Origin of the sequence: Paraburkholderia phytofirmans (assembly GCF_046028095.1) — a bacterium.
Lineage (GTDB): Bacteria > Pseudomonadota > Gammaproteobacteria > Burkholderiales > Burkholderiaceae > Paraburkholderia > Paraburkholderia phytofirmans_A.
Window position 1 is genome coordinate 1 of sequence record NZ_JAQQDJ010000027.1, and the last position, 46,307, is coordinate 46,307.

Annotated in this window: 42 protein-coding genes, 1 tRNA gene and 1 pseudogene; 21 read left to right on the top strand and 23 right to left on the bottom strand. The window is 62.8% G+C overall.

Going from position 1 to position 46,307, the window contains the following annotated elements; all coding sequences use genetic code 11:
- Positions 1-83: 83 nt before the first annotated feature.
- The 5 genes from PQR54_RS38020 to PQR54_RS38040 all read right to left on the bottom strand — a co-directional run bounded on the left by PQR54_RS38020 (position 84) and on the right by PQR54_RS38040 (position 4,709).
- Positions 84-1,541: an MFS transporter gene (locus PQR54_RS38020; protein WP_408255141.1), complete on the bottom strand. Its 1,458-nt coding sequence runs from the start codon at positions 1,539-1,541 to the stop codon at positions 84-86.
- Between the two features lie 108 nt (positions 1,542-1,649).
- Positions 1,650-2,153, bottom strand: a complete 504-nt coding sequence (locus tag PQR54_RS38025; RefSeq protein ID WP_408255143.1) for a YbhB/YbcL family Raf kinase inhibitor-like protein — start codon at positions 2,151-2,153, stop codon at positions 1,650-1,652.
- A 161-nt stretch (positions 2,154-2,314) separates the two neighbouring features.
- Entirely contained in the window at positions 2,315-2,761 is a 447-nt protein-coding gene (locus PQR54_RS38030; RefSeq protein ID WP_116119296.1) for a very short patch repair endonuclease, read from the bottom strand.
- A 57-nt stretch (positions 2,762-2,818) separates the two neighbouring features.
- Positions 2,819-4,099, bottom strand: coding sequence for a DNA (cytosine-5-)-methyltransferase (gene dcm, locus PQR54_RS38035; protein ID WP_408255145.1), 1,281 nt, complete (start codon positions 4,097-4,099; stop codon positions 2,819-2,821).
- Positions 4,100-4,382: 283 nt separating this feature from the next.
- Complete coding sequence (locus PQR54_RS38040; protein ID WP_408255147.1) at positions 4,383-4,709, bottom strand: hypothetical protein; 327 nt, start codon at positions 4,707-4,709, stop codon at positions 4,383-4,385.
- Positions 4,710-4,884: 175 nt separating this feature from the next.
- On the opposite strand from PQR54_RS38040, the gene PQR54_RS38045 reads away from it, so the two are divergent.
- The 3 genes from PQR54_RS38045 (at position 4,885) to PQR54_RS38055 (ending at position 6,422) form a co-directional block, all read left to right on the top strand.
- Positions 4,885-5,076, top strand: coding sequence for a CsbD family protein (locus PQR54_RS38045; RefSeq protein WP_012432185.1), 192 nt, complete (start codon positions 4,885-4,887; stop codon positions 5,074-5,076).
- A gap of 193 nt (positions 5,077-5,269) precedes the next feature.
- Positions 5,270-5,491 (top strand): hypothetical protein, encoded by a 222-nt coding sequence (locus PQR54_RS38050; protein WP_041758309.1) that lies wholly within the window; start codon positions 5,270-5,272, stop codon positions 5,489-5,491.
- Between the two features lie 223 nt (positions 5,492-5,714).
- Positions 5,715-6,422 (top strand): glutathione S-transferase N-terminal domain-containing protein, encoded by a 708-nt coding sequence (locus tag PQR54_RS38055; protein WP_408255149.1) that lies wholly within the window; start codon positions 5,715-5,717, stop codon positions 6,420-6,422.
- Positions 6,423-6,560: 138 nt separating this feature from the next.
- Here the strand turns inward: PQR54_RS38055 and PQR54_RS38060 are convergent, their stop codons facing one another.
- The 3 genes from PQR54_RS38060 to PQR54_RS38070 form a co-directional block, all read right to left on the bottom strand.
- Positions 6,561-7,454: a LysR family transcriptional regulator gene (locus PQR54_RS38060; RefSeq protein WP_408255151.1), complete on the bottom strand. Its 894-nt coding sequence runs from the start codon at positions 7,452-7,454 to the stop codon at positions 6,561-6,563.
- 310 nt (positions 7,455-7,764) lie between these two features.
- Positions 7,765-8,376, bottom strand: coding sequence for a cysteine hydrolase family protein (locus tag PQR54_RS38065; RefSeq protein ID WP_408255153.1), 612 nt, complete (start codon positions 8,374-8,376; stop codon positions 7,765-7,767).
- A gap of 253 nt (positions 8,377-8,629) precedes the next feature.
- Entirely contained in the window at positions 8,630-9,013 is a 384-nt protein-coding gene (locus PQR54_RS38070) for a hypothetical protein (protein WP_408255156.1), read from the bottom strand.
- Here PQR54_RS38070 and PQR54_RS38075 point away from each other — a divergent pair.
- Positions 9,012-10,085: a class I SAM-dependent methyltransferase gene (locus PQR54_RS38075; RefSeq protein ID WP_408255158.1), complete on the top strand. Its 1,074-nt coding sequence runs from the start codon at positions 9,012-9,014 to the stop codon at positions 10,083-10,085. The genes PQR54_RS38070 and PQR54_RS38075 overlap by 2 nt on opposite strands.
- A 391-nt stretch (positions 10,086-10,476) precedes the next feature.
- Here the strand turns inward: PQR54_RS38075 and PQR54_RS38080 are convergent, their stop codons facing one another.
- On the bottom strand, positions 10,477-10,782 hold the full coding sequence (locus PQR54_RS38080; RefSeq protein ID WP_408255161.1) for a hypothetical protein: 306 nt from the start codon (positions 10,780-10,782) through the stop codon (positions 10,477-10,479).
- Between PQR54_RS38080 and PQR54_RS38085 the strand changes: the two genes are divergently transcribed.
- Both PQR54_RS38085 and PQR54_RS38090 read left to right on the top strand, forming a co-directional pair.
- Positions 10,781-11,095, top strand: coding sequence for a hypothetical protein (locus PQR54_RS38085; RefSeq protein WP_408255162.1), 315 nt, complete (start codon positions 10,781-10,783; stop codon positions 11,093-11,095). The two genes, PQR54_RS38080 and PQR54_RS38085, sit on opposite strands and share 2 nt — an antisense overlap.
- Positions 11,096-11,331: 236 nt before the next feature.
- A complete protein-coding gene (locus PQR54_RS38090) occupies positions 11,332-12,078 on the top strand; it encodes a YoaK family protein (RefSeq protein ID WP_408255164.1) in 747 nt (248 codons plus the stop codon).
- 7 nt (positions 12,079-12,085) lie between these two features.
- Here PQR54_RS38090 and PQR54_RS38095 read toward each other — a convergent pair whose 3' ends face one another.
- From PQR54_RS38095 to PQR54_RS38115, 5 genes and pseudogenes are all read right to left on the bottom strand, one after another.
- Entirely contained in the window at positions 12,086-12,310 is a 225-nt protein-coding gene (locus PQR54_RS38095; protein WP_408255210.1) for a hypothetical protein, read from the bottom strand.
- A gap of 270 nt (positions 12,311-12,580) precedes the next feature.
- Positions 12,581-12,752: pseudogene (locus PQR54_RS38100) on the bottom strand (integrase); the annotation flags it as partial.
- Between the two features lie 254 nt (positions 12,753-13,006).
- Positions 13,007-13,081: transfer RNA gene (locus PQR54_RS38105), tRNA-Arg, on the bottom strand.
- Between the two features lie 655 nt (positions 13,082-13,736).
- A complete protein-coding gene (locus tag PQR54_RS38110) occupies positions 13,737-14,159 on the bottom strand; it encodes a hypothetical protein (protein ID WP_408255166.1) in 423 nt (140 codons plus the stop codon).
- A gap of 448 nt (positions 14,160-14,607) precedes the next feature.
- Positions 14,608-14,799 (bottom strand): rubredoxin, encoded by a 192-nt coding sequence (locus tag PQR54_RS38115; RefSeq protein WP_007175738.1) that lies wholly within the window; start codon positions 14,797-14,799, stop codon positions 14,608-14,610.
- Positions 14,800-15,126: 327 nt separating this feature from the next.
- Here PQR54_RS38115 and PQR54_RS38120 point away from each other — a divergent pair, with 327 nt between their 5' ends.
- The 5 genes from PQR54_RS38120 (at position 15,127) to PQR54_RS38140 (ending at position 23,097) form a co-directional block, all read left to right on the top strand.
- A complete protein-coding gene (locus PQR54_RS38120) occupies positions 15,127-15,528 on the top strand; it encodes a DUF4399 domain-containing protein (protein WP_134456770.1) in 402 nt (133 codons plus the stop codon).
- Positions 15,529-15,708: 180 nt separating this feature from the next.
- Entirely contained in the window at positions 15,709-17,646 is a 1,938-nt protein-coding gene (locus PQR54_RS38125; protein WP_408255170.1) for an ATP-binding cassette domain-containing protein, read from the top strand.
- Between the two features lie 351 nt (positions 17,647-17,997).
- Positions 17,998-19,983 carry a DNA topoisomerase IV subunit B gene (locus PQR54_RS38130; protein ID WP_116142530.1) on the top strand — a complete coding sequence of 662 codons (1,986 nt, stop codon included), beginning with the start codon at positions 17,998-18,000 and terminating at the stop codon, positions 19,981-19,983.
- Between the two features lie 68 nt (positions 19,984-20,051).
- On the top strand, positions 20,052-22,376 hold the full coding sequence (gene parC / locus PQR54_RS38135; protein ID WP_408255172.1) for a DNA topoisomerase IV subunit A: 2,325 nt from the start codon (positions 20,052-20,054) through the stop codon (positions 22,374-22,376).
- 262 nt (positions 22,377-22,638) lie between these two features.
- Positions 22,639-23,097 (top strand): CopD family protein, encoded by a 459-nt coding sequence (locus PQR54_RS38140; protein WP_012432243.1) that lies wholly within the window; start codon positions 22,639-22,641, stop codon positions 23,095-23,097.
- Positions 23,098-23,199: 102 nt separating this feature from the next.
- Here the strand turns inward: PQR54_RS38140 and PQR54_RS38145 are convergent, their stop codons facing one another.
- The 6 genes from PQR54_RS38145 to PQR54_RS38170 all read right to left on the bottom strand — a co-directional run bounded on the left by PQR54_RS38145 (position 23,200) and on the right by PQR54_RS38170 (position 31,027).
- A complete protein-coding gene (locus tag PQR54_RS38145) occupies positions 23,200-24,408 on the bottom strand; it encodes a chromate transporter (RefSeq protein WP_408255174.1) in 1,209 nt (402 codons plus the stop codon).
- 166 nt (positions 24,409-24,574) lie between these two features.
- Positions 24,575-26,929 carry a bifunctional diguanylate cyclase/phosphodiesterase gene (locus PQR54_RS38150; protein WP_408255176.1) on the bottom strand — a complete coding sequence of 785 codons (2,355 nt, stop codon included), beginning with the start codon at positions 26,927-26,929 and terminating at the stop codon, positions 24,575-24,577.
- A 493-nt stretch (positions 26,930-27,422) separates the two neighbouring features.
- The gene (locus PQR54_RS38155; protein ID WP_408255178.1) at positions 27,423-28,313 is read right to left on the bottom strand and encodes a PhzF family phenazine biosynthesis protein; all 891 of its coding nucleotides are present in this window, start codon (positions 28,311-28,313) and stop codon (positions 27,423-27,425) included.
- A 182-nt stretch (positions 28,314-28,495) separates the two neighbouring features.
- The gene (locus PQR54_RS38160; protein WP_106306481.1) at positions 28,496-28,960 is read right to left on the bottom strand and encodes a RidA family protein; all 465 of its coding nucleotides are present in this window, start codon (positions 28,958-28,960) and stop codon (positions 28,496-28,498) included.
- A 96-nt stretch (positions 28,961-29,056) separates the two neighbouring features.
- On the bottom strand, positions 29,057-30,253 hold the full coding sequence (locus PQR54_RS38165; protein WP_408255180.1) for an aminotransferase-like domain-containing protein: 1,197 nt from the start codon (positions 30,251-30,253) through the stop codon (positions 29,057-29,059).
- A gap of 72 nt (positions 30,254-30,325) precedes the next feature.
- Positions 30,326-31,027, bottom strand: coding sequence for a VOC family protein (locus PQR54_RS38170; RefSeq protein ID WP_408255182.1), 702 nt, complete (start codon positions 31,025-31,027; stop codon positions 30,326-30,328).
- Between the two features lie 265 nt (positions 31,028-31,292).
- Here PQR54_RS38170 and PQR54_RS38175 point away from each other — a divergent pair, with 265 nt between their 5' ends.
- The gene (locus tag PQR54_RS38175; RefSeq protein ID WP_408255185.1) at positions 31,293-32,753 is read left to right on the top strand and encodes an aminotransferase-like domain-containing protein; all 1,461 of its coding nucleotides are present in this window, start codon (positions 31,293-31,295) and stop codon (positions 32,751-32,753) included.
- 206 nt (positions 32,754-32,959) lie between these two features.
- The gene (gene htpG / locus PQR54_RS38180; RefSeq protein ID WP_408255187.1) at positions 32,960-34,858 is read left to right on the top strand and encodes a molecular chaperone HtpG; all 1,899 of its coding nucleotides are present in this window, start codon (positions 32,960-32,962) and stop codon (positions 34,856-34,858) included.
- Between the two features lie 171 nt (positions 34,859-35,029).
- Here the strand turns inward: htpG and PQR54_RS38185 are convergent, their stop codons facing one another.
- Positions 35,030-35,311 carry a hypothetical protein gene (locus tag PQR54_RS38185; protein ID WP_408255190.1) on the bottom strand — a complete coding sequence of 94 codons (282 nt, stop codon included), beginning with the start codon at positions 35,309-35,311 and terminating at the stop codon, positions 35,030-35,032.
- A 258-nt stretch (positions 35,312-35,569) separates the two neighbouring features.
- Between PQR54_RS38185 and PQR54_RS38190 the strand changes: the two genes are divergently transcribed.
- Positions 35,570-37,378 carry a hypothetical protein gene (locus PQR54_RS38190; RefSeq protein ID WP_408255192.1) on the top strand — a complete coding sequence of 603 codons (1,809 nt, stop codon included), beginning with the start codon at positions 35,570-35,572 and terminating at the stop codon, positions 37,376-37,378.
- Positions 37,379-37,430: 52 nt separating this feature from the next.
- Complete coding sequence (locus PQR54_RS38195) at positions 37,431-39,248, top strand: tetratricopeptide repeat protein (RefSeq protein ID WP_408255194.1); 1,818 nt, start codon at positions 37,431-37,433, stop codon at positions 39,246-39,248.
- 62 nt (positions 39,249-39,310) lie between these two features.
- On the opposite strand, the gene PQR54_RS38200 is transcribed toward PQR54_RS38195, so the two are convergent.
- The gene (locus PQR54_RS38200) at positions 39,311-39,817 is read right to left on the bottom strand and encodes an OmpA family protein (protein WP_408255196.1); all 507 of its coding nucleotides are present in this window, start codon (positions 39,815-39,817) and stop codon (positions 39,311-39,313) included.
- Between the two features lie 239 nt (positions 39,818-40,056).
- On the opposite strand from PQR54_RS38200, the gene PQR54_RS38205 reads away from it, so the two are divergent.
- From PQR54_RS38205 to PQR54_RS38230, 6 genes are all read left to right on the top strand, one after another.
- On the top strand, positions 40,057-40,740 hold the full coding sequence (locus PQR54_RS38205) for a chorismate--pyruvate lyase family protein (protein WP_408255198.1): 684 nt from the start codon (positions 40,057-40,059) through the stop codon (positions 40,738-40,740).
- Positions 40,740-41,213, top strand: a complete 474-nt coding sequence (locus PQR54_RS38210; RefSeq protein ID WP_408255201.1) for a DNA-deoxyinosine glycosylase — start codon at positions 40,740-40,742, stop codon at positions 41,211-41,213. Before PQR54_RS38205 ends, PQR54_RS38210 begins: the two co-directional genes overlap by 1 nt.
- Complete coding sequence (locus tag PQR54_RS38215) at positions 41,210-42,142, top strand: class I SAM-dependent methyltransferase (RefSeq protein ID WP_408255204.1); 933 nt, start codon at positions 41,210-41,212, stop codon at positions 42,140-42,142. Before PQR54_RS38210 ends, PQR54_RS38215 begins: the two co-directional genes overlap by 4 nt.
- Before the next feature lie 422 nt (positions 42,143-42,564).
- Positions 42,565-42,804: a DUF3311 domain-containing protein gene (locus PQR54_RS38220; RefSeq protein WP_132375386.1), complete on the top strand. Its 240-nt coding sequence runs from the start codon at positions 42,565-42,567 to the stop codon at positions 42,802-42,804.
- Entirely contained in the window at positions 42,804-44,354 is a 1,551-nt protein-coding gene (mctP, locus tag PQR54_RS38225; RefSeq protein ID WP_408255206.1) for a monocarboxylate uptake permease MctP, read from the top strand. Before PQR54_RS38220 ends, mctP begins: the two co-directional genes overlap by 1 nt.
- A gap of 149 nt (positions 44,355-44,503) precedes the next feature.
- Positions 44,504-45,628, top strand: coding sequence for an FUSC family protein (locus PQR54_RS38230; RefSeq protein WP_408255208.1), 1,125 nt, complete (start codon positions 44,504-44,506; stop codon positions 45,626-45,628).
- Positions 45,629-45,665: 37 nt separating this feature from the next.
- Here PQR54_RS38230 and PQR54_RS38235 read toward each other — a convergent pair whose 3' ends face one another.
- Positions 45,666-46,079 (bottom strand): VOC family protein, encoded by a 414-nt coding sequence (locus PQR54_RS38235; RefSeq protein WP_408255212.1) that lies wholly within the window; start codon positions 46,077-46,079, stop codon positions 45,666-45,668.
- Positions 46,080-46,307: the final 228 nt, after the last annotated feature.

The following is a 46,307-nucleotide window of genomic DNA, read 5'->3' on the forward strand; positions in this document are numbered from 1 at the left end:
TAACCTCGCGGGGGGGGCCCCATCCCGGCGACCCACGCCCTTTTCGTATTCGTCGGGCTGAAAAATTTTGAGTGAGATCCTGGTTAGGCTGGTTGCACGTTGGCCCGTTGCATGACGCGCATCGTGCTGATCACCGCGGCGAGCGCCGAGAAGCACGCGGCCACGTAGAGCGCGACGGTCGGCCCATGTTGTGGCGCGATGCCGAAGATCAGCGCGACCAGCGCCGCGCCGAGCGTCTGGCCCGTCAGGCGCGCGGTGCCCAGCATGCCGCTCGCGCCGCCGCTGCGTTCGCGCGGCGCCGCGGACAGCATGGTGCGATTGTTCGGCGACTGGAAGATGCCGAAGCCCGCGCCGCACAAGGCCATGCGCCACGCGATCTGCATGGCGTCCGGATGCGCGCCGAGCGTGGCGAGCAGCAACAGCCCGGCCGTCATCGCGGCAAGGCCGACGCCGCCCAGCCACCCCGACGACACCTTGTCCGACAGCATGCCGGCAATCGGCGCCGCGACGATGATCACGGCAGGCCAGGGCGTCATGAGCAGCCCGGTCTCGACCTGCGATAGGCCCAGCGTTTCCTGTAACAGAAAGGGCAGCGACACGAAGGCGAGCATCTGCGCGCAGAACGAACAGACCGAAGTGCCGATCGAGAGCGCGAAGATGGGAATCCTGAGCAAATCGATCGGCAGCAAGGGAGCGGGCTGAGTCAACTGACGGCGCACGAAGAAATAGCCGATCACGAGCGCGCCGAGCGCTTCCAGCGCGACGTAGCCGAATCCCTCGCCGTGGCCGAGTCCGTCGACGGCAAAGATCAGCAGGCCGAAGACGAACGCGTTCATCACCGCGCTCAAATAGTCGTAGGGCGATTCGTGGCCGGGGTTCATCGGCAACGCCTTGAAGCCGCCGACGATAGCCGCGATGCCGATCGGCACGTTGATGGCGAACAGCCACGGCCACGATGCGACGGCGAGCACGCCGGACGCGACAGTCGGCCCGACCGCCGACGACACCGCGACCACCATCGCGTTGATCGACACGCCGCGCCCGAGCTGCGCGGGCGGATAGATCATGCGAACCAGCGCTGTGTTCACACTCATGATGCCTGCTGCGCCGAAGCCTTGAATCACGCGAGCGAGCGCGAGGGTCGGCAGCGAAGTCGACAGCGCGCAACCGAACGACGCCACCGTGAACAGAATCAGCCCACCCAGATAGATACGCCGGTAGCCGATGCGGTCGCCGAGCGAGGCGAGCGGCAACAGCGAGATGGTGATCGCCAGCTGATAGGCGTTGACGACCCAGATCGAGCCGGCCGCGCTCGCGTGCAGGTTGCGCGCGATAGTCGGCAGCGCCACGTTGGCAATCGCGCTGTCGAGTACCGCGAGCGTGAGGGAGAGCGCGATAACCAGCATCGCCCAGTAGCGCTGCGGAATCGGCAAGCCTTGTTCGGTGTCGTCGCGCAGCAATGTGTCGGGGGCGAGTGTGTCGGCCGCTTCGGCGGCGATGGTGCCGTCAGCGCCGTCCTTGCGCGGTGGTTGTGCGTGCATCGATTGTTCGAGTTGTTGTGGGGCGGTTCGCCGCTCGCGCGCGCCGCGTGCCGTCGTCGAGGAGCTTGCCGGCGCCGCCTGAGCGCGCCGGCAAGCGCGTCTCCCGCGTTATTTGAGTTCGTACAGGCCGGTGTGAGTGGTCGAGTCGAGTTCGTTCAGATGCGTCATGAAGCGCGCCACCGCGTTGGTGGTGTCCGCGTTGATCGGCAGATTCGGCACCCGCAGCGCATGCAGACGGAAGATGTAGCGATGCGCCTTGTCGCCGCGCGGCGGCGCGGCGCCGCCGAAGCCGACCGTGCCGTAGTCGTTGCGCACCTGCAGCGCGCCTTGCGGCAGCAGCGAGCCGTCCGGCTTGCCGGCGTTGCGCGGCAGCGAGCGGGCGTCGCCCGGAATATTCACCACGACCCAGTGCCAGAAGCCGCTGCCGGTAGGCGCGTCGGGATCGTGAACGGTGAGCGCGAAGCTTTGCGTGTCGGGCGGCGGCGCCTCCCACTGCAACGCCGGAGAGATGTTCTCGCCGTCCACGCCGAAGGCCTTGTCGTGATATTCGTGGGCTTTCGGCATGAAGCCGTTGGTGGGAAATTCGTCGGACCAGAGACGGAAATCTGCCATGATGTGCCTCCCTTCTTGAATGGTTCTGGGATGGTCGGGGCGTGCGGTTTTGCAACCGGTTTGCAGGGCAGGGCGCCGTGCGGAAGTACCCCGAGTTAGCCAATCGAGTGTATCACCAGCGGCTTTCGAATCCGCGCGAGCCGGGCGGCTACAAGCGGCTTTCAGCCGCGTTCCTCGAAGCTCGGCGCGTCGCTCTTCAACCACTCCACGAGCCGCTGCAAGACACCCTCGATATCGCGATTGGCGCCACGCAAAGCGCATTCCCATACCACCGCGACGCGCCAGCCGCTGGCGAGCAGCGCCGCGCAAACCTTGTCGTCGTTGCTGCGATTGCGGCCGATCTTGTCGCGCCAGAATTCTGGCCGCGTTTGCGGCCATTTGAAAAGATGACAGTCGTGGCCGTGCCAGAAACAGCCGTGCACCAACACCACGGCGCGGTAGCGCGGCAAGACGATGTCGGGGCGTCCGGGCAGATCGCGCGCATCCAGCCGGAAGCGAAAGCCCTGTCGATGCAGCAGGCTGCGGATCAGAATTTCCGGTTTGGTGTTGCGGCCGCGAATGCCGGACATCATCCGGCTGCGGGTTGCGCTATCGACGATGTCGACCATCTCTTCTAGCGCTTGAAGAACGGGTCGACGCGCCGGCTATTCACGCCGACTGACCGCTCACGCGTAAAGCGAGAGCGTTTGCTTCGAACCATGGCGAGTCTCCTCGGCGAGCAGGGCTTGCACATGCGGCAGCATGATGCGCGCCACTTCGCGCATCACCGGCATCACGACGCTGTTGCCGAACTGCCGGTAGGCCTGCGTGTCGCTCACCGGGATTCGGAAGGTATCCGGAAAGCCCATCAGCCGCGCGCATTCACGCGGCGTGAGGCGGCGTGGACGCAGTGACTCGCCCTGATAGACCAGGATCTCGGAGCCGTCCTTGTGATAACGCGCCGACAGCGTGCGCGTCACGCTGGTCGGATAAGCCATGCCGAAACCGAAGCCGTTGCCCGCCGCGCGATGCTTCTCCGCGTAGTTCTGCAGGTAAGTCCAGAGATTCGGCGTGAGCGTGTACTTGGGTTGCACGCGTCGGCTGGCGTGGTCGAAGAAACGGTCGTGGTCCCACGGCAGCACCGGTTCGCTGCCATCCGTGCGATGCAGGATCGAGCCAAGACGCGGGCCGTCTTCCGGCAGGCGCAGGTCGTCCCACGAGAACGCAGTCTTGCCGCGAAAGCCGACGATGATGATCCGCTCCCGATGCTGCGGCGTGAAATGCTGGCCGTCGACCACGCGATAGTGCACTTCGTAGCCGAGTTCGTCGCGCAAGGTTTGCAGGATCACGTCGAAGGTGCGGCCCTTGTCGTGCGAGAGCAGGTTCTTTACGTTCTCCAACAGGAACGCGGCGGGGCGTTTAGCGGCGATGATCCGCGCGACGTCGAAAAAGAGCGTGCCTTGGGTCGTGCATTCGAACCCGTGCGGCCGGCCCAGCGCATTCTTCTTGCTCACGCCGGCGATCGAAAACGGCTGGCACGGGAAGCCGCCGAGCAGCACGTCGTGGCTCGGCACGTCTTCAGCCGGAAACGAGACGATGTCGCCGATCAGCGCATGCTCGCCGCCGCCGGGATAATTCTCGCGATAGGTCTTGGTCGAAAAGTCGTTCCACTCGCTCGTAAAGACGCAGTCGCCGCCGTGCGCCTCGAAGCCCATGCGAATCCCGCCGATGCCGGCGAACAGATCGATGAAGCGGAACTGCGCGTCGCCGCCCACGCTGCCGCGGCTCCGCGCGCGGTTTTGCAGCAGATCACGCAAGGCCGGTTCCAGCATCGCCGGGCACTGCGTTTCGCCTTTTTCCCAGCGACGTACCGTCTTGATGTCCTTGCCGACATGCGCGGCGATTTCGCGTTGAGTGAAGCGGGCGCGCGCTTGCTTGAGCAGTGCGAGCGGTGCGGCGAGGGTCACGGGTGTCCTTGCTGGGAATTTTTGCGGACATTATGACCTAAGGTCGTCCCATTTCCCTATTTTTTGCGTCGCTTGGGCAGAAACTTTCCAGGTCCGGAACGCCCGCACCGAGTAAGTCCACGGCTAAATGTGGCTGTCACAGTTGCGCATGTACGCTTCTAGCGTGACGCGATTCCCCGCGTTGCGACGTGTTGAGGCCGCGACTTGGTTCGCGGCCTTTTTTTAATTCGCGCAAATGGAATGCCGCCGACCCGGAAAGAGCGGGGTTCAGGCTCTCAGCGTGTCAGGCCGGGTGGCTGGCGCTAGCCGGGTAGGGCGGTGGGAACAACGCGGCGGTGGCTGGCGCCAATGCGTCCCACGCCAGTTGAGGTTCGGCTTCGTATTGATCGAGCTGAAGCAGGAGGCTGTCGACCGTGCAAAGTTGCGCGTGGGACAGGTTGCCGGCGTCGAGCAATTGGTACAGGCGCTTGCGCCAATAGCCGGCCGACAGGATCGGGCCGCCCAGATCGCCGTGTAAAGACGGCCGCATCACACGCGCAATGTGCGCAATGTCGCGATCGATCAATGCGGCTTGGGATGATCCCGAAAGCGTGATGGGTGTGCGGTCCATGGCTTCTCCTTGGCACCTTTACGGCAGGCCGCGGCGGGACTTTAGGCCTTTTTGAAAATATTTTTTCCGGCCCGGGCTGGAGAAAACCGAGCCGTGCGCAGGCACAGGCACACCCGTTGCTGGGTACGGGTACTGGCGTAATGTCGCGCCGGCATTCCAAATAGTGGAGCCGAACATGAACAAGGACCAGGTGAAGGGTGTGGCCGAGCAAGTCAAGGGCAAGGTCAACGAAGCGGTCGGCAAGGCCACGGACAACCCGGGCAAGGAAATCAAGGGCGACCTGCAACAAGGCGCGGGCAAGGTGCAAAAGGCCTATGGCGACGCTAAGGAAGACGCCAAGGACAACGCCAAGCGCAACGCGCCGTAATCAGGCTTGCGACGGGGCCGACGGAAAAGGCGCTGCGGCGCCTTTTCCTTTTGCCGACGCTTTTGCGTCGTACAAGGACTTTTTCAACCGATGGCGGATTTTGCCTGGGAGTAACCCGGGGTTGGCGCCGGGAGCATTCCGCATGCGATGCGCCGCCTTTAGACTTGGCGCATCCAATACGGAGACGGCGCCCATGACACCCGAAAAAATTCTTTCGATGTTCGAACGGCAATACCTCGAGGGCAAAACGCCCGTCGACCTGGAACAGACCTGCGCGAGCTTCGCCAGTTGGCTGGCAGCGGCCTGGGACCTGCTCGACGGCGAGCAGAAGACGCTGTTGCTGAGCGTCGGCGCGTCCTTGTGGCGCGAAGGTTATAACTTGCGCGCCGGCACGGCGACCAAGGATTTGTGGTGAGTGCGGGTTAGCGTGCGCGTTTGGCGTTCGCGAGCCGCCGGTTACAGGTCAACGGTAAAACCTTGCGTGTCGATTTGAGCGTTGGGCCACGCCCGCACGCGTTGCGCCGAGTCGGTTTATATTTGGCGATCTTGCGTTGGAGCTTCGCCGCCGGTCGTCCGGCCGGCTGCCGAGCCCGATTCTCTTTTCAAGCCGCCACATTCGCACAAGGTTACATCGCCACATGACCGAACTATCCGCTTTTCCGATCACGAAGAAATGGCCTGCGGAGCATCCGGACCGGATTCAGCTCTATTCGCTGCCCACGCCCAATGGCGTGAAGGTGTCGATCATGCTCGAAGAAACGGGCTTGCCGTACGAGCCGCATCTCGTGCGCTTCGATACCAACGATCAGATGTCGCCGGAGTTCATGTCGCTCAATCCGAACAACAAGATTCCGGCGATCATCGATCCGAACGGGCCCGGCGGCAAGCCATTGCCGCTGTTCGAATCCGGCGCGATCCTGCTTTATCTGGCGGACAAGAGCGGCCAGTTGATTCCGCAGGATGCCGCCGGCCGCTATGAAGCGATCCAGTGGGTCATGTTCCAGATGGGCGGCATCGGGCCGATGTTCGGCCAGGTCGGTTTCTTCCACAAGTTCGCCGGCAAAGAGTACGAAGACAAGCGTCCGCGCGATCGCTATATCGGCGAAGCGAAGCGCTTGCTCGGCGTGTTGGACCGGCAACTCGAAGGACGTGACTGGATTCTGGGCGACGCGTACTCGATCGCCGATATCGCCACGTTTCCCTGGGTGCGCAATCTGATCGGTTTCTATGAAGCAGGCGATCTCGTCGGCATTCAGGACTTTCCGAACGTGACGCGCGTGTTGGCCGCGTTCGTCGCGCGTCCGGCCGTGGCGAAGGGACTGGATATTCCTAAGCGTCCGTCGTAATCGATTCTGTGGCCGGGCGGCGAGTTTGGTCGGCCGGCCGTCGTTTAGCCTGGACCCGCCGCGCGTTCTTCTGCGTGGATCTCGCGTTGCCTCTCCGTTTTCTGTTGGCGTTCGACTGGCGGCGCGTCGACTGCGTCATCATCGTCCGCGATAGTGCTCAGCCATGTGATCGACGAACGCCCGCACCTTGGGCGCCACATACCGCGTTTGTGGGTACAGCGCGTAGTAGTGGCGGCTGCCGAGCGTGTAGCCTGGCAAGATCTGAACGAGACGGCCGCTTCTGATGTCTGTCTGAACCGTCTGCAACGTGAAAGCGGCAATACCCGCGCCCGCCAGCGCCGCGGAGTAAAGCGCGGTGATAGCGTCCGTTCTCAGCCGACTGCGCGGCGTGACGTGGATCGGCGAACCTTGCTCGGACGTCAGCACCCATTCGGCCGCTTCGAGCGCGCCGGTAAAAGACAATAACTCGTGCCCGGCCAGTTGCGCGGCTGTTTGCAGGAGTCCGCGTCGCGCCAGATACGTTGGCGACGCAACCAAAACGACGTCCGAGACAGCGAGGGTTCTGGCAACCAGTGTCGTGTCAGCCAGAGGTCCGCTGATGCGTAGCGCTACGTCGAAGCCCTGCGCAACGAGGTCGACGAACTGATCGCTGCACGACAACTCCAGCTGGATGTCGGGATAACGCTTCTGGAACGCCGGAAGCCAGTCGGCCAGTTCCAGCGTGCCGATGGCAAGCGGCGCGGTGACGCGCAGCAAGCCGGCCGCCTGTTGATGTTCGTCCGCCATGGCCTGTGCCGCCGCTTCCACGCGATCGAGAATATCGACGCTGGCCTTGTAGTAGCGCTCACCCGCGGCCGTCAGCGTAAATCGTCGCGTATTGCGGTTGAGCAGCTGAACGCCGAGCGAAATCTCGAGCTGTTTCAATTGACGCGACACGCTCGAATGCGTGGTGTCGAGCCGCTCGGCCGCAGCCGAAAAACCTTGTGCTTCGACGATGAAGCGGAAGGCACGCATTGCAAGCAACTGGTCCATGGGCGTGATTGGCGCTATGCGGCGTCACCACGAAGGTGAATCGGGCCAATGCGTAGCGCGACGGTAAGTGAATGATTTTCGACGTGCTCGCCGCGTCGACAAACGGAGCTTCGGTTTCGGCAAGTGATGCGCGACGAGATGCATCCTTATCGATCGTGTCCGCGTCGACGCGTTGCGGAGGCGACCGATGCTATCACGGCACGATCGCCGCCTCGTAACGCGTCGCGCGTCGCTGCGCAGGCATGGGTTATCAGCCGAGTCTTCGTTAGGAAGGCTGAAAAGCGCAAAGACTTAGTGGCCGCTGTGGCGGCTATCGAGCAGCCAGCGATAGTACATCGCTCGTGTTCATCACCGAGCCGAAGGTATCCGCGATTTCAGCCAGAGCCGACAGATGCAACGTGTCGTGCCCGACGCGCCGCTCGCTATCGACGACGATGTCCCGGGTCGCGCATGCATCGGCGGCGACGACAACTTCAAAGCCCGCCGGCACCGCGTCTCGTGCAGCGCCCGCTACGCAGGCGTGCGTCATGAGTCCGCAAATGACGAGATGTGTGATGCCATCGTCTTTCAGCGATTGCGCGAGATCGGTGCTGGCAAACACGCTCACCGAGCTTTTCTCGACCACGCGATGAGCGGGCTTCGGCTGCATCCCGGCGTGAATCTCGACTTGCCGGCTGCCGGCGGCAAACAGCGGAGACTCGGCCGGTGCAACGTGCTGCACGTGGACCACTTGCCAGCCATAGCAGTCAGCGCATTCGACGAGCTGTCGCGCGTTTCGCAATGCTGCCGCGCCATCCGGAATGGGCAGCGAGCCCGTGAAGTATTCGTTCTGAAAGTCGATCAACAGCAACGCAGTGGTACTGGCAGGCAGTGAAGCGGGTGGACAGGCACCGAGAATGCTTCGGAGTGTGCGGCTGGACATAGCGGTTCTTTTTAGTCGTGGTTGGAAAGGAACCGAGTCTAGGGTGGGAACGGCATCGCAACAACGCTACGGGCTAGACATAGTCTGTGCGTGATTTGCACTGATCGCGAGACGGTATTGGCATCCGCTAGTGACTTTACTTGGAGTATGTAGCTTTTACGCCTAACGCTCGGCGAGACAGCAAAGATTTCCGCGCGGCAGCGAGACCGGGCTCGACTTTCCGCTGTAGGTGTTAGGTCACACACTTACGCCGTCAGCGGCGGCGATCATCATCGCGAAGGTCCTTACGGCTCAGCAGTCCGTGTGGGTGCGGGCGCTCGATATGTCCCCGCGGGCGGCCTTGGGTCGAGTTTCGTACGGCTCTTATCTGTGGCACTACGTTGTCTTGTGGATGCTTTACCGCGGGCACGAGACGATGGGTGCATTTTTCGGTTGCTTCTCTCACCCGAATATCGCCATGGTGACCATTACATTTGTCATATCGATGGCACTCGTATTCCGTGGCGGCGAACGTGACGATGGCGTGAGTCGCCGCCACGGCGAGAAATAGAGTGGGCAGCGAGTTGATTGCTTCGGCGGCAGTGTAAGACGTGCTAAGTTGCACTGTTGCCTGTTCTAACGCCGAGAGGTAGTTCATGAATCTGGTTACGACGCTGCGCCGCGGGCATCTCCTGAAACATACCGATCTATCGGGAATCGGCCTCGAGATAGGACCGTATGATCAGCCGACCGTCTTCAAGTCGGAAGCGGACGTGCGATATCTGGACTGGAAAGACAGGGAGCAACTGGTCCGGGAGTGCACGCACCCGGACATGATCGTCGACATACCCGAAATCGACTACGTGGTTCATTCGAATCGCTACGGCGAGTACATCGGCGATAAGTTTGACTACGTTATCGCGAATCATGTGATGGAGCACGCGCCCAACATGATTCAATGGCTAGCCGATCTATGCGACATGATGCGGCCCGGCGGCGTGCTGTTTCTTGCCCTGCCCGACAAGAAGTTCAGTTTCGACAAATACAGACCGGACACGGCGCTAAGTCATTTCGTGGCCGAATATGTCGCCGGTGTCGAGGACATTCCGCGCGAACATCAAATCGAATGTGAGATCTATTACGACGAAGCATTCGTCAACCAGCCAATGGATGTGGCCGATAAGCTGGATATGAACCGGATCAGGCACAAGCTGGAGGCGCCTCCGCATGTCGGTATTCACAGCCACGTTTTTGAGAGCGGTACGATTGTGTCCAAGGTCCTGAAGCCGATCCTGATGATGGGTTTCCTCGAATTCAATCTCGTCGATTTTGTGCCGGCGCGCGGCGAAACCGGCGGAGAGATGATCATTGTGCTTCGCAAGGAACCGCCTCGCGTGGAACTTACGACCGAGGAGTTCTACAGCGCACCTGTGGATGCCGAGATGGCGGCGCGCGCGATCGAGACAGCGGAGCGTCTCGCTGAGACTGAGGCGGCCCTTGCGGAAGCCCGGCAGAAGGTTGTGGCGACGCAGGAGCAGGTTGTGACGATGCAGGAGACGGTTGCAGCCATGCAGGAAAAGGCTGTCGCGATGCAGGAGGAGATTGCATCGAGGACTTCGACGATCAGGGCGCTCGAGTCGTCGACATCCTGGCGAATCACGGCGCCGTTGCGCGCCGCGGTAACCAGGCTCCGAGGGCTTGGCTCGAAAGGGCGAAACATATCGTATTGAATGTGCGCGTGGGCTTGGGCCTGGTTATCGATTTTCTATCGCTCTTTGCCGTCCCGCGATTGACGCGGATCGTCATCTCTGGAGATTGCTGGCACCAGCACACCGCTTCTTTGTATGATATTTCCGTAGACACCCTTCACCATTTGTCGGAGATGCAATGAAACCGATCAAATTGCGTGTACCGCGCGAGGAAGCCGCCGACTTGCCGGACGATCTCACTGCGTGGGCGAGCGTTTCCGGCGTCGATCCAGGACTGACTGTTCTGAGCGAGCCCGGGTCCGCGACCGACAGTAGCTTGCCAGTCTTGTACCAGATCTACGTAAGCAAAGCTTTTTCGAGCAGTTTCCGGAATGGCGCATGTATATCGAGCAGTAGCGGGTCACGGTCACCGTCAGTGATGTACCCACGCCGCGCCGAGCGAAATGGTGCAGCCGTACATCTGGCCGATTGCAACCATCATACGAAATCCCTGGTTATATTCGCCGACAGGTGTCTGTAAGATAACGATTCGCATCAGCGCCCCGAGCGCGGTGTGTGTGTGTTTGAGCCGCAGCATTGCTGCGGCTTTTTTTTGCTCAGCTTTTTTGCTCAGCGTTTCCGAGCGGGAATGGTGTTTTCCCTGGCGTTTCATCTTGGGGCACGGCGGTTGCGCGATGTTGTCTGCATACGCGGACCGTCGCGTCAGGAGAGTGATCATGGCTTGCCAATCCTATGCACCGTATCGAGGGTTCGGGATCGACGTTCAGGTCACGGCCGGGAAGACGTTGTGTTTGCACAATGTCGGACGCCGTTACAGGGTGTCCTGGACTATCAGTTCGTCCAGTTATCCCGCTCAGAAGGTTGCAAGTTTTCCAGAGCAACTGGAATTCATTTCTGAGCAAGATGCGTTTAGATATGCAGAGAAGCGGGCGCATACGTTCGTCGACTGCATGCTGTCGGAGAATTCGGCTAGTTTGGTTGGTCGTAATGCGGGGGTTGGGGTCGTTGGCAAGGAAGTGCCGCGCGTTTAAGGGGGGACGTTCGTTGTTGGCCCAACGCGCCCGCTGGGGCTTGGCATGCGTCCTCACGCTCGGACTTGCCAACTGTGAAGTTTCTGGATTTTCTTGCCGTGTGCGCTTCGGGTCGCACTCCAGCCTCTGGCCGACGGCGGAAGCCACGCCGGAAGTCATCCTCACGCATGTTACGATCTTCGGCGACAGGCCGTCCGACGGGCGGTATGCAGAAGCGGCACCAGTGAGCGTTGAGTATGCCCATCAATTATCTTCGTGGCTTTACGGCGCCGGAACGGACCGACGTGACGAACCGTCGTTTGGGGCGTTCGCTGGCATTTGTCGCCGGGGCGGCTAATGCAGGTGGGTTTCTGGCCGTTGGTCAGTACACATCGCACATGTCCGGGATCGTTTCGTCGCTGGCTGATAATGCCGTGCTTGGCGAGGCAAGCCTTTTCGTTTCGGGGCTCAGTTCGCTTTTTTCGTTTCTTGTTGGCGCGGCTGCGTCTGCGATCCTGATCAATTGGGGGCGCCGGCGGAATCTGCGCAGCATCTATGCGACACCGCTCGCGATTGAAGCAATTCTGCTCTTGTGCTTCGGGCTGCTCGGCTCGAACCTTGAACACCATCGGATCCTTTTCGTGCCTGCCACCGTCTGCGTCCTGTGCTTCGTCATGGGGCTACAGAATGCGATGATCACAAAGATTTCGCGATCGGAGATTCGTACGACCCACGTCACCGGCCTGGTGACGGATGTCGGGATCGAACTGGGCAAGATGCTCTACTGGAATACACAGTCGATTGCCGGCGAAGGACTCGTCAAGGCGGACAAACAGAAGCTCGCGCTGCTCGGTTCGCTGCTTCTTTCGTTTATTGCCGGCGGTCTGGCGGGCGCCATCGGTTTCAAATATCTCGGATTTATATCAAGCGTGCCGCTTGCTATCGTTCTGCTCACACTAGCCGTTGTGCCTCTGGTTGATGATGTGCGCGGTGAGCGCTACTAGTGCGCATTTAACGACCGTGCCCACCGCCGCCGTGGCCCCCACCATGGCCGCCTCCGTGCCCACCCCAGCCGCCTCCAATCCCGATGCCCAAGTTGATCGAGGGCGCGGCGTAATAGCCGGGGCCATAGCCATAAGCTGGGGCCGGCTCATAGCCATACCCGGGCGGCGGCGGGGCGACGACACAGCCGGCAAGGGCGGCTATCAAGGCAAGTGCGCTGGCTAATCTGATCATCATATTCCCCCGGTAGGTATCTGCCGGGCGCGCAATATTCAATCCCGAGCACGTCTTGGTTGATGGAGGCAGACTGCAAGCCGGTGGCCGGAGAATGCGCTAGAGGTCCCTGTTTAGCTCACCCTCACGGGCTACATGGATTGCGCCGACGATCGGCGATCGGCAGTCCAATCGCCAGCCGTCGGTGAATAGCTTTGCCAGCGCCGTGGTGTCCGGAAAATCGCCTGTTCGGCGAATTTTGCTCGCGACTCTCGCCGACAGGACACCGGCGCCGTTCAATTTCTCTAATTCATCGACGACTTCCAGCGCTTGCCGAGACAGCGGGACGATGCGTGGATCTCGCATCTTCATGTGCTCTGCTGGAACCCGCCGTTCGCGCCTTCGCGTTGAACTCGCTCCACTCGGCGTTGGTCTTCCCGGTCGTGGGCACGAAGAGCGCCATGTACTGTGGGCGAGGCGATAGGGCTTTTCGGCCGGCCTTGGCCTTGCGGACTTGACGCTCGCTGAGCGGCGCGATTTGCTTGGGCGTGGTTTTGGGGATATCGATTTGGGAGTATTCGGCGATCTCCCCACCGATACCCCCAACAAATCTGGCTTGTGTTTGGCAAACGTGGGCAAAGATGGCAGCAAAAAGCCCCGCAACGCAAGGCTTGCGGGGCTTTCTTGGGCAATCTTGGGAGATGCTGGGAAGCTTCTTGGTCCCCCTGACAGGAATCGAACCTGTATCTAGCGCTTAGGAGGCACTTGTTCTATCCATTGAACTACAGGGAGATGGATATCTTAAATGGGACGACTGAGCATTCGCTGCTTCAGTCTGTCCCGGGACGTTTCCGGCCTTTCTGCTTCTTCCTAAATGAAGCGCCGCGACAGCCCGTGAACCCAGTTTACAGCAGACTCTGCCGCACTTTCGCTACTAAGTGACCCCGCAGCGACGAAGCACGGCTTGGCACTGCAACAGTTTCGGAACGAGGTAAATCATGGATTCAATCCTGCCACTCGGCTGTTGCTGGCGTGCCCAGCTACGCCAGCGAGCGCAGAGTATAACAAAAAGCGATTAAAACCAGAGACGCCGCAAAAGCCCGGACGTCGGTGCAGGAGATCGAGACCAACAGCGGTCAAAAGACGCTTGACGGCACCGCCATCGACATTGGCTCACTCACGATAAGAGTGCTGCGAGGCCCTGCGAATCCGCTCTGCACGTCGCCAGCGAATCGATGCGGACGACATTCCCCAGCGCCCGAACAACGTGTCCGAAACTAACCCAGCAGTAAATCTGACGACGCAGCGCGTCGTCAGATTCGCGCAAGACCAAAGAAAACCAGCAGCACGTCACGGATCGCTTACCCGCGTTATCAAGACGCTTTCAGATGCCGACCACGAACCCGATCACGATCTCGCCCCCAAGCAGTCCACTCCCACAGCCCCCTTAAAAGCGGCTCCGATACGAGATCGCGACGGTATGCCCACGTGTATCACGACTGAGACTAATAGCCCAGTTAGTCAGCAACGCCCCCGACAACGCACCAGCTATATCCGCGGCCAGATCCTTGTAGGAAAAGCCGCTGCTACGGCAGGTGCCGTCGATGCCTTCCTTGATCAAGCCAGGTATCGTGCCGATGAGTGTGCCGTAAATGACGGGATGCTCGGTGTCGCGTGTCAGGTACGCACCGAGCGCACCGAAAGGTGCGGAGATCGCGAAATGTTTCAGCTTGTCGCTTTGAAACCAGCCATCCGATGTTTGGAAGCGGAATCCGCCGCGTCCGCCATCGCAGTCCACCCCGGCGTACGCCGCAGTACTTGCCGCAAGCAGCATCGCGAGCGCGATGCCGTGTCTCCATGTTGTTGTCATGTGTTACTCCCCGTTTGTTTTTCGACGTGATTTTTTATGGGGACGCGCGCCGGGCCGAAACCCGTACTACGTCGTCACCTAGTCGTGTGTTTTACGGGGGCGATGCGCAGCGCAATGTGCGCTGCGCCGCGCAGAGCCGGGCGATGGCGGAATAGGCACAGGCTTCGGGGTGATGCCTGGCGCGACCGGACAAGTGTTGGCCGCTGGGCGGGTTGTCGATCCGGCATCCGTAACTGGCAGAACAGTCATGGCGCGTTAAGAGAAGTCGATCGACTGATGCTCAAGAAGGGGAGTTTGGGCGACTTCTTCAGATAGCAGATAGCAGATAGCCCCGACAAAGCCGTCCCAAAAAGCAAACGGCCCAGCAGTCAACGCTTGCTGGGCCGCATGAAACTGTCGACACGCGCGAAGAACTAACGCAGCGCGCCGGCTATCCGGCGAATTCGCCTCAGAACTCCACCACCGCGAACTCGGCCTTGCCCACGTCGCACAGCGGGCAGCGCCAGTCTTCCGGAATCGCGGCGAAGCGCGTGCCCGGTGCGATGCCTTCCTCGGGCAGGCCTTCTTCCTCGTTGTAGATCCAGCCGCAAATCAGGCAGACCCAGCTCTTATATTCAGTCACTTCAATTACTTCGCTCACGACGCACTCTTCTCTAGTTCGATGCAAAATCCGCTCAGTCTGCCCCTTTTTTGGGCACGGCGGCGACCCGCAATATTACCGGAATTTGTCAATCCAACAGAAAACTCCCGATGCGGCAACGCCGCAAAGCGCCCGTGACAAACTCCGTATCCACTTGCCGGACCCCGTCACACACAGCGTGTATGCTCTGATCCGCAGCTGATCTTTTGGACCGGCGCGCCGGGGCGCCGGGGCATGAACTGCGACGATCGGCCTCAGGCGCAATGAGGCACCGTCGTCGCCGGCATGGCCCGCGCAGACTCTCGTTTCCCAAAAAGGAGAAAAACGATGTTCAAAAACAAATGGTTGGTCGGTGCGGCATTGGCCGGATTGCTCGCCGTGTCCGGCGCGGCCCAGGCCGCGAGCGTGTCGTTCGTGCAGCCGGCGGACGGCGCCACCGTCAGCAATCCCGTCCACGTGGTGTTCGGCGTCGACGGCATGAAGATCGCGCCAGCCGGCACGATGACGGAAGGCACGGGCCATCATCATCTGCTGGTGGACGGCAAGCCGCTGCCCAAGGGCGAGGTCATTCCCGCGAACGACAAGTCGCTGCACTTCGGCAAGGGCCAGACCGAAACCGATCTGACGCTGCCGCCGGGCGACCACACGCTGACCCTGCAATTCGGCGACGGCGCGCATCGTTCGTACGGTCCGGAAATGAGCAAGACCATCACGGTGCACGTGAAGTAACCCGCCGCACGAGACAGCCGGGCGCGTGCCAACGCGCTCTGGCTTCTTCACCATGCGCAGCGGGCTTGTTCACGGCCCGCAAGCCGGCCATTCGATCTATCTCTTCCGGCATACAGGCACCCGCCCGTGCGCCCGGTACAATGGGCAGTTCCGACCCATCGCTGTCTTCTCCAATTCTCCATGTCGCTTTACACCATTACCGGGGCCCAACTGGCGTTCGGTCACGTCGCGTTGCTCGATCACGCGGATTTCTCTCTCGAAGCGGGCGAACGCGTCGGCCTGATCGGCCGCAACGGCGCGGGCAAGTCGTCGCTGCTGAAGATCGTTGCCGATCTGAGCAAGCCTGACGACGGCCTCGTCACGCGTCAGCAGGGCCTGACTTCGGTCTACGTGCCGCAGGAGCCGGAGTTCGACACGGACGACACGGTGTTCGACGCGGTTGCCGCCGGCCTCACGCACGCCCGCGCGCTGCTGGACGAATACGACGCGGTCGCCAACCAGCTCGCCGACGAGCCGGAAGGCGCGGAGCACGACGCGCTCATGTCGCGCATGAACACGCTGCAATCGTCGCTGGACCATTCGGACGCCTGGAACTGGAGCACGCGCGTGGCTACCACGCTGCAACAGATCGGCCTGAACGGCGAGGCGCGCGTGGGTTCGCTGTCGGGCGGCATGCAAAAGCGCGTCGCGCTGGCGCGCGCGCTGGTCGTGCAGCCCGACGTGCTGCTGCTCGACGAGCCGACCAACCACCTTGACTTCGACGGCATCCGCTGGCTCGAAGACCTGCTGGTCTCGCTGCGCGCGGGCCTGCTCTTCATTACCCACGATCGCGCGTTTCTCGATCGCGTCGCTACGCGCATCGTCGAACTGGATCGCGGGCGTTTGTTGTCGTATCCGGGTAATTTCTCGGCTTATCAGACGCGCAAGGCGCAGCAGCTCGAAATCGAGCAAGTGGAAGCCGCCAAGTTCGACAAGCTGCTCGCGCAGGAAGAAGTGTGGATCCGCAAGGGCGTCGAGGCGCGCCGCACGCGCAGCGTCGGCCGGATCGCGCGGCTCGTGGAGATGCGCAACGAGCGCGCGGAGCGTCGCAACGTGCTGGGCAACGTCAAGCTCGACGTCGGGCAGGGCGAAAAGTCCGGCAAGATCGTCGCCGAATTGACCGACGTGACCAAGCGCTACGGTGCACGCACGGTGGTCGACAGCTTCACGGCCACGGTCATGCGCGGCGACAAGATCGGCTTTGTCGGTCCGAACGGCGCGGGCAAGACCACGCTGCTCAAGATGATCCTCGGCGAATTGGCGTCGGACGAAGGCACGGTGCGCATCGGCACGAATCTGCAGGTCGCGTATTTCGACCAGATGCGCGCGCAGCTCGATCTGGAAAAGAGCCTCGCCGACACCATCAGCCCTGGCAGCGAATGGGTCGAAGTCAACGGCCAGAAGAAGCACGTCATGAGCTATCTCGGCGACTTCCTGTTTGCGCCGGAGCGCGCGCGTTCGCCGGTCAAGTCGCTCTCGGGCGGCGAGCGTAACCGCTTGCTGCTCGCGCGTCTGTTCGCTCGTCCGGCCAATGTGCTGGTGCTCGACGAGCCGACCAACGACCTCGACATTCCCACGCTCGAACTGCTCGAAGAACTGCTCACGGAATACGACGGCACGGTGCTGCTGGTCAGCCACGATCGCGCGTTCCTGGACAACGTCGCGACCTCGGTGATTGCATCCGAAGGCGGCGGCAAGTGGCGCGAGTATGTCGGCGGCTTTACCGATTGGCAGATCCAGCGCGACCGTTCGCAGCAAATGGCGCTGGACGCGCAGAAAGAAGCCGGCAAGGACGCGGGCAAAGACGCGGCAGCGGCCAAAGACAGTGCAGCGGGCCGCAATACGCAACGCACCGTGAAGCTGTCGTTCAAGGAGCAGCGTGAACTGGAGGCGCTGCCGGAAAAGATCGCCGCGCTCGAAGCCGAGCAAAAAACGATTGGCGCACAACTCGAAGACGGCTCGGTGTTCGCCAAAGACGCGCAGGAAGGCACGCGCTTGACGGAGCGCTATGCCGCGATCGACGAAGAACTGCTGCTCGCGCTGGAACGCTGGGACGAACTGGAAAACCGGCGCAAATGAGGCGTGCGTGTGGCGCCGGAACCGGCTGCGCCACCGCCGTCCCTTATCCGGACGGCCAATCCTTCGCGTCGTGAATTGCCGCCCGGATCGAAATCAGTAAAATACCCCGCGAACAGGCTTCCCCGGCGTTCGCACCAGCGTCGACGTTGCCCCGCCCGGCAGATGGGCAGGCTTCGAGCCGCCGTCGAGCGCGCCAACGGGAAGCCATGCGACAAAACAGCTTGCCCGCACTGCGGGCACCCCACCTAACCCCGTTGTTTCGTTTCGCTTTTTTTGAAAACTCAACGCATTGTCCACAGACCTGTGAACAGGACCTGTGGACAACGATGAACCGACGCATCCGAGTCAACCATGTCTACGAAAAAGCCAAACGCCGCGTATAGCGAAGCGTCGATCAAGGTGTTGAAGGGCCTGGAGCCGGTCAAGCAACGGCCCGGGATGTACACCCGCACCGAGAATCCGCTGCACATCATTCAGGAAGTCATCGACAACGCGTCGGACGAGGCCCTCGGCGGCCACGGCCGGCAAATCACCGTGACGCTGCACGCGGACCATTCGGTCTCCGTCGAAGACGACGGCCGCGGCATTCCGTTCGGTCTGCATCCGGAAGAAGGCGTGCCGGTCGTCGAGATCGTTTTCACGCGCCTGCACGCGGGCGGCAAGTTCGATAAAGCCGCCGGCGGCGCGTACACGTTCTCGGGCGGCTTGCACGGCGTCGGCGTGTCCGTCACCAACGCGCTGTCCACTCGCCTCGACGTCACCGTGTGGCGCGACGGCAAGATCGCCGAACTGAGTTTCGCCAACGGCGACGTCGCCAAGGAACTCGAAGTGCGGCCCGCCACGAAAGGCGACAAGAAATCCGGCACGCGCGTCACCGCGTGGGCCAATCCCAAGTATTTCGATTCGCCGAACCTGCCGCTCGGCGAACTGCAACGTCTGCTGCGTTCGAAAGCCGTGTTGTTGCCGGGCGTCGAAGTCACGCTGATCAACGAGAAAACCGGCGAACAGCAAACCTGGAAATACGAAGACGGTCTGCGCGGCTATCTGCTCGAAGGCATGAACGGCAGTGACCTGCTGATTCCGCTGTTCGAGGGCGAGCGCTACGCTGAAAACTCGCGCGCGAGCGAAGAGACCTTTGCCGAAGGCGAGGGCGCCGCGTGGGTCGTCGCGTGGAGCGAAGAAGGCACGCTCATGCGCGAGTCGTACGTCAACCTGATTCCCACGCCCGCTGGCGGCACGCACGAATCCGGTTTGCGCGACGGTCTGTATCAGGCGGTGAAGAGCTTCGTCGAACTGCATAACCTGCAGCCCAAGGGCGTCAAACTTTTGGCGGAAGACGTGTTCGCGCGCGTGTCGTTCGTGCTGTCGGCGAAGGTGCTCGATCCGCAATTCCAAGGGCAGATCAAGGAACGCCTGAATAGCCGCGACGCGGTCAAGCTGGTGTCTTCGTTTGCGCGGCCGGCGCTGGAATTGTGGCTGAATCAGCACGTCGAGCTCGGCAAGAAACTCGCCGACCTCGTCATCAAGCAGGCGCAGGCGCGCACGCGTGCCGGGCAGAAGGTCGAGAAGCGCAAGAGCTCGGGCGTCGCGGTGTTGCCGGGCAAGCTGACCGATTGCGAATCGACGGAAATCGGCCGCAACGAATTGTTTCTCGTCGAGGGCGACTCGGCGGGCGGCTCAGCGAAGATGGGCCGCGACAAGGAATACCAGGCCATCCTGCCGCTGCGCGGCAAGGTGTTGAACACATGGGAAACCGAGCGTGACCGGCTGTTCGCCAACAACGAAGTGCACGACATCTCGGTGGCGATCGGCGTCGATCCGCATAGCCCGGACGACAAGGTCGATCTGTCGAACCTGCGCTACGGCAAGATCTGCATTCTGTCGGACGCGGACGTCGACGGCTCGCACATTCAGGTGCTGCTGCTCACGCTGTTCTTCAAGCATTTCCCGCAACTGATCGAACGCGGACACGTGTGCGTGGCGCGTCCGCCGCTGTTCCGGGTCGACGCGCCCGCGCGCGGCAAGAAGCCGGCGCAAAAACTCTACGCGCTCGACGAAGGCGAACTCGAAGCGATTCTCGACAAGCTGCGCAAGGACGGCGTGCGCGACACGCAGTGGTCGATCAGCCGCTTCAAGGGCCTCGGCGAAATGAGCGCGGAACAGCTGTGGGACACCACGATGAACCCCGACACGCGGCGCTTGAGTCCGGTGGCGCTCGGCGCACTCGACTACGACGCCACGGTCGCGCGCATGACCATGCTCATGGGCAAGGGCGAAGCGGCGTCGCGCCGCAGCTGGCTGGAAGAAAAGGGCAACGAAGTGGAAGCGGATATCTGAGCCAGCGGGTCTCACCGCGCTCTGACTTCGCACGAAAACTTCACGCCAAACACGGATACGGAATCTAGATGGACGACGATAACACTCTCGACCTTTTCACCGAGCCGCCGCCCCCGGAGGGCGACTTTCTCACGCTCGGCAATTACGCGGAACGCGCGTACCTCGACTATGCGGTGAGCGTGGTCAAGGGCCGCGCGCTGCCGGATGTGTGCGACGGCCAGAAGCCGGTGCAGCGCCGCATCCTGTTCGCGATGAACGACATGGGTCTGTCCGACAACGCGAAGCCGGTCAAGTCGGCGCGCGTGGTCGGCGATGTGCTCGGTAAGTATCACCCGCACGGCGACCAGTCCGCGTACGACGCGCTGGTGCGTCTCGCGCAAGACTTCTCGATGCGCTATCCGCTGATCGACGGCCAGGGCAACTTCGGTTCGCGCGACGGCGACGGCGCGGCGGCAATGCGGTACACGGAAGCGCGCCTCACGCCGATCGCAAAACTGCTGCTCGCTGAAATCAACCAGGGCACGGTCGATTTCATGCCCAACTACGACGGCTCTTCCGAGGAACCGAGGCTGTTGCCCGCGCGCCTGCCGTTCGTGTTGCTGAACGGCGCATCGGGTATTGCGGTCGGATTGGCCACGGAAATTCCGTCGCACAATCTGCGCGAAGTGGCGGCGGCGACGGTCGCGATGATCCGCAATCCGAAGATCGAACACGCGGAATTGATGCAGCACATCGCCGGGCCGGATTTCCCGGGCGGCGCGCAGATCATTTCGAGCGACGCGGAGATTTCCGCCGCATACGAAAGCGGGCGCGGCAGCCTCAAGGTGCGGGCCCGCTGGAAGATCGAGGAACTCGCGCGTGGCCAGTGGCAACTGGTGATCACCGAATTGCCGCCGAACACGGCCGCGCAGAAGGTGCTCGAAGAAATCGAAGAGCAGACCAACCCGAAGATCAAGCTCGGCAAGAAAGCGCTCACGCCCGAACAACTGCAAACGAAGCAGACCATGCTGGCGCTGCTCGATGCCGTGCGCGACGAATCGGGCCGCGACGCGCCGGTGCGTCTCGTGTTCGAGCCGAAGTCGAGCCGCATCGATCAGACCGATTTCGTCAATACGCTGCTCGCGCATACGAGCCTCGAATCGAATGCGTCGCTCAATATGGTCATGGTCGGTGGTGACGGCCGGCCGCGTCAGAAGGGCTTGAGCGAAATCCTGCACGAGTGGATCGCGTTCCGCTTCGCCACGGTGACGCGCCGCACGCGTCATCGATTGACCAAGGTCGACGACCGGATTCACATCCTCGAAGGCCGGATGATCGTCTTTTTGAATATCGACGAAGTCATCCGCATCATTCGCGAGTCGGACGAACCGAAGGTCGCGTTGATGGCCGCGTTCGGCCTGTCCGACCGTCAGGCCGAAGACATTCTTGAAATCCGGCTGCGTCAGTTGGCGCGGCTCGAGAAGATCAAGATCGAGAAGGAACTGGCCGAACTTAAAGACGAGAAGGCCAAGCTGGAAGAACTGCTCGGCAGCGAATCGGCGATGAAGCGTCTGCTCATCAAGGAAATCGAAGGCGACGCCAAGCAGTACGGCGACGAGCGCCGCACGCTGATCCAGCAGGAAAAGCGCGCGACCTTCGAAGCGCGTGTGGTCGACGAACCGGTGACGGTCGTGGTGTCGCAGAAGGGTTGGGTGCGCGCGCTGAAGGGCCACGGGCTCGACGTCGCGGGCTTCACGTTCAAGGCCGGCGATGGGCTCTATGCGGCGTTCCAGTGCCGCACGCCGGACACGCTGGTCGCGTGGGGCAGCAACGGCCGCGTCTATTCGGTCGCGGTGGCCATGCTGCCGGGCGGCCGCGGTGATGGTGTGCCGGTCACGTCGCTGATCGAACTGGAGTCGGGCAGCCATCTGATGCATTACTACGCGGCGTCCGCGGAGCAGGCGTTGCTGCTTGCTTCGAGCAACGGCTTCGGCTTCGTCGCGAAGGTCGGCGACATGGTGAGCCGCGTGAAGGCCGGCAAGGCGTTCATGACGATCGATGCCGGCGCCGCGCCGCTCGCGCCGATGCCGATGCTGCCGGACGCGACGCACATTGCGTGTCTTTCTTCGGGCGGACGGTTGCTGGTATTCGGCCTCGACGAGATGAAGACGCTCTCGGGCGGCGGCCGCGGTGTCACGCTCATGGCGCTCGACGACAAGGAAACGCTCGTACAGGCACTGTCCATCAACAACGCGGGTGTCGTGTTGATCGGCACGCGCCGTGGCGGCCGTGTCGATGAAGAGAAGGTGAGCGGCGCAGCGCTCGTGCCGCATATCGGCAAGCGGGCGCGCAAGGGCCGCGCGCCTGAGAGCAAGATGAAGCTCGAAGGTATGCGTCCGGTGCTGGCCGCTTAACAAAGCTTGACGTGGGAACACGGCAAGCGTCTGCTAGCATGCAAGACGCTTGTCGTGCGCAGTTCGTGCGTACTGAGAGTACAAAACCGGGGAGCAGCATGGCCATTACCGTGAACATGCTGCGATAACAACTACAAAAACGACGCGAAAGCCACGGGTGTCATGGAACTGCGCGCATAGCGCGTGGTCGAATGCGCTCAATAGCCGCTTGCTCATAGCACTCGTTATAAGCGGCGTGGCGTCGTCGGGAGAGGAAAACAACATGAACAAGGCTATCGAACTCGCGCTCTTTCTCCATTTGCTCGCGGTTGCCGTGTGGGTAGGTGGGATGGTGTTCGCGCATTTCTGTCTGCGCCCGGCAATTGCCGATCTCTCGCCGCAATTACGCTTGCCGTTGTGGGAATCGGTGTTCGGCCGCTTCTTCAATTGGGTCGCGGCCTCGGTGCTGGTGATTCTGCTCACCGGCGGCTTCCTGCTGATGCAATTCGGCGGCGGCCATGCCACCTGGCCGCTGCATGCCATGGCCGGCCTCGGCATTGTGATGATGCTGATCTTCGGGCACATCCGTTTTGCCGTATTTCCGCGCATCCGCCGCGCGGTGCAAGCGCAAAAATGGCCGGATGGCGCGCGGGCCGTCGGCACGATCCGCCGTCTGGTGCTGATCAACATCGTGCTCGGCGTAGTGACGATCGGCGTCGCGGTGCTGTCGCGCGGCTTCTGAGATTCTGCAATTGCCCGCTTGAAAATTGATAGCCGCGTGGTGACACCGCCGCGCGGCGCGCCCTTCAAGTCTCGTCATCATTGAGCGAAGCGTCGCCGTCGTCTAGATCAGCGCGCCATAAGCGAGCCACAGCCCGCACACCACTGCTACCGTTCCGTACACCACGTACACCGGCACCTTCAGCTTGGCAAAGCACATGGCGGAGAATAGCGCGGTCAACAGATAAATCGGTTTGAACGGCACATGCGCGGCAATGCGCAGCACGGCCACCGCGAGAAACGCGGTGGTGACGGCGCGCAAAATCCGCATGCCATGCTCGAAGCGCGGATTGGCCTTCAACTGATGCAGATGCCGCTGCGCCAGCACGACGAGGCACCCCGACGGCACGAACAGCGCGAGCGTAGCGATCAGCGCGCCCACCCAGCCATCCACCAGATAGCCGAAGAACGGCACCACGTTCAACAGCGGTCCGGGCGACAGCGGCGAAAGCGAAAACGCCAGCGTGAAGTCGTTATCGGAGACGCCGATCGCCGGCGTAACGAACAGCGTCTTGAGCACCGGCAACGCCGAGAAGCCGCCGCCGAACAACGTCATGCCGGCACCCGCAAGCCGCGGCCACAATAGCGCCAACTCATAGCGATGCGGCAACGGCATCGCGAACAACGCGAGAAAGACGGACAGAGCGCTCAGCATCTGCCAGTCGCCGCGCGCGAACGACACGATGACGCGCGAATTGCGCACCGGGCTCACGAACCAGCCGGTGCCGAAGGCCGCCCCGAGCATGACGACATAAGCGGCCGGACTGCGCGCATAGAACAGCGCGATGCAACCCAGCACCGCCGCCACCCATTCGAGTTTGCCGCGCACCAGCGCACGCGTCTGTTTATACCAGGTGATCGCGATCAGCGTGGCCAGCACGACGCTGAAGTGATTGAGCAAGGTTTGCGAGGCCGCGGCGCGCACGAATGGCGTGCGGTAGAAGATCGCGAACAGCGTCATCAGCATGAAGAAGGGCAGGACGCTGGCAATGCCCGCGACCCAGGCGCCGGCGCGTCCGCGCAGCGCATGCCCGAGTTGCACGGCGACGTTGCAGCCCACCGGGCCGGGCACCATCCATGCGAGCGCGATCAGATCGGAGAAAGCGACGCGCGAGAGACGTCCTTCACGCTCGACATAATGATTTTCAAGTTGCGCCATGAGCGCGAGGCCGCCCCATGACAACGCGGACAGGCCGAACACGACCCGGAACAGCGTCCATAGCGGTTCCCGTTCGCCTCGTCTGGCAGCATCCTGGCTCGTGATCATCTGCATGGCGCCAAGAGCGCCCGGTACGCGGGCGCTAGTCCTTTGAGATCATCGTTTAGTGGTCCGCGCGGCCGGCCGGCGGCATCGCGCTGTGATGCGGTACAGCGAGAATGTAGCCGGTTTTGCGGCGCTGCGGGGGATGACCGTTAACGGCTCGCAACGGGCGCCGCGCTCAGGTGTTGGTGCTGGATACGCTGCTGGTGCTGTCGGCTTCATGCGCGATGCGGCGGCCCGTCATGCCGCACACGCCGAAGCGTTCCAGCAGCGCCGGAATCGCGTCCACCGGCACGGGACGCGAGAATAGAAAGCCCTGCGCCTCGATATGGCCGAGCGCGGCGAGCCATGCAATCTGCTCTTCGGTCTCCGTGCCTTCGACCACCACCGTGAGCCCGAGCGAACGCGCCAGATTGACGATCGCGGTGACCATCACGCAGACGCTGCGGTCGCCTGGAATTGCCTGGATGAACGAACGGTCCACCTTTAACGTGTCCACTGAGAAGCGGTTCAGATAGGACAGCGACGAATAGCCGGTGCCGAAATCGTCGAGCGCGATGCGCACGCCGAGGCGCTTCAACGCGAAGATCTTCTCGGAGACCAGTTCGGGATACTCCATCATCGCCGTTTCGGTGATTTCGAGTTCGAGGCGGCGCGCGGAGATGCCGCTTTCCTCGATGGCGTGCGAGATCGTTTCGTACAGGTCGCCGCGCCAGAATTGCACCGCCGAAATGTTCACCGCGAGCGACAGCGTGTCGTAGCCCTGTTGCTGCCACAGCGCGAGTTGACGGCAGGCGGTCTCGATCACGAAGTCGCCGATCGGCACGATCAACCCGGTCGATTCCGCAACCGGAATAAACTCGTTGGCCGGAATCAAACCGTGCTGCGGATGATTCCAGCGCACCAATGCCTCGAAGCCGGTAATGCAGCGGCGCGTCAGATCGATCTTCGGCTGATAGGCGAGGAACAGTTGGCCTTCGGCGAGCGCCACGCGCAACTGCTGTTCCCACTTCATCAAATGATCCGCGCGATGCGACAGCTGCGGCGAATAGAACTGATAGCAGTTCTTGCCTGCGTCTTTCGCGCTGTACATGGCGAGGTCGGCTTTTTTCAGCAGGTCGATCTCGCTTTCGTTGGCGACCGAGTAGAGCGCGATGCCGATGCTTGCATGCAGCACGAACGAACTGCCGCGTACTTCGAACGGCTTGGCGAACGCTTCGGCCGCGGCTTCGGCGAGCGCGACGGCGCGCTTCTCGACGTCGTCGCCCTTGATCACCACGACGAACTCGTCGCCGCCGATGCGGCTCAGCGCGCCGCCTTCTCCGACCGCGGTGGCGAGCCGCGAGGCCGTCATTTGCAGCACGATGTCGCCGGCGTTGTGACCGAGCGTGTCGTTGACGGTCTTGAAGTTGTCGAGGTCGATAAAGAGGATCGCGAGGCGGCCGAGGTTGGTCTGCTGCGCCACGTCGTGCCGCAGGGTCTGCAGCGTCGCGTAGCGATTGCGCAGACCGGTGAGCAGATCGTATTCGACCAGGTGCGTCATCTCGCGCTCGCGGCCAAGCAGCTTGCCGATCAGGCCGGTGGCCACGGCGAAGAAACTCAGCATGGCGAGCGAGATGAAACTCGCCATCATCAGATAGACGTTGCGCGTGTGGTTGTAGTCGGCGAATTCCTCGGCTTGCGAGAGACCCACCAGCACGCCGAGCGGATAACCGTCGATATGGCGGTACGACACGATGCGCGTGACGTTGTCGATCGAATCGACATAGGTGCCCGACACATGCTCCGAGGTCGGATACGAACCGCTCGCCGAGAACACGCCGTTGGCGGTTTCCGTGCTGCCGGTGCGCCGCGCGAGCACGGTGCCGTTGTCCGAGATCACCGCGATCACGCCTTCGCGGCCGATCGCCGCGTTGTTGTAGAAGTCGGTGGTGAAATAGCTGGGATCTTCCGAGACCACCACGACGCCCGCGAACGAGCCGTCCGGATGATTCAGACGCCGCGTCATCTGCAAGGTCCAGTGGCCGGACACGCGGCCGAGCACGGGCTTGCTGATAAACAACTGGTCGTCGTTCTCGTGTTCGTGGACCTTGAAGTGTTCGCGGTCGGACAGATCGATGCGCTTGGGGTTGAGCTCGGCCGTGTTGGCGACCAACGTGCCGTGTTCGTCGATCAAGGACACCTGCACCAGTGTCTCGCTTTGCACGACGCCTTTTTCCACCGTACTCGCAAGATCGAAATGATTCGGCGTTTTCTCGAACTCGAATTTGACGAAGCGGGTGATCTGATCGACCTGGTGAATCGCCTTGACGGTGTGCTGTTCCAGCGCCGCGGAAAGAATTGCAGCAGAGGCCATGGCCTCGCGATAGGTCGCTTCTTTCTCGACCGAAAGACGCGCGAAGATCACGGTCCAAAGCAGGATCAGGACCAATACGCCTAGCGCGGGAATGGCGAGCAACGCGCGCCGGCGCGACACTGCGGGGTCGCGCCGGGGTTTGGCATCGCGCTGGTCGGAGAAGCGGGATTGACTCATCGGGCGGCCCGTGCCTGGGTGCCGGCCGGTTGCAAACGAACGAGCGTCGACTGCGCTGATTTCATGAGTGGCTGCATGGTGACCAAGGTGCCGGAACTGCTGCGCAGAAGAAATAAGCGTGGCGCCGTGCCTGACCATCCGCAGGTCATCGGGTACGTCTTGATATTACTTAATGCCACTGGATTAAGGAAGAGGCCGGGCATCGGGTATACGAGGGCGCGGCAAGATGCCTGTTGCGATGAATCTGGCATCCTGTGCGGCTGCTCTTGAGGCCGCCGCATGACGGTGATATTCGGGTATTCCATCGGGAATCGGCGGCGAGGCGCGCCAGCATTCAGGTGTGCCAGGCCTTTAACAGGCCTCTTCCAATGCAAGGCGCATTTAATCGTGCAAACGATGCGGCGTTTTGTGGTCAGGCGCGGCCAGGGAGGGCGAACCCTATGCCGCTCCCAATTGCGTGCCCGACGCATGAGCGAGGCAAGGGGCGTGCCGGTCAGGGCAAGCGAAACGTGCCGTCGACAATCGTCACCGACGCGCCGCCGATCCACGTCTTGCCGCGCGCGTCGTCGTAGTGCACGCAGACGTGGCCGGCCCGGCCCAGCGCGGTGCCTTGACGAACTGAATAGTGCGTGCCCGGGCGCAACTGCTGCGCGCTCAGAAGGCCCGCGAGCGCGGCATTGGCGCTGCCTGTCACCGCGTCTTCACCGACGCCGAAACTGCCGCCGGCCATCAGGCAGCGCACCTCGAAGGTGGCCGGGCCGTCGGCCTCGTGCGGACCATAAACAGCGAGGCCGTGCGTGCCCACCGAATGCACGAGTTCGGCGAGCGCGGCGGCGTCGGGTGCTAACGCGAGGCATTCACGCGCCGAATTGACGCGCACCACGAGCCACGGCGCACCATTGTCGACCGCGCAGGGCGTCGCGCTGAAATCGATTGCGTCGCTACGTAAAGCCGTAGACAGTGCCGCGTAGCGATCCTCGGCAAGCGGCGTGACGCGCGCGGGCGGCGCGGCGAAGGCCCACGCGCCGTCCGCTCCCGGCAGCGCCTCGAGTTCGACGAGGCCCACGCCGCACTGCTGTACGAGCTTGCCGGCCTGCTTCGGCTGATAACCGCTTTCGAGCAACGCGTGCGCGGTGCCGAGCGTCGGATGACCCGCGAACGGCATTTCACCATGCGTGCTGAAGATGCGCACACGATAGTCGGCGGCCGGGTCGGTCGGCTTCACCAGAAACGTCGTTTCGGACAGATTGGTCCAGTGAGCGATGGCCTGCATCTGAGTCGTATCGAGTGCGTCGGCATCGAACACGACGGCAAGCGGATTGCCTTTGAACGGCACCGCCGTGAATACGTCGACTTGTTTGAAACGGACAGTGTGGGCGGGCATCGGGCGCGGTCCAGCGAATCAAACGAATGGATAGGGTTGGCGGATTCTATCCGTTGACGACGTAACGATCTACCTCTGCACAAATGCAAAACGCGCCGCGGGTGGCTGACACCTCGCGACGCGTTCCTGTCTTGCTGCGCCGGACGAACCGGCTGCTTCGACTGCGTTACTGCTCTATTGCTTTACTCGACTTCGGCGATCATCTCGATCTCGACGCATGCGCCGAGCGGAATCTGCGCGACGCCGAATGCCGAGCGCGCATGCTTGCCGCGTTCGCCGAACACGTCGGCGACCAGTTCGGACGCGCCGTTGGTGACCAGATGCTGTTCGGTGAACTCGAGCGTCGAGTTGACGAGACTCATCAGCTTGACGATGCGCGTGACGCGGTTCAGATCGCCCACATGCGTGTGCAGCGTGGCGAGCAGGTCGATGGCGATCGAGCGTGCGGCGGCTTTGCCTTCTTCGGTGGTGAGGGTGGCGCCGAGCTTGCCGGTCCAGACCTTGCCGTCCTTCTTGGCGATGTGTCCGGACAGATACACCGTGTTGCCGCTTTGCGCGCTCATCACATACGCGGCAGCCGGCGCGCCGGCGGTGGGCAGTTCGATGCCCAGTTCCTTGAGCTTGTCGTACACATTCGTTTGAGCCATGGTGCGTCCTTGATCAGTAGTGAAATTCGGTGGATGCGGTCGGGCGAAATCATGCAAACCGCGCGCATCAAACACGCAAACAGCGCGCGGCAGACTTCAGATCTTCGCGCGGATCAGCGCGCCGAGACGCGACACGCCTTCGTCGATCTTGGCCGGCGGCACCGTCACGAACGATAGCCGCAGCGTGTTGTGCTGCGCTTCGTTCGCGAAGAACGGACCGCCCGGCACGAACGCGACGTTCTGCGCGACAGCTTCTTCCAGCAGCTTCATGCTGTCGATCTGCGCGGGCAGATTCACCCACACGAACATGCCGCCTTCCGGGCGATTCCAGCTTACGCCTTCCGGCATGTAGCGTTCGAGCGAAGCCAGCATCGCCGCGCATTGATCGCGATACAGTTCGCGGATGGTCGGCACGTGCGTGTCGAGGAAGCCGTCCTTGATCACTTCGTACACGATGCGCTGCGTGAAGCTCGGCGTGTGCAGATCGGTCGCTTGCTTGGCCTGCACGAGTTTGAAGATCAATTCTTCGGGCGCGATGATGTAGCCGACTCGCAGGCCCGGCGCCAGCACCTTCGAGAACGAACCGAGATGGACGATGTGGTCCGGCGCCATCGACAGCATGGTGGGCAGCGGTTCGCCGGCGTAGTCGAGCGCGCCGTACGGGTCGTCTTCGATCACCGGGAACGGCGCGGTCTTCGCGAACTCGGCGAGCGCGCGGCGGCGTTCGACCGGCAGGCGGCGGCCCGTCGGATTCTGGAAATTGGGTTGCGCGTAGAGCAGTCGCGCGCCGGCCGTCAGCTCGGGCGTGAGGCCTTCGGGAACGAGGCCGTGTTCGTCGGTCGGCACTTGCACGTAACGCGGCTCGTACATCGAGAACGATTGCAGCGCGCCGAGGTAGGTCGGCGTTTCGACCAGCACCGGGCTGTCCGGGCACACCAGCACCTTGCCGAGCAGGTCGAGCGCCTGTTGCGAGCCGGTGGTGATCAGCACTTGGGTCGGACGGATCTGCGCGCCGTTCACCGAGTAGCGCTTCGCGATCCATTCACGCAGCGGCAGGAAACCTTCGGTTGCGCTGTATTGCAGCGCCGCGGCGGGTTCGTCGCGCAGAATGCGGTCTGACGCGGCGCGCATGCGTTCGGCCGGGAACGTAGCCGGCGAGGGCAAGCCGCCCGCGAAGGAAATGACTTCGGGCCGCTCCGTGACCTTCAGAATCTCGCGAATCGCCGAGCTCGTGAGCTTGCGTGCGCGTTCGGACAATTGCCACGTGGGGGCTTTCAAGTCGCTTTGGTCCATGGTCTCCTCTGCTGGTACTGGAACCGGTCAAAACTTCGATTATCGCGCGAGTCGGCGACCCGCGCGCGCTGCTTATTTAAGGGTCCGTAGACCGTTGGGTGTTTCAAACTCGGCGATGAGCGCCGGCGCGCCTTCCGTGGATTGCAACTCGATCAGGTGCGCTGCGCCGAGCCAGCGCAGTTGCGCCGCGACCGTGTCGGCTTGCGGGTGCGCGCCTTTCAAGGCTTTCAGCGAAATCTCCGTTTCCGGCAAGGACGTGGACGGATGCTTCGTCGTATCCCACTGAATCAGCGAGGGCAGCACACCGTCGCCGATGCCTTGCCAGGCGGGGAACGCGCCGTCGTCGGGCACGGTCAGGCCCCACGTGAAATCGCCGCGCGTCATCGGCACGACGGGGGGAATGCGCTGCGGATACTGCGTTTGCCAGGTCGGCAGGTGCTTCGGCCGTTCGACCCGTGCGACCCAGTGCGACAGATACGGCCCGTTTTCGAGCCGCGCATGCGTTGCCGGGTCGTCGAGCGCGAACAGGCGGGGCCGCGGCGCGCTGACGTCGGCCGGCGCATTGTCCAGGGCTGCGGCTTGCGGATCGACCGCGATCACTTCCAGATACACCCTGCCCCACAGGTTCAGCAGCCGATTGTGCGTGCGCATCAGCGGATGCGCGCCGCCGCCGGCCGGCGCGACGCCGAGCGTATCGGCGACGTACTGCGTACCCTCGTCGAGGGTGCGGGCGGAAATCACGAGGTGATCGAGGCGGAGCGAATGAGCAGTCATGACGGAGCGGGGAAACGGTTTTCTGCGGTGAACCGGGGCGGGCCGGGTGTCGCGGCAACGCTGCCGGGGCCGTAAGCATAACCGTTTGCCGGATCGGCGGGCCATGCGGATGGGGTGCGGCAGGGTTTTGCCGGAGGCCGTGTGGCGCGTTGTAAGGCTCGCCGTACCACCATTCCATCCTTTCTTATCTGGAAATGTAGCGACGCCGACCGGCACAGTAACGATACAATCGATTCGATACTGTTCGGTACAGTTGGAGCCCGCCATGTCCGTCCCGCTTGCCCAGATTCCCACTCCGCACGACACCGCGTCGCTGACGCTGGTCGAGCAACTCGTCCAGTGGGCGCGCCGCCGCATCGAGGAGCGCGCGTTCCGCCCCGGCATGCGCATGCCGTCGATCCGCAAGCTGGCGCTCGACAAGGGCGTGTCGCGCTTCACGGTGGTCGAGGCGTACGAGCGGCTGGTGGCGCAGGGTTTTCTGGAGTCGCGGCGCGGCTCCGGGTTCTATGTGCGCGAACGGCTGGGCGGCGCGGCCAGCGCTACCGCCGAGATTCATCCGCTCACCGCGGCGGCGCCGGCGCCCGCCACGATCGACGTGGTCTGGCTGCTGCGCAACATGCTGCACACCGGCGCGCGTCCCGAGCGTAGTCCTGGGCTGGGTTATCTGCCGGCGCGCTGGCTCGACGGCGACCTGATCACCAACGCGCTGCGCACGCTCGGCCGGCAAAGCGGCGCGCAGATGCTCGGCATCGGCACGCCGCAGGGTTTTCTGCCACTGCGCCAGCAGTTGCAGACGCGGCTCGAAGAACTGGAGATCGGTGCGTCGCCGGATCAGATCGTGATGGTGTCCGGCATCACGCAGGCCATCGACCTGATCTCGCGCATCTACGTCAAGCCGGGCGATGCGGTGATCGTCGGCGATCCGGCGTGGTTTCAGATGTTCGGGCGTTTCGCGTCGCAGGGCGCGCGGCTCGTCGGCATGCCGTACACGCCGGACGGCCCGGATCTCGACGCGCTCGAAACGCTGGTGCAAACCTGGCGGCCGAAAATGCTGGTGATCAATTCGGTGCTGCAGAACCCGACCGGCACGTCGCTCACGGCGGCCCAGGCGTTCCGCATTCTGCGCCTCGCTGAAGCGTACGATTTCATCGTCGTCGAGGATGATATTTACGGCGATCTGTGTCCGCCGAGCTATCCGGGCACGCGCTTGGCGAGCCTCGACCAGCTGAAACGCGTGATCTATCTCGGCAGCTTTTCGAAAACACTCGCGCCGAATCTGCGGGTCGGTTTCATTGCCTGCGCGCCCGAAGTGGCGACCGCGGTCAGCGACCAGAAAATGCTGGTCGGCATGACGAGCCCGGAACTGAACGAGCGTGTGCTGTACAAAATTTTGACCGAAGGCCACTACCGGCGGCATGTCGAACGGCTGCGCGTGCGGCTCGACGGCGTGCGCGAGAAGTCCGTGCGGATGCTGGAGAAGACCGGCCTGAAGCTGTTTCTGACGCCCATGGCCGGCATGTTTTTGTGGGCCGACACGGGCGTCGACGCCGACGCGCTGGCGGCAGCCGGCCACGAAGCCGGTTTTCTGCTGACACCCGGCAGCCTGTTTTCTCCGCAGCAATCGTCGACCACCTGGATGCGCTTCAACATTGCCAATTGCGGCGATCCGGAACTGGCCACTTTTTTGTGCCGGTATCTCGACAGCGTGGCGCGCCGCGCCTCTTGAAACCCCGCCGGCTTGCCCCCAATTAGGCGGACAAACCGGCGGCAGCGCCGTTCGGGTGCGCGTTTATCGCGTCTCCGTAATGACGGTGCTTCGGTGCTCCGGCGGTCCGCTACGGGGCCGCCGCGCATCACGCGCCGCCGGCAGGCCGCAACGAACGGCGCCAGCCCTGACCTGAATCCCATTCGCAACAGAGAGGAAGTCCGACCATGGCACAAGAAACCATGAGCTTTCAGGCAGAAGTGAAACAGCTTCTGCACCTGATGATCCATTCGCTGTACAGCAACAAGGAAATTTTCCTGCGCGAGCTGATTTCGAATGCCTCCGACGCGGCCGACAAGCTGCGCTTCGAAGCGATCGAAAACAGTGCGCTGTACGAAAACGATCCGAACCTGCGGATTCGCGTGTCGTACGACAAGGCCGCGCGCACCATCACGCTCGACGACAACGGCATCGGCATGAGCCGCGACGAAGCGATCGCCAACCTCGGCACGATCGCCCGCTCGGGCACCAAGGAATTCTTCGGCAAGCTCTCCGGCGACCAGCAGAAAGATGCGGCGCTGATCGGCCAGTTCGGCGTGGGCTTTTATTCGGGCTTCATCGTCGCGGACAAGATCACGGTCGAAACGCGCCGCGCCGGTTTGCCGGCCTCGGAAGGCGTGCGCTGGGAAAGCGCGGGTGAAGGCGATTTCGCGGTCGAGCAGATCGAGCGCGCCGCGCGCGGCACGACCATCACGTTGCATCTGCGTGCGGATGAAGACGAGCTGCTGTCGTCGCATCGTCTGAAGTCGATTATCCAGAAGTACTCCGACCACGTCGCGCTGCCGATCCTGATGCAGAAGGAAGAGTGGGACGCGGAAAAGAGCCAGATGGTTACGAAGGACGAGGACGAGACCGTCAATCAGGCCAGCGCGCTGTGGACGCGCTCGAAGAACGAGATCACCGACGAGCAGTACAAGCAGTTCTATCAGCACCTCTCGCACGACCATCAGGATCCGCTCACGTGGACGCATAACCGTGTGGAAGGCCGCAGCGAGTACACGCAATTGCTGTATGTGCCGACCCACGCGCCGTTCGACATGTTCAATCGCGACTATCGCGGCGGCCTGAAGCTGTACGTGAAGCGTGTGTTCATCATGGACGACGCCGAGCAACTGCTGCCTGCGTATCTGCGCTTTGTGAAGGGCGTGGTCGATTCGGCGGATTTGCCGCTGAACGTGTCGCGCGAAATCCTGCAGGAAAGCCGCGACGTGAAGGCGATCCGCGAAGGCGTGACCAAGCGTTCGCTGTCCATGCTGGAAGAGTTGGCCAACTCGGATAACGAGGCCGACAAGGAAAAGTACGCTGGCTTCTGGAAGGAATTCGGCCAGGTGCTGAAGGAAGGCATCGGCGAAGACTTTGCCAACCGCGAGCGGATCGCGAAACTCGTGCGCTTTGCGTCGACGCATACGGAGACTGCCGAGCAGACCGTGTCGCTGGCCGACTACGTCGCGCGCATGAAGCCTGAGCAGACCAAGATCTACTACGTGACCGCCGACACCTGGCAGGCCGCGACCCACAGCCCGCACCTCGAAGTGTTCCGCAAGAAGGGCGTGGAAGTGCTGCTCCTGACCGATCGCGTGGATGAGTGGATCCTGTCGTTCCTGAACGAATTCGAAGGCAAGCCGCTGCAAAGCGTGGCGCGCGGCGATCTCGATCTGGGCGCGTTGAACGACGAGGAAAAGCAGGCGCAGGAAAAGGTCGGCGAAGAGTTCAAACCGCTCGTCGAGAAGATGAAGGAAGCGCTGAAGGACAAGGCCAAGGACGTGCGTCTCACGTTCCGCCTCACCGATTCGCCGTCCTGCCTCGTTGCCGACGACGGCGAAATGAGCGGCTATCTGCAGCGTATGCTCAAGGCCGCGGGCCAGACGGCGCCGTCGTTCCATCCGATTCTCGAAGTGAATCCGGAGCACGCGCTGGTGAAGGGCCTGCACGCGGACAGCGCGAACTTCGACGACTGGTGCCATCTGCTGTTCGATCAGGCATTGCTCGCCGAAGGTGGCGCGCTGGACGATCCCGCGAGTTTCGTGAAGCGCACCAATGCGCTGCTGCTGGCGCGCGCGAACTGAGCGTGGGCCGAGTTTGATGCCACGGCGTCGTACTGACGTTTGAGGTTGAAAAATGCGCTGCTTCGGCAGCGCATTTTTTTTGCCCTGCGCAATGGCTAGACATGACGTAGCTTGACTTGGCTGGCGAAGCCCGGCCTACTCCCACCTTCGCCCCCCCCTCAAGCCGATCACTTAACGCGCTGGCGCCGGCCCCTCCAGATGACGCACTTGCGAGAGCACGCTACCGGCCAATTCTTTGGCCTCGTGACATGAAGTGTGATCGGCCAGCACTTTTGCGGCGAGACTGCCGATAGCCTTGCTGGTCTGTTTCGACGTGTGGTGTTGCGCCAGCGCTGAGCCCGCCAGTTCTTTCTCCAGTTGCGCGACGCCCGCGCGCCGTAAAACGACCGCAGCCAGATGAGCGATGCTGTCGGATGTTTCCTTCGATTTTCCAGTGTTCAAAGTTTGCTCCATGTTGTAGTTGATTGATCTGATCGACTAAGGGGTGCTGCTCGCAGTCGATTGAAATTAATTATGGTTAACTAACTAAATAGAATCAATGGTATTAAATTGAGATTAGTTTATGAGATGTAAAAGCGCGGTTTTGTCTTATGCTCGCGCGAATTTTATTCGGAGGCTTGAAGGATTATTTCCAATCTCTAAGCATTGAAAGCACTGGGTCCTATTTTTGTGATTACGCCTTCGCGCATGACAACAACGCTCTGAATTCCCATGTCCGATTCCGCTCTGGCAGTACCCCTCGATTCCGTTCATCTCCTGTGGTCCATCCTGCGCGAGCAAGGCTTCGATGCCGCCGCGCGTCGCGCAGTCGAATTCGCCGTGGCAGGCGGGACGCCGCAGTTGCACGCCGACCTGTGCGCGAGCGCGGGGCGTTTCGAAGAGGCGTATCACAGCGCGTCGCAGGCGCAAGCGTGTGCGAACGGCGCACGCCATGCGCGGATCGCTCTGTTCGCCGACGCGCTCGGCTACGCCGGCGCCGCGCAGCGCAACAGCGAGCGGGCGGTAGCCGCGCAGCCGGTCGAGACGACGATCGACTGGGTCGCGTGGCTGATCGGCACGTGCGGCGTGCATTCGGCGGCCGCGCGAATCTTGCGTGCGTATGAGCGTCGGGCGCCGCAGGACGCGCGTGCGCCGTGGTGGTTGTCGATCGCGTTGGCAGAACTGCCGGAGACGAGTGCGCGGGACGAGCGTCGCGCGGCGCTGCTGCGCGCGTTTGCGCTAGACCCCTCGATCGATCCGGCGTTGCCGTTGCAACTCGTGCTGGCGTTGCGCGAGATGCGCGATTGGCCGATGGTCGAGCGTATCTGCCGCGAAAGTCTTGCGCGCAATCCCGCCGATGCGGAGATGGCGTGGCAACTCAGTCACGCGCAATGGCAGTGCAACGACGCAGCCGCGGCGGAGGCCACCATGCGCGCCGTGGACGCCGTCGCGCCCGGCAATGCGAACGTGCTCGCGGCCATCGGCATGTATCTGAACGAACAGGCGCGCTACGCGGACAGCGAGGCCGCGCTGCGAGCGGCGCTCGCGATCGATCCGTCAGCGGTGCAGGCAGCGGTCGATCTGGCGGACCTGGAACTGCGGCGCGGCGATTGGTCGAGCGCGTGGCCTCGTTTCGAGGCGCGTCTCGCGCGCGAAGACCGCGAACAGAACAATGTCGTCAGCGTAATGACACGTTTGTGCCCGCGCTGGCGTGGCGAAGCGCTCGCCGGCAAGACCCTGGTCGTGCACAGCGAGCAGGGTTGCGGCGACGACATCCAGATGGTGCGCTTCGTTCCGCAGCTGGCGGCACGCGTGCGTGACGAAGGCGGACGGCTGGTGCTTGCCGTGCGTCGCGCGCTGCAACCGCTGTTTGCGCGTTTCTACGCGAATTGCGTGTCGATCGAAGAAGGCCCGCTCGGCTCGCCGGATTACGCGTTGCCGCTCATGAGCCTGCCGCTCGTGCTCGGTCTCGAGCCGGAGCAGGTGCGCGGCGCGCCCTACCTGCAGGCCGATGCAACGAAGGCGGCGGTCTGGCGCGAACGGATCGCCGCGCACTCTCCCGATGCGAAGTGGCACGTCGGTCTCGTCTGGTCGGGCAGCCCGACGCATCGGCGCGACGCCAAGCGGTCGATTCCGCTTGCAGCGCTGACGCCGCTGCTGGCGCTTCCGGATATCGTGTTCCATCCGCTCACGCCCGAACGCCACGCCGATGTGACGGTGCTCGCCGCGCAGGGATATCGCCTGTGCGATCTGACCGGCGATTACAAAGACGGCTTCGACGACGTCGCGGCGCATCTCAGCGCGCTGAACGCGCTGGTGACGATCGACAGCGCGCCGTTGCATCTCGGCGGAGCATTAGGGCATCGCGTGCTGGCAATGCTCGATCACGTCTCGCACTGGTCGTGGGGCAACGAAGAGGCGCAGCCCTGGTATGACTCGGTCGAACTGTTCCGGCAGCCGCAGCCTGCGCAATGGGCGCCGGTGGTCGAGCGGGTGGCCGCGCGTCTGAAGACGATGCTGGCGCCGGACCAGACAACCTGAGCGGCGCAAGCCACGCCAGGTTCAGAGCAACTCACGCAACTGATCGACTTTGATGCACGAACACGAATTCCCATTCCTCACGAGCGTTTCCAACGCACTCGGTGCGACCACCGTGCAGGCCGACGCCTGCTTTGCCGAGGGGCGCCATCACGAAGCGATTGCCGACTACGAACGCGTTCTCGCGGCACAGCCGCACAACGTACACGCGCTCCATCGACTCGGCCTCGCCTTGTTTTGCGTCGATCGGCCCGACCGTTCGCGCGAGCATTTCGATCGGGCATTGAACGTCGCGCCTGAGCGCGCGGATATCTGGGAGCATCGCGGCTTGATCGCCGCGCTGGACGGCGAGCTGATCGCGGCCGAAGCGTTCTACCATCGCGCAGTGGGCCTCGGTGGCGGCACCGTGAGTCTGCATCGGAATCTCGGCGATTGCCTGACGCTGTCGAAGCGTCTCGTCGAAGCACGCAAACACTACCTCCAGGCGCTTGAACTCGAACCGACGTTGCATCACGCCGTTCGCTCGCTCGCACGAATCAGTACCGAGGTCGAACGCTATCAGGACGCAGCAGACTACTGGCTGCGTGCATGGGCGCTCGACCCGACGCATCTGCCGGACGCCCTTGACCTGATTACTGCGTTGTCGAGAGCACAGCGTGGCGAGGGGATCGACAGCGTGCTCGCCGAACTGCGCGTCCGCTTCGCCGCCGATGCATCCGCGTTGCAACAGGTGGCTTTTGCATTGAACAACGCGGAGCGTTTCAGCGATGCGATCAGCTTCGCCATCGAAGCGCTCGGCGTCGATCCGCGCAACGGCTGGCTGCATCACAACGCGTCGTTTGCGTTCAACATGCTGGGCGACTTCCCGGCCATGCATGCGCATGCCGTCGAAGCCGCGCGGCTGATGCCCGATCATCCGCTGATGCAATTCAACCTCGCAGCCGCACAACTGCGCGCCAGCGACTACGAAAACGGCTGGAAGCAATATCGATGGCATGAAGCCCTGCCGGAAAATCACGATCTGGTTCGCCCGGCTTATCCCGAATGGCAAGGCGAGCGGGTGACGGGCCGCCGCTTTCTGCTCATCGGCGAGCAGGGGCTGGGCGATCAACTGCAGTTCTTGTGTATGGCCGACTGGTTGCATAGGCGCGGCGCACAGGTCGACGTCTGGGTCGAGGCTCCGCTAGGCGAAGTGGCGCGAAGCGCGGCCGGCGTGCGTGCCGCGTGGACGACCGCGCCGCCCGGACCGTACGACTACTGGTGCCGCATGCTCAGCATGCCGGAGTCTATGAAGCTGGACCTGCCGATGCTGCCGCTCGCGACGTCGTATCTGCGAGCGGTACCGGCGCAGGTGCAACGCTGGCTCAGCCGGCTCGACGCAATCTGTGCAGCCGATGCGCGCGATCTGCCCGGAAAACGCGTCGGCATTGTCTGGGCCGGTAATCCGGCGTACGAGCTCGATCGTTATCGATCGATTCCGTTGCGCCAATGGCTGCCGGTTTTGCAACAGACCGGCGTGCACTGGTTCGCGCTGCAAAAGGGCGAGACACAGAATGATGCGGTGGCGTGGGGTGTGGATATCGGCATGCACAGACTCGGGCCGGAGATCGACACGTTTGCCGACACGCTGGCGATCGTGCAGTCGCTCGATCTGGTGATTACGGTGGACACGGCGGTTGCCCATCTGGCCGGCGCATGCGGCACGCCGGTCTGGGTGCTGGTGCCGACGTTTACCGACTGGCGCTGGATGACGGCGCGCGACGATAGTCCGTGGTATCCGTCCGCGCGACTGTTCAGACAGCGTGACTTGGGGCGTTGGGAAACGGTGCTCGACGAGGTCGCGCAAGCATTGCGCGATTTTGTCGCCAGCTGAAAACCGGGCGGCCTCACACGCGCCCAGTTTTTCGGTTGAAGTTGGCCGCGAATGGCGGTCGGTTACTTCTTGCCCATCAACGTATCCATCGTCTCGCCGCGCACGACGATCTCGGTGCGACGGTTCAGCGCGCGGCCTTCGGGCGTTTCGTTGCTCGCCACCGGATTGTTGTACGCGTTGCCCTTCGTGCGAATGCGGTCCATGGCGATGCCGCGCGCCACGAGCGCATAACCCGCCGCGGTCGCGCGCGCTTCGGACAACTGCTGGTTGTATTCGAGCGTGCCGACGTTATCGGTGTAGCCCTCGACGACAATCGGTTTCTTGCTGCGCTTGAGCAGCACAGCCGAACGATCGATGACCGCGGCCGCATCGCTGCGCACGTCGGATTTGTTGAAATCGAACAGGGCGGTTTCGGGCAGCTTGACCGCGACACCGCCGGTGACCGGCGCCACCTCGATACCGACGGCCTTGTTCAATGACACCTCCGTGTCGCGGTTCAGTTGCGCCGCGCAACCTGTCACCAGCAGGAGCGAGATCGCGCATGCGGTTGTGCTCAGAATGTTCTTCATCTTCGTGTCGTTTCCTTGATTGTGCGTTCATGTGGCGCGCCGTTGATCGCGCGCGGCCGGCTTTGCAAAGCACGGAGGTTTTATCGCGCGACGCGAGCCGCGGAGAATCGGAACTATCTGAAATCGACACGCTGGTGAAAGCACTTCACGACCGCTGTCGTAGTCGATGGAATCTGCTGAAGGGCAGGGCCTGCGCGTTGGCGAATGGTCCGACAGCCGCGCCGTTATAATCCGACACCATGTCTATCCGTTTCGATGCCGCCGACGCCCACTGGCGCGTCGCGCCCTTACCCGGCTTCAGCGCCGCCCAGAAAGACTGGCTGACCCGTGGTGGTTCACTGACCGCGCATCTGCGCGCGCTCGGCGCCGTCGCGGTACGCGTCACGCACGAAGGCGTCGCGTTGCCGTGGGCCGACGAGAGCGCCGCGCTCGGCCTCGTGCCGCGTGCGCCGGTCTGGGTTCGGGAAGTCGCGCTGTCGGTCGACGGCGTGCCTTTCGTGGCGGCGCATAGCGTCGCGCCGCTCGCCGCGAGCGCCGGTGTGTGGCAGGCCATACGGCGACTGCGCACGCGGCCACTGGCCGAGTTGCTGTATAGCGATAGCAGCGTGGCGCGGTCGTCGCTGGTGAGCCGCAGGTTGAGCGCGCGGCACGCGCTCTATCGCCTGGCTGCGCGTGAAATTGAAGGGTTGCCGCCGCACGCGCTGGTCGCGCGCCGCTCGGTGTTCGAGCGCCACGGTGCGCCGCTGATGGTCACCGAATGCATGCTGCCCGCGTTATGGATACATCTGGCGAACTTGTCAGGCGCGAGCCGATCGGATGAGTGGCTCGCCCATCCGCGGGTGCGCGAACACGGCCGTGCGCTCGAACACACCGCATCGCGCGCGCATCCCGCGACGCGTGCGTCCGACGAACGGAGCCGCTGATGCTGCGCGGTTTTCCTCCGGTCGCCGCGGCGGATACGCATACGCTGATTCTCGGCAGTTTTCCCGGCGAGGCGTCGCTTGCCGCGACGCAGTACTACGCGCATCCACGCAACCAGTTCTGGCGCCTGCTCGGCACCGTGCTCGACGAACCGCTCACCGAACTCGCGTACGAGGAGCGCCTGCGCCGCGTGCTCGCGCATGGCATCGGCGTGTGGGACGTGCTCGCCGCCTGCACGCGCGAAGGCAGTCTCGACGCCGCGATCCGCAATGCCAGCCCGAATGATTTCGCTTCGTTGCGCGCGCACGCGCCGAAGCTCGCAAAAGTCTGCTTCAACGGCAAGACGGCGGGCCGCTTTGCGCCGGTAATCGGCGCGGCGGGCTACGCCACCCTCGTACTGCCTTCGTCGAGTCCGGCGAATGCTATGCTCTCGTTCGACCAAAAATTGCGTCTTTGGCGCGACATCCTTACATGACGAAATTGATCAAACGTGCTTCCGCTGAAGCGCGTGCCTTCCGCAACCGCGACGCCGACGCCGCCGGTGGGAAACTAAAATCGCATAAATCGCAGAACGCCGCGCGTAACAAAACGCGCGTTTCGCACGACGACGATCTGCACGACGCGCCGCAAATCGAAACTCCCCGCAAGCCGCGTTTCGCGCCGGTCACTTTCTCCGAAGAAGGCGGTGTGCGCTTCCTGCATTTCGGCACGGAGTGGGTGCAAGGCGCGATGCGTCTGCGCAAGCCGGATCACATCGAACTCGAATACGCGCAGCAGATGATGGCCTGGCTGCTGTTTATCGAAACGCCCAAGCGCATCGTCCAGCTCGGTCTGGGCGCCGCGGCGCTGACCAAGTTCGCGCACCGCTTCCTGAAGCGCGCGAAGGTCGAGGCGGTGGAAGTGAACCCGGCGGTCGTGGTAGCCGCGCGCACGATGTTCGAACTGCCGCACGACGACGCCCGCTTGACGGTGCACGAAGCCGACGCGTGGGACTTCGTCAACGACCGCGCCAACCACGGCACGATCGGCGCGTTGCAGATCGACGTCTATGACGCGACGGCGCGCGGTCCGGTGCTCGACAGCGTCGGCTTCTACCGCGCGGTGCGCGCGTGTCTGACCGACGCGGGCGTGGTGACGGTGAACCTGTTCGGCGATCACCCGAGCTTCGTGCGCAACATGAAGCGTCTGAACGAAGCCTTCGACGGCCGCGTGGTCGCGCTGCCGGAAGTGCACGACGGCAACCGCATCGCGATCGCGTTCTCGGGTCCGGCGCTCGAGGTGCCGTTCACGGCGCTGCAAGCGCGCGCCAGGCTGATCGAAACGGAACTCGGTCTGCCCGCGCGTAAGTGGATCAAGGGTCTGCAGGAATCGACCGGGCAGAACGGCGACTCGTTCTTGATCTGATTGCGACGACCCATGCGGTCGGGCCGCGCAAGCCGGTCCGATCCAAAGCAGTGCATGGACTGAATGTCCTCGCCGGCGCGCCACGCGCCGTTGCGCCCACGCGACGTTCGCCGCCTTCATCCATCACGCATTGAACAGCCGGTCCTCTTCCTCGCGAAGCGGGCCGGCCTGTCAGACCCACGCGGCACGCCCTGATGCGCCTCGCCGCAGCGCTTGAACTCATCTAGCTGAAACGCCTTCGCGCCGACCCTGAAAGCACGGTCGTGCTGGGGTCGCCCCTGCTTGACCGCGCTCTCGCCGCTCCTATACTCTTTCGAGGCTTTCGGGGCGCCCGTGAGCATACGCGGGGCGACCCCTCGCAGCGGGATCCACCACCCGTCAAACACGGGCCAACATTTCAATAATAGGGAAGAGGAGACGTCATGGCTCACGACGCCGACGCGAACAAGGCCAGCAAGCACTGGCTCTGGTTGCTGCTGTTGCCCTGGATCGCGATGATCTGGGTGCCGTCATATAACAAGGTCGAACCGGTGCTGTTCGACTTTCCGTTCTTCTACTGGTATCAGCTCCTGTGGGTGCTGATCAGCGCGGTCATCACGGCGCTCGTGTACTTCAAGACCAAGACGCGCTCCAGCGGCCGTCCGCAGGGGGGCGCACGATAATGAACGCCATTGCAACTTTCGTCTTCGTTCTGTTTTTCATCGGCGTCACGATTCTCGGCTTTATCGCGGCCCACTGGCGGCGCGGCGATCTGGCGCATCTGGAAGAGTGGGGCCTCGGCGGCCGGCGCTTCGGCACCATCGTCACGTGGTTCCTGCTGGGCGGCGACCTGTACACCGCGTACACCTTCATCGCCGTGCCGGCGCTGGTGTTCGGTGCGGGCGCAACGGGTTTCTTCGCGCTGCCGTACACGATCCTGATCTATCCGTTCGCGTTCGTGGTGTTCCCGAAACTGTGGAGCATCGCCAAACGTCAGGGCTACGTGACATCGGCGGACTTCGTGTCGGCGCGCTATGGCAGCCGAATGCTCGCTCTGGCGATCGCCGTGACCGGCATCGTCGCGACCATGCCGTACATTGCGTTGCAACTGGTCGGTATCGAAGTGGTGATCGGCGCGCTCGGTTTCGACACCAAGGGCTTTGTCGGCGATCTGCCGCTGATCATCGCGTTCGCGATCCTTGCGGCGTACACGTACACCTCGGGTCTGCGCGCGCCGGCCATGATCGCGGTGGTCAAGGACGTGCTGATCTACATCACGATCTTCGCCGCGATCATCGTGATTCCGCCGCAACTGGGCGGCTTCGGCCACATCTTCAGCGTGGTGCCGCCGGCCAAGCTGCTGCTGAAGGCGCCGGACGTCTCGAGCCTGAACGGCTACAGCGCCTACGCGACGCTCGCGGTGGGTTCGGCGCTCGCGCTGTTCCTGTACCCGCACTCGATCACGGCGGTGCTGTCGTCGAAGTCGGGTAACACGATCCGCCGCAATATGGCGATGCTGCCGGCTTACTCGCTGGTGCTCGGCCTGCTCGCGCTGCTCGGCTTCATGGCGTTGGCTTCGGGCGTGAAGGACATGCCGGAGTTCGCGCCGTACTTCAAGGCGTTCGGCCCGAACTTCGCGGTGCCGGCGCTGTTCCTGCATTACTTCCCGTCGTGGTTCGTCGGCGTGGCGTTCGCGGCGATCGGCATCGGCGCGCTGGTGCCGGCGGCGATCATGTCGATTGCGGCCGCTAACCTGTACACGCGCAACATCCACAAGGAGTTCGTCAATCGCAACATGACGAACGAGCAGGAGACCAATGTCGCGAAGCTGGTCTCGCTGATCGTCAAGGTCGGCGCGGTGGCGTTCATTCTCGGCCTGCCGCTCACGTACGCGATCCAGTTGCAGCTGCTCGGCGGTATCTGGATCATCCAGACCTTGCCGGCGATCGTGCTCGGTCTTTACACGCGTGTGCTCGACTACCGCGGCCTGCTGATCGGCTGGGCAGTCGGCATTGCGACCGGCACGTGGATGGCGATTTCGCTGAAGCTGGCCGGTTCGATCTTCACGATCCACCTGTTCGGCATGGCGATTCCGGGCTATGCCGCGGTGTGGTCGCTGATCGTGAACCTGGTGGTGGCGGTGGTGGTGAGTCTGCTGGTGCGTGCGTTCGGCATGCAGCGCGCCGAAGACCGTACCCGTCCGGAAGACTATCTGGACGTGGTCGAAAGCTGATCATGGCTGCTTCATGTCGTGCCGCTCCACGCGGCGCGACAGCCCGAAAACCGCGACGCCCGCGCACGAGAGTGTGCGGGCGTTTGTCTTGATAGGTCACTCCAGGGCAGGATAGCGGAACCGTCCTTCACCGTATCGAGCGCGCCGCCATGGCTTCTGCCGATTCCCACACCTTGATTCCACGCCGCTCGGCGCTCAGCCGGATGATCCGCGCGGTGACGTCGCCTTACTACCGCTATCGCCACGCCAAGGTGCTGCACAGTCTGCGTGTCGGGTTGGCCATGCTGGTGTCGATTCTGGCCACCACCGGTATCGACATTCCGCACGGCATCTGGTCGTCGGTCACTTTGCTGGTGGTGATCGGCGGCTTGCAGCATCACGGCAATATCCGCAAGAAGGCGGCGGAGCGGGCGGCGGGTACGCTGCTCGGGGCATCGATCGGGCTCGCGCTGATCGTGCTGCAGAACCTGACCGATTCGCCGCCGCTCACTTATGTGCTGATGTCGATCGTCGCGGGCATCTGCGCGTGGTTCGCGATCGGCTCGTCGGGCTATATCGGGCTGTTGACGGCGATCACGATGTGCATTGTCGCGGGCCACGGCGACAACCAGATCGACGTCGGCCTGTGGCGCACGGCGAACGTGCTGATCGGCATTGTGATTGCGCTGGCGTTTTCGTTTGCGCTGCCGCTGCATGCCACTTATTCATGGCGCTACGGGCTCGCAATCAATCTGCGCGAATGTGCGCGCATCTACACGCGGCTGCTGGAGGGCGAGACGATCAGCGAGGAAGAGCAGGTCAAGCGCTTTCTGGCGATCAACAAGCGGCTCGTGCAATTGCGTTCGCTGATGCCTTCGGTGGCAAAGGAAATCGAGGTGCCGCAGTCGAAGCTCGAGGAGATTCAGCGGCTGCACCGCTCGGTGCTCAGTTCGCTGGAGTTGCTCGCCACCGGTCCGCTGATGCACGCCGACGCCACGGCGCGCGCCGCATACGCCGAGCAATGCGGCGTCGAGGTGCGCACCGTGCGCGCGATCCTGCTGGCGATGGCGCGCGGCCTGCGCTTTGGCCGGGCGACGCACTTCGGCATTCCGTCCGCGTCGGCGCTCGCGCAGACGCACGGCGACGTGGCGCTGAGGCTGCCGCCCGAATTTCAGGGGCCGTACTGGCTCGGACAACGGCTTGCCGAACAGGTGGACCGCCTGCGCGAGCGGTTATTGGAAACCGAGCCGAACTGGAACATCGAACGGCGTGCGCGGCCTTTATTGAAGGTTTGAGCGGGCGCGCTCATTGTTTTCCGCTGCGCTGTTGCGCTCAGCTTTCGGGCACTGTCACCATCCACATGAGACCGAAGCGGTCGACCACCATGCCGAAGCCTTTGCTCCAGAAGGTTGGTTGAAACGGGAGCGTTACCTGGCCGCCCTCGGCCAGTGCGTTGAAGTACTTTTCGGCGGACGCGGCGTCGTCGGCGGTTAGCGAGAGGCTGAAGCCGTTCATGGTGGCGGTGGGGTCGCAATGGCCGTCGGAGGCCATCCAATCGGTCGAGCCCATGCGCACATTGGCGTGCATGATTTTTTCTTCGAGGCCGGGGCGCGGCTGATTTTGCGGATCGGGCGGCGCCTCCTTATAGCGCATCTTGAGGGTCACCTGAGCGCCGAGCTTAGCGCAGTAATAGTCGAGCGCTTCCTCGCAACGTCCGTTGAAAAACACGTAAGGTTGAACAACCATGATCGTCTCCGGAAGGGGTGAGCCGCGCGACATCCCGCAAAAGCCCACCGTTTGAAGAACTACCGCGCGGCGCGCGCAGCGCCGCCGGAAGAATGAGCGCCTTGTCACGAACGCGGAGTGTGCGAGAACACAGATTCCAGATGCACCACTACCGCGACTGCGCGAGGGCCCCCGCTTATGGGCTGGCGGTGCAAAGCGGCTTTCTTTGCCTACTTTCTTTGCCGCGGT

What these genes read in the sequence shown, in the direction of transcription:
- PQR54_RS38020 (WP_408255141.1), bottom strand. Translation starts at nt 1,541, where the DNA reads ATGCACGCACAACCACCGCGCAAGGACGGCGCTGACGGCACCATCGCC.
- PQR54_RS38025 (WP_408255143.1), bottom strand. Translation starts at nt 2,153, where the DNA reads ATGGCAGATTTCCGTCTCTGGTCCGACGAATTTCCCACCAACGGCTTC.
- PQR54_RS38030 (WP_116119296.1), bottom strand. Translation starts at nt 2,761, where the DNA reads ATGGTCGACATCGTCGATAGCGCAACCCGCAGCCGGATGATGTCCGGC.
- PQR54_RS38040 (WP_408255147.1), bottom strand. Translation starts at nt 4,709, where the DNA reads ATGGACCGCACACCCATCACGCTTTCGGGATCATCCCAAGCCGCATTG.
- PQR54_RS38045 (WP_012432185.1), top strand. Translation starts at nt 4,885, where the DNA reads ATGAACAAGGACCAGGTGAAGGGTGTGGCCGAGCAAGTCAAGGGCAAG.
- PQR54_RS38050 (WP_041758309.1), top strand. Translation starts at nt 5,270, where the DNA reads ATGACACCCGAAAAAATTCTTTCGATGTTCGAACGGCAATACCTCGAG.
- PQR54_RS38055 (WP_408255149.1), top strand. Translation starts at nt 5,715, where the DNA reads ATGACCGAACTATCCGCTTTTCCGATCACGAAGAAATGGCCTGCGGAG.
- PQR54_RS38060 (WP_408255151.1), bottom strand. Translation starts at nt 7,454, where the DNA reads ATGGACCAGTTGCTTGCAATGCGTGCCTTCCGCTTCATCGTCGAAGCA.
- PQR54_RS38065 (WP_408255153.1), bottom strand. Translation starts at nt 8,376, where the DNA reads ATGTCCAGCCGCACACTCCGAAGCATTCTCGGTGCCTGTCCACCCGCT.
- PQR54_RS38075 (WP_408255158.1), top strand. Translation starts at nt 9,012, where the DNA reads ATGAATCTGGTTACGACGCTGCGCCGCGGGCATCTCCTGAAACATACC.
- PQR54_RS38070 (WP_408255156.1), bottom strand. Translation starts at nt 9,013, where the DNA reads ATGAACTACCTCTCGGCGTTAGAACAGGCAACAGTGCAACTTAGCACG.
- PQR54_RS38085 (WP_408255162.1), top strand. Translation starts at nt 10,781, where the DNA reads ATGGCTTGCCAATCCTATGCACCGTATCGAGGGTTCGGGATCGACGTT.
- PQR54_RS38080 (WP_408255161.1), bottom strand. Translation starts at nt 10,782, where the DNA reads ATGATCACTCTCCTGACGCGACGGTCCGCGTATGCAGACAACATCGCG.
- PQR54_RS38090 (WP_408255164.1), top strand. Translation starts at nt 11,332, where the DNA reads ATGCCCATCAATTATCTTCGTGGCTTTACGGCGCCGGAACGGACCGAC.
- PQR54_RS38095 (WP_408255210.1), bottom strand. Translation starts at nt 12,310, where the DNA reads ATGATCAGATTAGCCAGCGCACTTGCCTTGATAGCCGCCCTTGCCGGC.
- PQR54_RS38110 (WP_408255166.1), bottom strand. Translation starts at nt 14,159, where the DNA reads ATGACAACAACATGGAGACACGGCATCGCGCTCGCGATGCTGCTTGCG.
- PQR54_RS38120 (WP_134456770.1), top strand. Translation starts at nt 15,127, where the DNA reads ATGTTCAAAAACAAATGGTTGGTCGGTGCGGCATTGGCCGGATTGCTC.
- PQR54_RS38125 (WP_408255170.1), top strand. Translation starts at nt 15,709, where the DNA reads ATGTCGCTTTACACCATTACCGGGGCCCAACTGGCGTTCGGTCACGTC.
- PQR54_RS38130 (WP_116142530.1), top strand. Translation starts at nt 17,998, where the DNA reads ATGTCTACGAAAAAGCCAAACGCCGCGTATAGCGAAGCGTCGATCAAG.
- parC (WP_408255172.1), top strand. Translation starts at nt 20,052, where the DNA reads ATGGACGACGATAACACTCTCGACCTTTTCACCGAGCCGCCGCCCCCG.
- PQR54_RS38140 (WP_012432243.1), top strand. Translation starts at nt 22,639, where the DNA reads ATGAACAAGGCTATCGAACTCGCGCTCTTTCTCCATTTGCTCGCGGTT.
- PQR54_RS38145 (WP_408255174.1), bottom strand. Translation starts at nt 24,408, where the DNA reads ATGCAGATGATCACGAGCCAGGATGCTGCCAGACGAGGCGAACGGGAA.
- PQR54_RS38150 (WP_408255176.1), bottom strand. Translation starts at nt 26,929, where the DNA reads ATGAGTCAATCCCGCTTCTCCGACCAGCGCGATGCCAAACCCCGGCGC.
- PQR54_RS38155 (WP_408255178.1), bottom strand. Translation starts at nt 28,313, where the DNA reads ATGCCCGCCCACACTGTCCGTTTCAAACAAGTCGACGTATTCACGGCG.
- PQR54_RS38160 (WP_106306481.1), bottom strand. Translation starts at nt 28,960, where the DNA reads ATGGCTCAAACGAATGTGTACGACAAGCTCAAGGAACTGGGCATCGAA.
- PQR54_RS38165 (WP_408255180.1), bottom strand. Translation starts at nt 30,253, where the DNA reads ATGGACCAAAGCGACTTGAAAGCCCCCACGTGGCAATTGTCCGAACGC.
- PQR54_RS38170 (WP_408255182.1), bottom strand. Translation starts at nt 31,027, where the DNA reads ATGACTGCTCATTCGCTCCGCCTCGATCACCTCGTGATTTCCGCCCGC.
- PQR54_RS38175 (WP_408255185.1), top strand. Translation starts at nt 31,293, where the DNA reads ATGTCCGTCCCGCTTGCCCAGATTCCCACTCCGCACGACACCGCGTCG.
- htpG (WP_408255187.1), top strand. Translation starts at nt 32,960, where the DNA reads ATGGCACAAGAAACCATGAGCTTTCAGGCAGAAGTGAAACAGCTTCTG.
- PQR54_RS38185 (WP_408255190.1), bottom strand. Translation starts at nt 35,311, where the DNA reads ATGGAGCAAACTTTGAACACTGGAAAATCGAAGGAAACATCCGACAGC.
- PQR54_RS38190 (WP_408255192.1), top strand. Translation starts at nt 35,570, where the DNA reads ATGTCCGATTCCGCTCTGGCAGTACCCCTCGATTCCGTTCATCTCCTG.
- PQR54_RS38195 (WP_408255194.1), top strand. Translation starts at nt 37,431, where the DNA reads ATGCACGAACACGAATTCCCATTCCTCACGAGCGTTTCCAACGCACTC.
- PQR54_RS38200 (WP_408255196.1), bottom strand. Translation starts at nt 39,817, where the DNA reads ATGAAGAACATTCTGAGCACAACCGCATGCGCGATCTCGCTCCTGCTG.
- PQR54_RS38205 (WP_408255198.1), top strand. Translation starts at nt 40,057, where the DNA reads ATGTCTATCCGTTTCGATGCCGCCGACGCCCACTGGCGCGTCGCGCCC.
- PQR54_RS38210 (WP_408255201.1), top strand. Translation starts at nt 40,740, where the DNA reads ATGCTGCGCGGTTTTCCTCCGGTCGCCGCGGCGGATACGCATACGCTG.
- PQR54_RS38215 (WP_408255204.1), top strand. Translation starts at nt 41,210, where the DNA reads ATGACGAAATTGATCAAACGTGCTTCCGCTGAAGCGCGTGCCTTCCGC.
- PQR54_RS38220 (WP_132375386.1), top strand. Translation starts at nt 42,565, where the DNA reads ATGGCTCACGACGCCGACGCGAACAAGGCCAGCAAGCACTGGCTCTGG.
- mctP (WP_408255206.1), top strand. Translation starts at nt 42,804, where the DNA reads ATGAACGCCATTGCAACTTTCGTCTTCGTTCTGTTTTTCATCGGCGTC.
- PQR54_RS38230 (WP_408255208.1), top strand. Translation starts at nt 44,504, where the DNA reads ATGGCTTCTGCCGATTCCCACACCTTGATTCCACGCCGCTCGGCGCTC.
- PQR54_RS38235 (WP_408255212.1), bottom strand. Translation starts at nt 46,079, where the DNA reads ATGGTTGTTCAACCTTACGTGTTTTTCAACGGACGTTGCGAGGAAGCG.